Below are 57671 nucleotides of genomic sequence, written 5' to 3'. Positions count from 1 at the left end.
CGCTTGACCGGCAAAGCCAAGAGTTTTATTTATTGCAGCGCATTCAAGACGAAGTGCACCGGTTTGCGGTCACGTTCCACCGCCAGGCGCGGCAGAAGACGATGTTCCATTCCGTGCTTGATGACATCCCAGGTGTTGGGAAAAAGCGGAAAAAAGCGCTCTTGAATTATTTCGGCTCGGTGAAAAAGATGAAAGAGGCGACGGTGGAAGAGCTGCAACAGGCGAACATTCCGCGGGCGGTGGCGGAGAAGATTTATGAGAAGCTGCATGAATAACTGCAAACGGAAACGAAAGGGCGTCCGGCCGAGCCGGGACACCCTTTCGTTACTCGATGGGCTGCTTCCGGTCCCATTTGACTAAAATGCGCGCCTGGCCGGCTCGCTTGGCCGGCAGTTCAACCGCTTCGGTGACAAGACGTTTTTGCTGCTCAATCTGTTCGGCAAGAAATCCGGCTTCGAGCTGAAACGAGCAGCTGCCGTACAAGGAAAAGCGAGCGGCGATGATAGAGCCGGACAGCTCGATGGGCAGCTCGTCGTTCCGTTCTTCGCCGGCCGTCAGCGTTCCCCAGCCGGCCTCCTCAAAAAAAGCGGCGATTTGTTCCAAGTCGCGAAGCGGATAGCGACGCGCCAGATGTCTGCCCGCCCAGTATAAAAGGGACGGGGCGTTTTTGCCGAGCAGCTCGGGAAGAAGCGAATGGCGGAGTAGCTCAGCGCCAAACGCCGATTGGGTAATTGATCGAAATGTTTCGTACTGTTTTTCCAATGATGGCTGTCTCATCATGTTCCCCTCTTTCTATCCATTTTCCCATTATAGCCAAACAGCCGCCGGCATGCACTCTCTTTCTTGCAAAAAACGTGAACGGAGAATGTTTGAACACTTTGTGACAATGTTTTCTTGACGCTTGTACAATGTGGGAGTACAATGAATGTGACAAATGCAAGATGGAAATGGAAGGCGTTTCTATTTCCATCCTGTAACGAGGGGAATTTATTTTTACTTACGTTAAAGGGGGTTTACATAATGGCAGGGAATCGCGAGTTTTATTATCGCCGGCTCCATTCGCTGCTCGGGGTTATCCCCGTTGGGGTGTTTTTAGTGCAGCACTTGGTCGTCAACCATTTTGCGACGCGCGGGCCGGAAGCGTTTAACCGGGCGGCTGCGTTTATGGAAAACTTGCCGTTCCGTATTTTTTTGGAAATTTTCATTATTTTCCTTCCATTGCTGTTCCACGCGGTATACGGCATTTACATCGCGTTTACAGCCAAATTCAACACGCGCCAGTACGGCTATTTCCGCAACTGGATGTTCATGCTTCAGCGGATTACGGGCATTATCACATTGATTTTTGTCGTCTGGCACGTGTATGAAACAAGGGTGAAAGCCGCGTTTGGCGCTGAAGTGAATTATGATATGATGGCCAATATTGTCGATAATCCGTTTATGCTTTGGTTTTATATTATCGGTATTTTGTCGACCGTCTTTCACTTCGCCAACGGTTTATGGTCGTTCTTCGTCAGCTGGGGTTTAACGGTATCCCCTCGTTCACAGCAAGTGTTCACGTACATTACGATGATCATCTTTGTCGCGCTTTCGATTGTCGGCATTCGCGCCATTTTGGCTTTTGCGTAAAAAATTGATTTCAGCTGTTGGATGACATGAACCGCTGCGTTGGCTCTTGATGGATCACGCTGCAGCCGTTTGTCGAACGAACGCTTGATCGACAGAGGCAAACCGAGGGACATTGAAGCAAAAGCAGCAATTTTCTAGGGAGTGAGTAGCCATGAAAAAAGGAAAAATCATCGTTGTCGGCGGCGGGTTGGCCGGTTTGATGGCCACGATTAAAATCGCCGAAGCAGGAGTGCCTGTTGAGTTGTTTTCGCTCGTTCCGGTAAAGCGTTCTCACTCCGTCTGTGCCCAAGGCGGCATTAACGGAGCGGTCAACACGAAAGGGGAAGGCGATTCGCCGTGGGAACACTTTGACGATACCGTCTACGGCGGCGACTTCTTGGCGAACCAGCCTCCGGTCAAAGCGATGTGTGAGGCGGCGCCAGGGATCATTTACATGCTCGACCGGATGGGCGTCATGTTCAACCGCACGCCGGAAGGGCTTCTTGATTTCCGCCGTTTCGGCGGGACGCAGCACCACCGCACGGCGTACGCCGGGGCGACGACCGGACAGCAAATTTTGTATGCGCTTGACGAACAAGTGCGCCGCCATGAAGTAGCGGGGCTTGTGACGAAATATGAGCATTGGGAATTTTTGGGGATCGTTTTGGATGACGAACAAATTTGCCGCGGCATTGTCGCGCAAGACTTGCGTTCGATGGAAATCAAAGCGTTTCCAGCCGATGCCGTCATTTTGGCGACCGGCGGCCCGGGGATCATTTTTGGGAAATCGACGAACTCGGTCATCAACACTGGTTCAGCGGCTTCGATCGCCTATCAGCAAGGGGTTTACTACGCGAACGGCGAGTTTATCCAAATCCATCCGACCGCGATTCCAGGCGATGACAAGCTTCGGTTGATGAGCGAATCGGCGCGCGGGGAAGGCGGCCGCGTCTGGACGTATAAAGATGGAAAACCATGGTATTTCCTTGAGGAAAAATATCCGGCTTACGGAAACTTGGTGCCGCGCGATATCGCCGCCCGGGAAATTTTCCATGTGTGCGTCGACTTGAAGCTCGGCATCAACGGCGAAAACATGGTGTACCTCGATCTTTCCCATAAAGATCCGAAAGAGCTCGATATCAAGCTCGGCGGCATTATCGAAATTTATGAGAAGTTCATGGGCGAAGACCCACGCAAAGTGCCGATGAAAGTATTTCCGGCCGTTCACTATTCGATGGGCGGCTTATGGGTCGACTATGACCAAATGACGAACATCAAAGGGCTGTTTGCCGCCGGTGAGTGCGATTATTCCATTCATGGCGCCAACCGTCTCGGGGCAAACTCGCTTCTGTCGGCGATTTACGGTGGAATGGTCGCCGGCCCGAATGCAGTCCGCTACATCCGCGGCCTCGAGAAATCGGCCGATGCGATGCCGTCGACGCTGTACGACCGTTATGTCAAACAAGAGCAGGAAAAATGGGAAAACATTTTGGCGATGGACGGCACGGAAAACGCCTACGTGCTGCATAAAGAGCTCGGTGAATGGATGACGGCAAACGTGACGATCGTCCGCTACAACGACCGGCTGCTGAAGACCGATGAGAAAATTCAAGAGCTGATGGAGCGGTATAAAAACATCAGCGTCACCGATACGTCGAGATGGAGCAACCAAGGGGCGACGTTTATCCGCCAGCTGTACAACATGCTCCAGCTTGCCCGCGTCATTACGCTCGGCGCGTACCATCGCAACGAAAGCCGCGGGGCGCACTACAAGCCGGAGTTTCCGGAGCGCAATGACGAAGAATGGCTGAAAACGACGATGGCCCGCTATACGCCAGACGGTCCGGCGTTCCATTACGAAGATGTCGATGTCTCGTTGATTAAGCCGCGCAAACGCGACTACAGCAAAAAGAAAGAGGAAGTGAAGTAAGATGAGCGAAAACAAAACGGTTCGGTTCATCATCACGCGCCAAGATCGTCCGGATTCCGCTCCATATGAAGAGGAGTTTGTCATTCCGTACCGCCCGAACATGAACGTCATTTCGGCGCTCATGGAAATTCGCCGCAATCCGGTCAACGCCAAAGGGGAAAAAACGACGCCGGTCGCCTGGGAAATGAACTGTTTGGAAGAAGTGTGCGGGGCCTGCTCGATGGTCATTAACGGAAAGCCGCGGCAAGCATGTGCGGCGCTCATTGATAAATTAGAGCAGCCGATCCGCCTGGAGCCGATGCGCACGTTCCCGGTCATCCGCGACTTGGTCATCGACCGGAGCCGGATGTTTGATGCGCTAAAACGCGTCAAAGCATGGATTCCAATCGACGGAACGTACGACTTGGGTCCGGGTCCGCGCATGCCAGAGCGGAAGCGGCAATGGGCGTACGAGCTGTCAAAATGCATGACGTGCGGGGTCTGTCTTGAAGCGTGCCCGAACGTCAACAGCAAGTCGAACTTTATCGGCCCGGCGCCGCTGTCGCAGGTACGGCTGTTTAACGCCCACCCGACCGGGGCGATGCATAAAGCCGAACGGCTGCGGGCGATTATGGGCGACGGCGGACTGGCCAACTGTGGCAACTCGCAAAACTGCGTGCAATCGTGCCCGAAAGGCATTCCGTTGACGACATCGATCGCGGCGTTAAACCGCGAAACGACGATTCAAATGTTCCGCGATTTCTTTGGAAGCGACGAAGTGTAACAGTTGGACCTCTCATCCCCTCCGTGGCCAGCCATGGAGGGGATTTTGCGCTTGCCCAGCCCCCTTGTCTTTGATCAGGCGGGGAGGCGAAAAAAAGACCTATTTTTCTATTAGATAAGCAAAATTTCGTCACCGCCGCCCTTGCTCTCACATACGATATGGTGAGGAAATACCCATCCGGCAGTTCGGGCCCATTGAGAGCAAGGAGGGTTACCACCGTTGAAGGATCAATCGTTTCAATCGAAGCCGCTTTTGACAAAAAGAGAAAAAGAAGTCTTCGAATTGCTCGTGCAAGATAAGACGACGAAGGAAATCGCCAAAGAACTGTTCATCAGCGAAAAAACTGTTCGCAACCATATTTCGAATGCGATGCAAAAGCTTGGGGTCAAGGGGCGCTCGCAAGCTGTGATTGAATTGCTTCGAATGGGCGAACTGAAACTTTAACTTCCCTCCGAAAGAAGTCTCCTACTTCTAAACGTGAAGGTGCGCCAGCACCAGTGAAAGTGGGAGATGAATTTCGGTTGGCGTTAGCCAACGAATAGGATAGAATATGGCTAGAACGGACACCTTCGGAACGAAGGGAAGCGTAAAGGGTTCTTGTGTGTGGCTTACCGTTCAGCGAACACACACAAGCCGCTTGAAGCCCCCACCTCTAAGCGAAGCGTAGGTGGTGGGTAGTTCACACAATGCCGGCTTTTCCCTTTCCGGGTGGCCGGCTGTTATGTTCCTTTGCGGCCGGACGAGGCTTTGCCGTCTGTCTGGCCTTTTGTCTGCAGCGGCGTTCTATATTTTGTATTGATTATGTCCCCCGGTATTGTAAAATGAAAAATAGAATGGCCGTTGGCTGAGGCACGTTGTTTTGGGGCCAGGCCGCGAAAATGATCAAGGGGAGATTGTATGCCGTCTGCGATGAACGAAAAAACGGTTGCCGAGTTGGAAAAATTGCTTCGCTATATCGCCGCCAACTTAAAACAGCGCGGCCGCGAAATTTTAACGAACTATCCCATCACGCCTCCGCAGTTTGTCGCGTTGCAATGGCTGCTTGAAGAAGGGGACTTGACGGTTGGCGAGTTATCGAACAAAATGTATTTGGCGTGCAGCACGACGACCGACTTGGTCGATCGCATGGAGCGAAACGGTCTCGTCGCCCGAGTGCGTGATGAACATGATCGGCGCGTCGTCCGCATTCACCTGCTCGAAAAAGGCAAGCGCATCATTGAGGAAGTGATTGAAAAACGCCAGCGCGATTTGGCCCAAGTGCTGGAAAACTTTTCGGATGAAGAAATTGTCGTTTTTGAGCGCTGTTTGCGCAAACTGCATCAAGAAATGATGAAAGAATGAGGCGATCACTTGGAAAGAGCAATTGGTGTCATTGATTCAGGAGTCGGCGGCTTAACCGTCGCCAAAGAAATTATGCGGCAGCTGCCAAAGGAACAGATCATTTACCTTGGCGACACCGCCCGCTGTCCGTACGGGCCGCGCCCGGTTGAAGAAATTCGCCGATTTACATGGCAGATGATTCACTACTTGCGGCAATATCCGTTGAAAATGCTTGTCATTGCCTGCAACACGGCAACCGCGGTCGCGCTCGATGAAGTGCGGGAGCGGCTTGACATTCCGGTGCTCGGCGTCGTTCATCCCGGCGCCCGCGCCGCCTTGAAGGCGACAAAAAATGGGCATATTGGCGTGATCGGCACGATCGGCACGGTGAGAAGCAAGGCGTACGAAAAGGCGCTCCAATCGATCAATCCGCACGTCCATGTCGAAAGCTTGGCGTGCCCGAAGTTTGTCCCTCTGGTCGAAAGCGGCGATTTTGAAGGGGAGAAAGCGAAGGCGGTCGTCGCCGAGTCGCTCGCTCCGCTGCGCCCGCTGCCGATTGACGTGCTTATTTTAGGCTGCACGCATTATCCGCTGCTTGCCCCGCTGATCCGGGCCTACATGGGCAAAAAAGTGAAACTGATTTGCTCGGGCGGTGAAACGGCCCGCGAAGTGAGCGCCATTTTGCATCACAGCCACTTTCTTTATACGGGCCAGCGCGAGCCGGAGCATTTGTTTTTTACGACCGGTCCGAAAGAGCTTTTTGAAAAGATTTCAAGAAAGTGGTTTGGCAGACCGATCGGCACGGTGGAATCGATTCGCCTGTAGGCAAAAAAATCCTTTAGCGCATAGACGCTAAAGGATTTTTTTATTCTATTTTGGACAGCGGCTCGTATACATAGTAGTACAAACCACGAGTAGGAGGGAACGTCAATGGGCAAACGGACGGTTCATAGATGGACGGCGCCGGTGCTCGCTTCGCTTTTGCTGCTCGGCGGCTGCGGCTTGTTTGGCCAAGATGAAGCAGTGAAGGAAATTGATCCGCCGCAAGACACGAGCTATGTAAAAGACGGCCAGGCGCTCGAGGAGGCAACGAAAGGGAAAGAGGGGGCCAAAGAGGAAGCGAAGGCGACCGAGACGGTCAAGCGAGAGCTTTACCTGATTGACAAAAACGGATATGTCGTGCCGCAAACGGTTGAGTTGCCAAAAACGCAGGCTGTTGCGAAACAAGTGCTTGAGTATTTGGTTGAAGACGGCCCGGTGTCGAATATGTTGCCGAACGGTTTCCGCGCCGTCATTCCGGCAGGGACAACCGTGCTTGGCACCAAACTTGAAAAAGACGGGACGTTGATCGCCGATTTTTCACCGGAATTCAAGCAATACAAACCGGAAGACGAAAAGCGGATTTTGCAAGCCATTGCGTGGACGTTGACGCAGTTTGACAACATTAAGCGCGTCAAAATCCGCATTAACGGTTATGACCAAGAGGTGATGCCGGTCAATAAAACGCCGATTCAAGACGGGGTGAGCCGCGCCGACGGCATCAACATGGAGGCGGGCGGTGTGCCGGACATTACGAATACGCATCCCGTCACCGTGTATTTTGTTGCCCAACAGGGAGAAACGACGTATTATGTCCCTGTGACAAGACGTGTTTCCAACCAAGAGAAAGATGATATCGCGGCGGCGGTCCATGAACTTATTCAAGGGCCGGAACGTGGCAGTGGGCTTGTCGGCGTCTTCCAGCCGGACGCCAAGCTGCTTGACAAGCCAAAATACGAAGATGGCCAAGTCACGCTCAATTTTAACGAAGGCATTTTTGGCAGCAACAAGAAAAATGTGATTTCTGACGTCGTCTTGAACTCGCTTGTGTTGTCGCTCACCGAGCAAAGCGGCGTTGAGAGCGTCGCGATTACGGTGAACGGCAAAGCCGATCTTGTTACGGAAGACGGCAAACCGCTCACAAAACCGGTCGCCCGCCCACAAAACGTCAATACCGGGGCGTTTTAACATCTTTCCGAAAGAAGTCTCCCGCTTCTAAGCAAAGTGAAAGTGGGAGATGAATGTCGGTTGGCGTTAGCCAACGAATAGGATAAAATAAGGTTAGAACGGACCCCTTCGGAACGAAGGAAAGCGTAAAGGGTTCTTGTGTGTGGCTTACCGTTCGGCGAACACGCACAAGTCGCTTGAAGCCCCCGCCTCTAAGTGAAGCGTAAGTGGTGGGGTGTTCACCCAAGCTGGAAACGAATAGGCTGTTATGGTATAACAAAGAGGTGGAAGCGTGCTCCGCCTCTTTGTTTTTTGGCAACGGCGGCACGGAGTCGTGATGCAAGGAAGGAGGCAGGACCAACCGGCTCCTGCTGGCAAACGGGAAGGAAAAAGGAGGAAGAGTGAATGAGAGCAGACGGACGACATAACCGTGAGCTGCGCCCTGTACATATACAGCCGCATTATGTGAAACATGCCGAAGGGTCCGTGTTGATTGAAATCGGCGACACGAAAGTGATTTGCACGGCGACGGTGGAAGAAAAAGTGCCGCCGTTTATGCGCGGCGGCGGAAAAGGATGGATCACCGCCGAATATGGGATGCTGCCGCGGGCGACAGAGCAGCGGAATGCGAGGGAGGCAAGCAAAGGGAAAGTGTCGGGGAGGACGATGGAAATTCAACGCCTGATCGGCCGCGCGCTCCGCTCGGTCGTTGAGTTGGAGCGGCTTGGCGAACGAACGGTTTGGATCGATTGCGACGTCATTCAGGCGGACGGCGGAACGCGCACCGCCTCGATCACCGGCGGCTACGTGGCGCTCGTGCTGGCGCTTTCCAAGTTCGTTGACGAAGGGAAGCTCGAGGCGCTTCCAATCCGCGATTTTCTTGCCGCTACGTCCGTTGGCATCGATCCGGAGCATGGCGTTGTGCTCGATTTGAATTACGATGAAGACGCGCGGGCAAAAGTCGATATGAACGTCGTCATGACCGGATCCGGCCAGTTTGTTGAAATTCAAGGGACCGGGGAAGAAGCGACTTTTTCTCGCGCCGAGCTCGATGAATTGCTTGAGGCGGCGCACATCGGCATTGAACAGCTGATCGCCGTGCAGCGCCGCGTTTTGGGCGATTGGGCGGCTCGCATCGGGACGAAGCAAGAAGCGAAGCAGGAGGAGGGGACAGAGTGAACAAGATTGTGATCGCGACGAAAAATGCCGGAAAAGTGCGCGAATTTGCCGCTTTGTTTGCGAAGCGGGGCATCGACGTCAAATCGCTGCTTGATTTTCCGGACGTTCCGGACGTCGAGGAGACGGGAAGCACGTTTGCCGAAAACGCCCGGTTAAAAGCGGAAGCCATATCTCGCCGTTTCGGCTGCCCGGTGATCGCCGATGATTCGGGGCTGGTGGTCGATGCGCTCGGCGGCCGGCCGGGCGTCTATTCAGCCCGCTATGCCGGTGAAGACAAAAACGATGCGCGCAACATCGCGAAGCTGCTTCACGAGTTGGAAGGCGTGCCGATGGAACAGCGCACCGCCCGGTTTCATTGCGCACTGGCGGTCGCCATCCCCGGGCGGCCGACGGCCGTTGTGGAGGCGGCGTGCGAAGGGTACATCGCCGAAGCGCCGCGGGGAGAAGGCGGTTTTGGCTATGACCCCGTCTTTTATCTTCCGGAAAAGGGGAAGACGATGGCGGAACTCACCCCGGAAGAGAAAAATGAGATCAGCCACCGGGCGAAGGCGCTGGCCAAGCTTGACGAGCAATGGGATGACATCATGGGAGGGGAGGGACGGACGGAATGAAAGCGGTCGTTGTAAGCGACAGCCACGGGCTCAGCGGCGAACTCTCCGCCATTGTCGAGCGCCATCGCCATGAAGCCGATCTGTTTATTCATTGCGGCGATTCCGAGCTGTCGGCTCAAGCGGCCGAACTTGCTCCATTTGTCGTCGTGCGCGGCAACTGCGATTTCGCGGCGTTTCCGAATGAGCGGACCGAGGAGGCGGAAGGCCTTCGCTTTCTCATCACGCACGGCCATTTGTACGGCGTCAAAACGTCGCTGCTGCGCCTCTACTACCGGGCGAAAGAAACGAGCGCCCATGTCGTTTGTTTCGGCCATTCCCACCTGGCTGGGGCCGAGCAAATCGAGGGGGTGCTGTTCATCAATCCCGGCAGCATCGCCTTGCCGCGCGGGAGAAAAGAAAGAACGTACGCGGTGTTGACCATCGGCGGCGGGCGCGTGCATGTCCAATTTTATGAAGTGAATGGGCAGCCCGTTTCCGGAATGGAACGAACCTTTTCGATCTAAGCGGACAAAACGTCCGCTATTTTTTGTTTTTCGTCTTTGGCAGTTAGAGCGCGTCCGCTTTCTATGAGCCGCCAAGAAAGAAAAAATTTTTGAATCGGCAAAACCTTGATTCTATCATAATGTAAGCGCATTCAAATAGTTCGACCAATCGAAATTTTCAAAAAACGTTATTGACGGCGCGGTCGTTTCGGATTATTATAATTTTCAAACAAGAGAAACGACTCAAACACATCACCGAGCCGTTCAAAGCAACCGTTGACTGATCAAGGAAGAGGGGAACCGAAGTGGGCGAACAATGGATCTTTTTAAACGGAGAATTTGTGACAAAAGAAAACGCCAAAATTTCCGTGTATGACCATGGATTTTTGTATGGGGACGGCGTATTTGAAGGCATTCGCGTCTATAGCGGCAACGTATTCCGCCTCGAAGAACATATAGATCGGCTATACAATTCCGCGAAATCGATTTTGCTCGACATTCCATATACGAAGGACGAAATAATCGGCCATGTGCTTGAAACCGTCCGCCGCAACGGCTATCAGGATGCATACATTCGCTTAGTCGTTTCGCGCGGGGTCGGCGATTTGGGCCTTGATCCGTACAAATGCAAAACGCCGCAAATCGTCATTATCGTGGAGCCGCTCGCGCTCTTCCCGAAGCATTTATATGAAACCGGCATCGAAGTGGTGACAGTAGCGACGCGCCGCAACCGCTCTGATGTGCTGAGTCCGAAGGTCAAATCGCTCAACTATTTGAACAATGTTCTCGTGAAGATCGAAGCGCATTTGGCCAACGTGAGCGAGGCGCTGATCTTAAACGACCAAGGATATGTGGCCGAAGGTTCCGGCGACAACGTCTTCATCATTAAAAACGGCGTCATTTACACGCCTCCAGGGTATGTCGGGGCGCTGGAAGGCATCACGCGCCAAGCGATCATCGAAATCGCGGAGGATCTCGGCTATACGGTGAAAGAGGAGCCGTTCACCCGCCATGACGTGTATGTGGCAGATGAAGTGTTTTTAACCGGGACGGCAGCCGAAGTCATTTCCGTCATTAAAGTCGATGGCCGGACGATCGGCGACGGGACGCCGGGTCCGCATACGAAGCGGCTGCTTGAAGAATTCCGCCGCCGCGTAGTCGTCGAAGGAGTAAAGGTGTATCCGACGAACGCCAATGTCAGTTGAGCAAGAATGACAACCATATAGCGAGAAAGCGTTGACGAGGATAAGTAGTCAGCGGGGCCAACATCCACAGAGAGCCGGGGGAGCTGCGAACCGGTGATGTTGCCGCTTGATGAACTCACCTCCGAGCGCCGGCTTGAACGCAGATTCGCCAGTAGGGCCGGACGGGTGGGGATGTGCGCTTCACCCGTTACAAAAAACGAGCAGCCGGTTTCGGCTGGCTGCTCCTGAGGCGGCCGTCATGGTCGTGAAGAAGGGTGGTACCGCGGAAAGGAAACCTTTTCGCCCCTTTGGCTGGAAATTCCAGTCATGGTGGGTGAAAAGGTTTTTTATATGGATCACAACCAACGGGGAGGATCGACGATGGCAAAGATGAACGTGGAGGAGCAGGCGAAGACGAAGACGAGGATGAGCGGGTCGATGATGTTGATCGAAGCGCTGAAGGCGGAGCAAGTCGAAGTCATTTTCGGCTATCCAGGGGGGGCGGTGCTCCCGCTTTACGATGAGCTGTATAAAGCCGGTGTGTTTCACGTCTTGACGCGGCACGAGCAGGGAGCCATTCATGCGGCGGAAGGGTACGCGCGCATTTCGGGAAAACCGGGGGTCGTCATCGCGACATCGGGGCCGGGAGCGACCAACATCGTCACCGGACTGACCGACGCCATGATGGATTCGTTGCCGCTCGTCGTGTTCACTGGGCAAGTAGCGACGAGCGTCATCGGCTCGGACGCCTTTCAGGAAGCCGATGTCGTCGGGATTACGATGCCGATTACGAAACACAACTACCAAGTGCGCGACATCAGTGAGCTGCCGAAAATCATCAAAGAGGCGTTCCACATTGCAACGACTGGACGGCCGGGGCCGGTGTTGATCGATATTCCGAAAGACATCACAACGGCCGAAGGGGAATTCGATTACGATGAAGAAGTTTGCTTGCCTGGGTATCAGCCGACGACGCAGCCGAACCATTGGCAAATCCGCCGTCTTGTCGAGGCGGTCAGCCAGTCGAAGCGGCCGGTCATTTTAGCCGGCGCCGGCGTCTTGCACGCCGACGCGGCAAACGAATTGCGGCAGTACGCCGAGCAGCAAAACATTCCGGTCGTTCATACGCTTCTTGGCCTTGGCGGCTTCCCGGCAGACCATCCGCTTTTCTTGGGGATGGCGGGCATGCACGGGACGTACACGGCGAACATGGCGCTCTATGAGTGCGATTTGCTTATCAACATCGGCGCCCGTTTTGACGACCGGGTCACCGGCAACTTGAAATACTTCGCGCCAAAGGCGACTGTCGCTCATATCGACATCGACCCGGCGGAAATCGGCAAAAACGTGCCGACCAACATTCCGATTGTCAGCGACGCCAAAGCGGCGCTGCAGGAACTGATCGCCCAGCAAGGCAAACCGGCTGACAACGCGGCGTGGCTCGAACAGCTCAATGAGTGGAAGCGGCGCTTCCCGCTCCATTACGAGCCGGAAGCCGGGACGATCAAGCCGCAAAAGCTTGTCGAAATGATTTACGAATTGACAAATGGCGAAGCGATCGTCACAACGGACGTCGGCCAGCACCAAATGTGGGCGGCGCAATATTACAAGTTCAATCGACCGCACCGGTGGGTGACGTCCGGGGGGCTCGGCACGATGGGCTTTGGGCTTCCGGCAGCGATTGGCGCCCAGCTGGCGGATCGGAGCGCGACCGTCGTTTCCATCGTCGGCGACGGCGGTTTCCAAATGACGCTTCAAGAGCTGTCGGTCATTCAAGAGCTGGGGTTGCCAATTAAAATCGTCATCGTCAACAACCAGGCGCTCGGCATGGTGCGGCAATGGCAGGAGCTGTTTTACGAAAAACGGTACTCCCATTCGCTCATCCCGAATCAGCCGGATTTTGTAAAACTCGCTGAAGCATACGGCATACCGGGGCTGCGGGCGAAGACGGAGGTGGAAGCAGCTGAAGTGTTAAAACAAGCGTTTGCGATGGACGGCCCGGTGCTGTTGGATTTCCACGTCCGCGCCGACGAGAACGTGTATCCGATGGTGGCGCCCGGCAAAGGGCTTCATGAAATGGTGGGGGTGAAAGCGTGCGAAGAATTATCACGATGACGGTCAACAACCGCCCGGGCGTGTTAAACCGCATCACCGGGCTGTTTACGAAGCGGCATTACAATATCGAAAGCATCACCGTCGGGCATACGGAAATCGATGGAGTCTCGCGGATGACATTTGTCGTCAATGTCGACGACGAACGGACCGCGGAACAAATTATCAAACAGCTAAACAAGCAGATCGATGTATTGAAAGTCAATGACATCACGGATCAGGCGATCGTCGCCCGTGAGCTGGCGCTTGTGAAAGTGGCGGCTGCTCCGGCGATCCGCCAAGAAATCTACACGCTCATTGAGCCGTTCCGCGCCTCGATCGTCGACGTCAGCAAAGACAGCCTCGTCATTCAAGTCACCGGCGAGCCGGAAAAAGTCGAGGCGTTGATTGAGCTGTTGCGCCCCTATGGCATCAAAGAAGTGGCGCGCACCGGTACGACCGCGTTCACCCGCGGGGCGCAAAAAGCGGCGGCCAACCAGAAAACGGCGTTTATCATTTAACGGCCGCTGTCTCCGTTGCAACGATCGTTGTCAAAACATTGTCGATACGAATAACCGCGCCTGTGCGCAATGAGGGCGCATGGCGGCCCATTTACACTACACGACAAAGGAGAGGGTAATCATGGCAAAAGTCTACTATAACGGGGATGCAAACGAACAATATTTGCAAGGGAAAACGGTCGCGATCATCGGCTACGGCTCACAAGGCCACGCCCATGCACAAAACTTGCGCGACAGCGGCGTCCGCGTCATTGTCGGGTTGCGCAAAGGGAAATCGTGGGAACAGGCGGAACAGGACGGCTTTGAAGTATACTCGGTGCGCGAAGCGGCAAAACAAGCGGATATTGTGATGGTGTTGCTGCCGGATGAGAAACAGCCGGCTGTCTACAAGGAAGAGATTGAACCGGGGCTTGAACCGGGCAACGCGCTTGTGTTTGCGCACGGGTTTAACATTCATTTCAGCCAAATCGTCCCGCCGGAGCATGTCGATGTCTTCTTGGTGGCGCCGAAAGGACCAGGCCATCTCGTGCGTCGCACATATGCGGAAGGAGCCGGGGTGCCGGCGCTCATCGCCGTTTATCAAGATGTAACCGGACACGCGAAAGAAACGGCGCTCGCCTATGCGAAAGCGATTGGTGCTACTCGAGCTGGGGTGTTGGAGACAACGTTCAAAGAAGAGACGGAAACCGACTTGTTCGGTGAACAAGCGGTGCTGTGCGGCGGGCTGACGGCGCTCATCAAGGCCGGGTTTGAAACGCTCGTTGAAGCCGGGTATCAGCCGGAAGTCGCCTATTTCGAGTGTTTGCATGAAATGAAGCTCATCGTTGATCTTCTTTATGAAGGCGGCTTGTCGTGGATGCGCTACTCGATTTCCGATACGGCGCAATGGGGCGACTTTATCACCGGTCCGCGCATCATTAACGACGCCGTGAAAGCGGAAATGAAAAAGGTGCTCGATGACATCCAAACCGGCAAATTCGCGAAAAGCTGGATTTTGGAAAACCAAGCAAACCGTCCGGAGTTCAACGCCATCAACCGGCGCGAGAACGAGCATTTGATCGAAGTCGTCGGACGCGAACTGCGGAGCATGATGCCGTTTGTGAAAGCAAAACAAAAAGAAGCGGTGGTGCCAGGTGCGAAACATTAAGTTTTTTGATACTACATTGCGCGATGGGGAACAGTCGGCCGGCGTCAATTTGAACTTGCAAGAAAAGTTGGAAATTGCCCGTCAGCTTGAACGGCTGCGGGTTGACATCATCGAGGCGGGCTTCCCCGCCTCGTCAAAAGGCGATTTTGAGGCGGTCAAACAAATTGCCGAAACGGTGAGAACATGCTCGGTCACCGGGCTGTCGCGCTCGGTCCGAAGCGACATTGATGCGGCGTGGGAGGCGTTAAAAGGCGGCGCGGAGCCGCGGCTCCACCTATTCATCGCCACCTCGCCGATCCATATGGTGCATAAATTGCGGATGACGCCGGAACAAGTGATTGAAGCGGCGGTTGAGGCAGTGAAATACGCGAAGCGCTTTTTCTCGATCGTCCAATGGTCGGCGGAAGATGCGTGCCGGAGCGAGCTGCCGTTTTTGGCGAAAATCGTCGCCGAAGTGATCAAAGCCGGCGCCTCGGTCATCAACATCCCGGATACGGTCGGCTATATTACGCCGAAAGAATACGGGGAAATTTTCCTCTATTTGCAAAACAATGTTCCGAATATTGAAAATGTTTCGCTCTCCGCTCATTGTCATGATGACTTGGGCATGGCGGTGGTGAACTCGTTGTCGGCCATTGAGCATGGGGCGACGCAGGTCGAGTGCACGATCAACGGCATCGGCGAGCGGGCCGGCAACGCGGCGCTTGAGGAGATCGCCGTCGCCCTTCACATTCGCAAAGATTATTATCAAGTGGAAACGCGCCTCAATTTGCAAGAAATTAAGCGCACAAGCAATCTTGTCAGCAAGCTGACCGGGGTCGTCGTTCCACCCAACAAAGCGGTCGTCGGCAAAAACGCGTTTGCGCATGAATCCGGCATCCATCAAGACGGCGTCTTAAAAGAAAAAACGACGTACGAAATCATTTCACCGGAGCTCGTCGGCGTGCCGTCGAATTCGATGGTGCTCGGCAAACATTCCGGCCGCCATGCGCTTCGCAACCGGGTTGAGGAGCTCGGCTACACGTTGTCCGATGAAGAGATCAATCAGCTGTTTGTCCGTTTTAAAGAACTGGCGGACAAAAAGAAGGATATTACCGACGACGATTTAATCGCGTTGATTTTCGAAGAGAAGTTCGACCACTTCAAAGATTTTTATCAATTGTCTTCCATTCAAGTGCAATACGGGACGAATCAAATTCCGACAGCGGTCGTGGTACTGAAAGACGGGAAGGGGAATGAAATCCAAGAAGCGGCGACCGGCGCCGGCAGCGTCGAGGCGCTGTACAATACGCTCGAGCGCTGCTTCCAAACGGAAGTGACACTGCTTGACTACCGGATTGAGTCGGTCGGCGGCGGCCGCGATGCGCTAGCGCAAGTATTTGTGAAAGTGCGCGTGCGCGATGTTGAAACGAGCGGGCGCGGAACGGCGCAAGACGTGCTTGAGGCGTCGGCGAAAGCGTACATCAACGCCATGAACCGCGTGTTTATGATCGAAGCGATGCGTGCTGAAAACGAAAAGGTGGCAACATCATAAAACGGAGGGATTCAAACATGGGAAACTATCGGATTGCCGTCTTGCCGGGCGATGGCATCGGCAAGGAAGTGACGTCCGGAGCGGTCGAGGTTTTGAAAGCGGTCGGCATCCGGTTTGGCCACGAGTTTGCGTTTGAGTATGGATTGATTGGCGGAGCCGCGATCGATGAAGCCGGGACGCCGCTCCCAGAAGAGACGCTTCGCCTTTGCCAACAGAGCGATGCGGTGCTGCTCGGGGCGGTCGGCGGTCCGAAGTGGGACGACAACCCTCCGCATTTGCGCCCGGAAAAAGGATTGCTTGCCATTCGCAAGCAGCTCGACTTATATGCCAACTTGCGGCCGGTTGTTTGCTATGACAGTTTGGTTTCCGCTTCGCCGTTAAAACCGGATCTCGTGCAAGGCGTCGATTTTGTCATCGTCCGCGAGTTGACCGGCGGCATTTACTTTGGCCAGCCGAGCGGCCGCGTCGTGGAAAACGGGGAAGAAAGAGCGGTTGACACTCTCTTATATAAAAAGGAAGAAATCGAACGGATCGTGCGCATGGCGTTTATGCTTGCGCGCGGGAGGAAGAAAAAAGTGACGTCGGTCGACAAGGCGAACGTCCTGTCGTCAAGCCGATTATGGCGAGAAGTGGCCGAAGAGGTGGCGAAGGAATTTCCGGACGTCACGCTTGAGCATATGCTTGTTGACAATGCCGCGATGCAGCTCATCCGCGCGCCGAAGCAGTTTGATGTCATTGTGACAGAAAACATGTTTGGCGATATTTTGAGCGACGAGGCCTCGATGCTGTCCGGTTCGCTCGGGATGCTGCCGTCAGCCAGCTTATCCGCTTCCGGTCCGAGCTTGTATGAGCCGGTTCACGGCTCGGCGCCTGATATTGCCGGTATGAACAAAGCCAATCCGATTGCGGCGATTTTGTCGGCCGCGATGATGCTTCGACTGTCGTTCGGGCTCACCGCGGAAGCGGAGGCGGTCGAGCACGCGGTGCGGCAGGTGCTCGATCAAGGTTTGCGCACCGCCGACTTGGCGCCAAGCGGCGGCCGCATCGTATCCACGAACGAAATGGTCGAAGAAATCAAAGCGGCGGTGCTGGATTATACGACCATTGCTCAAATTAGGACCGTTTATGCCTAAGACGTGCGAGGTGAAAACCAATGAAGCCGAAAACGATCATCGATAAAATTTGGGAAAACCACGTCGTCTACCGTGAGGAGGGCAAACCGGATTTATTGTACATCGATTTGCACTTAGTGCATGAAGTGACCTCGCCGCAAGCGTTTGAAGGATTGCGGCAAAAAGGGCGGAAGGTGCGGCGGCCGGATTTGACCTTTGCGACGATGGACCATAACGTGCCGACCGTTAACCGATTTGTGATTACCGACGAAGTGGCGCGCAACCAAATCGCTGCGCTCGAGCGCAATTGTCGCGAGTTCGGCATCCCACTGGCAGATTTGCATAGCGAAGAGCAAGGAATCGTGCACGTCATCGGTCCGGAGCTCGGCTTGACCCAACCGGGGAAAACGATCGTTTGCGGCGACAGCCATACGTCGACGCACGGGGCGTTTGGCGCGTTGGCGTTTGGCATCGGCACAAGCGAGGTCGAGCACGTGCTGGCGACGCAAACGCTTTGGCAGCATAAGCCGAAAACGCTGCAAATCTGCATCAACGGCCGCCTCGGCAAAGGGGTGACCGCCAAAGACGTCATCTTGGCCATTATCGGCCGCTATGGCGTTGGCGTCGGCACCGGCTATATTATTGAGTTTACCGGTGAGGCGATCCGCCGCATGTCGATGGAAGAACGGATGACGATTTGCAACATGTCGATTGAAGCGGGGGCGAGAGCCGGGCTCATCAGCCCGGATGAAACGACATTCGCCTATTTGCGCGGCCGCAAATATGCGCCAAAAGGCGAAGCGTTTGAGCAAGCGGTCGAACGGTGGCGGGCGCTTGCAAGCGATGAGGGGGCGGAATACGACAAGACGATTGAAATCGACGCGTCGACGATCGCCCCGATGGTGACATGGGGTACAACCCCGGCGATGAGCACATCGGTCGATGGCGTCGTGCCGCATCCCGAGCAGTTTGAAAGCAAAACAGAGCAAAACGCGGTGCGCCGGGCGCTCGAGTATATGGGCTTGAAACCGGGAATGGCGATCACCGATATTCCGGTGCAGCACGTTTTTATCGGCTCATGTACGAACTCGCGCATCAGCGATTTGCGGGCGGCAGCGGGCATTGTCAAAGGAAAAAAAGTCGCTCCGGGCGTGCGCGCGCTCGTTGTGCCGGGGTCGCAGCAAGTGAAAAGACAGGCGGAAGAAGAGGGGCTTGCGCAAATTTTCATCGATGCCGGTTTTGAATGGCGTGAGGCTGGCTGCAGCGCCTGTTTGGGCATGAACCCGGACATCATCCCAGAAGGCGAGCACTGTGCGTCAACGTCGAACCGCAACTTTGAAGGGCGGCAAGGAAAAGGGGCGCGCACGCATCTCGTCAGCCCGGTGATGGCCGCGGCGGCTGCGATTTACGGACATTTTGTCGATGTGCGCCAGCTTGAAGCTGAGCTGGTCCGATGACGGGTGCTCCTTGATATGGCCGCCCCCGTTTTGGGGCTATCTTCTCAAAAGCGGCATAGAAACGAACGATACACGGGACGGAAGGGGAGAGACGGGATGAAGCCGTTTACGATTCACCGCGGGAAAACCGCCGGCATCGACCGGGCGAACATCGATACGGACCAGATCATTCCGAAGCAGTTTTTAAAACGAATCGAGCGCACCGGATTCGGTCAGTTTCTATTTTATGATTGGCGGTATTTGAGCGATGGCACGCCAAATCCGGAGTTTGAGCTCAACCGCCCGGAAAACGAAGGGGCGACGATTTTAGTCGCCGATGAAAACTTCGGCTGCGGATCATCGCGCGAACATGCGCCGTGGGCGCTCCAAGATTACGGATTTCGCGTCATCATTGCCCCATCGTTTGCCGATATTTTTTACAACAACTGCTTAAAAAACGGGCTGTTGCCGATCCGGCTGGATAAAGAGGATGTCCGCTACTTGCTGCGCCAAAGCGAGCGCGCAGACTATGAGTTGACGGTGTCGCTTGAAGAGCAGCGCGTGTTCGATGACGAAGGGTTTTCGCGCCCGTTTGACATTGACCCGTACCGGAGGCAACTGCTGTTAAAAGGATGGGATGAAATCGATTTGACGTTTGTATATGAACCTTACATTGCCGCGTACGAACAAAAACATTGCCCACGGCCGTAGCCGTTATGCGTTTGGCGCGGCAAGGCGGGATGGACGAAGGGTGTCCCAAAAGCGACGGGGCACCCTTTTTATCGTCCGTTCACGCGCTGGCGCTTCTTTATAACGAGTCGATCGTCAAAAGGGACATGGCCCTCCTGCAACGTTTTTTCTATTCAGAAATATCGCGGCGCCATCCCCTCATCTTCTGGCGATTTCTTATCAATCCGGCGAATCCGTCATTTTCCTCCGGCCTTTCGGGCTATATTTGCCTCCCGTCTGAAGGCAGACCGCCTTTTAACGCCGCCCCGTTTCTTTGTCCGGTTGTGAACGTATGGGCGTGCTTCCATCATGTCGCTGCGGTGTGCTGCAATCCACAGCTTGTGTCGCTGGGGAAAACTTGCTACACTTGTAGTAAATGAAAATAGGAGCGGGCGAAGATGGGAAGTGAAAAAAAAGGAAAAATCATTATGTTTCCACAAACAAAGGAACGGCTGATCGAAGAAGCGTTTATGGCGCTTGAAGCGAAACGCTACAAAGAAGCGCTCCGCTTTTTGCGCGCTGCTGAACAGCTTGGCGACCACAGTTTTCCTGTTCGCCTTGGGCTGGCTGTCTGTTGCTATGAGCTTGGAGACTACGATGAGGCGGAGTGGCGCCTCGCCGCCTTACTTGACGAACAGCCGAACAACAGTGATCTGTTGCAAATGTATCTCGCTGTGCTGCTGCAAACGAATCGATACAGCAAGGCGGAAACGGTGATCCGCGCCGCCTTGCGCCATCCGTCGCTATCCGCTTCGTTGCGCGAACAGCTTCATCAGCTGCTCCGGTTTAGTGAAAAAATGAATGCCCGCACGCTTCCGCCCGCGGAGTGGAAGCGGGTGAGACGGCTGCTTGAGTCCGGGGACATTGCTGAGCAGCTGCAACTGATTAAACAACTGGAAAAAGAAGACATCGAGCCGGTGCTGCCGTTGCTCAAGCAATATTTACGCGCACCGGAAAAAAGCCCGATGGCGAAAACGATGCTCCTTCGCCTGTTGACAGGGAAGCAAGTCAACGAAACGGTGACGGTTGAGAAATTTGGCCGTTGCATGGAGGTCGTCCCGTCAGCGTTGGACGAACAGACGGAAACGGAATTTGCTTCATCGCTGCTGGGTCGGCTTGAACAGCAGCTCGCGGCGGAAAGCCCGAGTTTGTATGAAACGGCGACGGACATTTGGCTTCGCTATGCATATGTGTTGTACCCGTTTCCGCCAGAGCCGGCGGATGCAGCGGCCTGGCTTGCTGCTCTCCATTGGATGGCGAGCCGGTTTTTAGGCTTGGATGCTGACGCGACCGCCTTGGCCGACCGCTACGGTGTGGAGGCGGCGGAGATGGAAACGCTTTGCCAAAATCTATACGAAATAGAGGAACTTTCCTCCCTCTAATGACTCGTTCTCTGTTGAAACATGGCTGTTGTATGTTATAATATAGTGGCTGTGCTATGTATCTGTTTTCGCATACTTGTCTACATAATTGGGCATCATAAAAAGATATGGACAAGCGGAGTGCGCTATGGTCCGAGCAATGATTTCAGGTGGAGGGAACAAGGATGTCAGTCAAATGGGAAAAACTTGAAGGGAACGAAGGCGTATTGACCGTTGAGGTCGACGCCGAGCAAGTGAACAAAGGCTTGGATGCCGCATTTAAAAAAGTGGTGAAAAATATTGCGCTGCCGGGCTTCCGCAAAGGGAAAGTGCCGCGTGTCCTGTTTGAAAAACGGTTTGGCGTTGAGGCGCTCTATCAAGACGCGCTCGATATTTTGCTGCCAGAGGCGTATGCCAAAGCCGTCGAAGAGGCAGGCATCGAACCGGTGTCAATGCCGGAGATTGACATTGAGCAAATGGAAAAAGGCAAAAGCTTAATTTTCAAAGCGAAAGTGACCGTAAAGCCGGAAGTGAAGCTCGGTCAATACAAAGGGCTTGAAGTGGAAAAAATGGATACAACCGTGACGGACGAAGATGTCGAAAACGAATTGAAACGTTTGCAAGAAAATTACGCCGAACTTGTCGTGAAAGAAGACGGGACGGTGGAAAACGGCGATACGGTCGTCATCGATTTCGAAGGGTTTGTCGACGGCGAGCCGTTTGAAGGCGGCAAGGCGGAAAACTATTCGCTCGAAATCGGTTCAGGCACCTTTATCCCGGGGTTTGAAGAACAGCTTGTCGGTATGAAAGCCGGCGAAGAAAAAGAAATTCAAGTGACGTTCCCGGAAGAATACCACGCTGAGCAGCTGGCCGGCAAACCGGCGACGTTCAAAGTGAAAGTGCATGAAGTGAAAGCGAAGCAATTGCCGGCTTTGGATGACGAGTTTGCGAAAGACGTCGATGAAGAAGTTGAAACGCTTGACGAACTGAAAGCGAAAATCCGCGCCCGTCTGGAAGAAGCGAAAAAGAATGAAGCGGAAACGGCGTTGCGCAATGCGGTCGTCGAAAAAGCGGCTGCCAATGCGGAAATCGATATTCCGGCTGTCATGGTGCAAAACGAGACGGACCGGATGCTTCGCGAATTTGATCAACGACTGCAAATGCAAGGGCTGAACTTGCAGCTATACTATCAATTCTCAGGTCAGGATGAAGCGGCGCTGCGTGAGCAAATGAAAGAAGACGCCGAAAAACGGGTGCGTGCGGCCTTGACGCTCGAAGCGATCGCCAAAGCAGAAAACATCGAGGTAACCGATGAAGAGGTGGAGGAAGAACTCCAAAAAATGGCGGAAGCCTACAACTTGAGCGTGGACAAGTTAAAAGAGCTGCTCGGCAGCTTGGATGGCGTCAAAGAAGATTTAAAATGGCGGAAAACGATCGATTTTCTTGTGGAGCACAGCACGGTTGCGGCATAATAATAAAGGTAGAAGGAACAAGGCGCGAGACGTTCGTGCCTTGTTCTTTATCTCAGTCATTGGCGCCTGGAGGTGATTTTTCAAACTTTTCTAATACATCACAGGTTTTTCATTCGCTTTTTTTGACGCATGTATGGTAAAATAGCGAATACATAAGTTTTTTGCAACATGGGATGGCGAGACATGATACATAACGCAGGTGCGATTTTGTTAGCAAGGGGTGAATGACATGTTTAAATTTAATGATGAAAAAGGGCAGCTAAAGTGTTCGTTTTGCGGCAAAACGCAAGACCAAGTGCGCAAGCTCGTCGCCGGCCCGGGCGTTTACATTTGTGATGAATGCATTGAATTGTGCACGGAGATCGTCGAGGAAGAGCTTGGAAACGAGGAAGAATTTGAATTTAAAGACGTGCCGAAGCCGATGGAGATCAGGGAAATTTTAGATGAATACGTCATCGGCCAAGATGAGGCGAAAAAATCGCTCGCCGTTGCGGTTTACAACCATTATAAACGGATCAATTCCGGCAGCAAAATCGATGATGTCGAGCTGTCGAAAAGCAACATTTTGATGATCGGGCCGACCGGGAGCGGGAAAACGCTGCTGGCGCAAACATTGGCGCGCATTTTAAACGTGCCGTTTGCCATCGCCGATGCGACATCGCTCACGGAGGCAGGCTATGTCGGCGAGGACGTCGAAAACATTTTGTTAAAGCTCATCCAAGCGGCCGATTATGATGTGGAACGGGCAGAAAAAGGCATTATTTATATCGATGAAATCGATAAAATCGCCCGTAAATCGGAAAACCCTTCCATCACCCGCGATGTTTCCGGTGAAGGGGTGCAACAGGCGCTGCTCAAAATTTTGGAGGGAACGATCGCCAGCGTTCCACCGCAGGGCGGTCGCAAACATCCGCATCAGGAGTTCATCCAAATCGACACAACGAACATTTTGTTCATTTGCGGCGGGGCGTTTGATGGCATCGAGCCGATCATTAAGCGCCGCCTCGGCAAAAAAGTGATCGGATTCGGTGCGGAAATGAACCAAGCCGATGTTGATGAGAAAAACTTGCTGTCGAAAGTGTTGCCGGAAGACTTGCTCAAGTTCGGGCTTATTCCGGAGTTCATCGGCCGTCTGCCGGTCATTACGACGCTTGAGCCGCTTGACGAACAGGCGTTGATCGATATTTTGACGAAGCCGAAAAACGCGATCGTGAAACAATACCAAAAAATGCTGGAGCTTGACGGCGTTGAACTCGAGTTTGAAGAAGCGGCGCTCCGGGAAATCGCGAAAAGAGCGATTGAGCGGAAAACGGGCGCGCGCGGCCTTCGCTCGATCATCGAAGGCATTATGCTCGATGTCATGTTTGAGCTTCCGTCGCGCGAAGATGTGCAAAAGTGCATCATCACGCTCGACACGGTGCGCGGCACAAAGCCGCCGACGCTGATCCGTCATGACGGCACCGTCATCGAGCTGGAACGGAAAACATCTGCCTGATGGGAAAACCGCCTTTTTTCGGCGGTTTCTTTTTTTGCCGCCCATGCCCCGGGCGCCGGTCGGCGCTTTTTTTGTTTATTCCCGCCCGTTCGCGGAGATACTATCATACTACATACCATCTAAAGGCAGGAGGATATCGGGGCATGGATTGGACGAACATCGTACTGGTCATCCAGCTGTTTTTCGGGGTCATCATCGGCCTTTATTTTTGGAATTTGCTAAGAGGGCAACGTGTGCAAAAAGTTTCGATTGATAAAGAGTCGCGCAAAGAGATGGAACAGCTCCGCAAGCTGCGTTCGATTTCGCTCACCGAGCCGCTGGCGGAAAAAGTGCGGCCGAAAAGTTTTGACGATATCGTCGGTCAGGAAGACGGCATCAAGGCGTTAAAAGCTGCTTTATGCGGCCCCAACCCGCAGCATGTCATCATTTACGGCCCCCCTGGCGTCGGCAAGACGGCAGCTGCTCGGCTCGTGCTTGAGGAAGCGAAAAAAAATCCGCTCTCCCCGTTTAAGAAAAATGCGGTGTTCGTGGAGCTTGACGCGACGACGGCGCGTTTTGACGAGCGCGGCATTGCCGATCCGCTCATCGGCTCGGTGCACGACCCGATTTACCAAGGGGCCGGGGCGATGGGGCAAGCCGGCATTCCCCAGCCGAAGCAAGGGGCGGTGACGAACGCCCACGGCGGCGTTTTATTCATCGACGAAATCGGCGAGCTTCATCCGATCCAAATGAACAAGCTGCTGAAAGTGCTTGAGGACCGGAAAGTATTTTTTGAAAGCGCCTATTACAGCAAAGAAAATCTGCAAATCCCAAGCCATATTCACGATATTTTCCAAAATGGACTGCCGGCTGATTTCCGTCTTGTCGGGGCGACGACGCGCACGCCGAACGAAATTCCTCCGGCCATTCGCTCTCGTTGCCTGGAAGTATTTTTCCGTGAATTGGACCAAGATGAGATCGCCCTCATCGCCAAAAAGGCGGCGGAAAAAATCCGCCTGAACGTGTCAGAAAGCGGCATTCGCCTGCTTGCCGCCTATGCGCGCAATGGGCGGGAGGCGGTGAACATGATGCAAATCGCCGCCGGTCTTGCCATTACGGAAAACCGCGACAAAATTTTGGATAAAGACATTGAATGGGTCATTCATTCAAGCCAAATGGCTCCGCGCTATGAAAAGAAAATTGCGTCCGCCCCGGCGGTCGGCGTCGTCAATGGCCTTGCCGTGTACGGCCCGAACACCGGCGCGCTTCTTGAAATTGAAGTGACCGCCTTGCCGGCGAAAGGAAAAGGGACGATCAACGTCACGGGCATTATTGAGGAAGAGAGCATCGGCAGCGCCGAAAAATCGGTGCGCCGCAAAAGCATGGCGCGCGGTTCAGCAGAAAACGTCATCACCGTGCTGCGGGCGATGGGCGTGCCGGCCGACCGTTACGACATTCATGTCAACTTCCCGGGCGGGGTGCCGGTTGACGGCCCTTCAGCCGGGGTGGCGATTGCAGTCGGCATTTATTCCGCCATTTACCAGCTTCCAGTCGATCATACGGTCGCGATGACCGGGGAAATCAGCATCCGTGGCTGCGTGAAACCGGTCGGCGGTGTATTTGCCAAAATCAAAGCGGCCAAACAAGCCGGGGCGAAAAAAGTCATCATCCCGATTGAGAATATGCAATCGTTGCTAGGCGAAGTCAGCGGCATTCAAATCATCGCCGTCCGCCGCCTCGAGGAAGTGCTCGTCCATGTGTTCGGCGAAGAGGCGCTCCGCCGCGGATCCGCGCTGCTGCCAGCGGCTATGGACCGCTCGGAGAAAAAGCTCGTCTAGCCAAAGGAAACGGCGGCAAGGCGAACGATTGGCAACGAAAGCGGGCGATCCGCTCGCAACCGAGTCGGGCGGTTCGCCCGGCCTCTCTTTTATGTACGGCTTCGGCGCAAGCGGATCGTCGCTGAAGTCGGTTTTTCTTTGCCTGCAGATGGAGCGCCGCGCGCTTTTTCGTTCGTCAAATTTTACAAACCCGGCTACCGTACTATACAATAAACGAATAGAAGCGAGAGATGGAGGTGTTCGGCGTGAACGGAAAGAAAAAGGAGACGGTCGTTCCGCTTTTGCCGCTGCGTGGGCTGCTCGTGTTTCCGACGATGGTGCTCCATTTGGATGTCGGGCGCGAGAAATCGGTCAAAGCGCTCGAACAAGCCATGGTTGAGGATCATATGATTTTGCTGACGTCGCAAAAAGACGTTGCCATCGACGAACCGGACATGGATGACTTATATAAAATGGGAACGATCGCGCGCGTCAAGCAACTTCTAAAACTCCCGAACGGCACGTTCCGCGTGCTTGTCGAAGGCGTCGCTCGGGCGCTCATTACGGAAGTGATCAGCGAGGAGCCGTACTTTCTCGTCAAAGTCGAAAAGTTTGCTGATCGGGCGGCGAAAGATTTAGAAGATGAGGCGCTCAAGCGGACGATGCTCGAATACTTTGAGCAGTACATAAACTTGTCGAAACGGCTGTCGGCCGATATTTACGCGTCGATCGTCGACATTGACGAGCCGGGGCGCATGGCCGACATCATCGCCTCGCATTTGCCGCTCAAACTCGAGGAAAAGCAGCGCATTTTGGAAACGATCGACGTGAAAGAGCGCCTCAATAAAATCATCCAAATTTTGCACAACGAAAAAGAAGTGCTCCAGCTTGAGAAAAAGATCAGCGCCCGCGTCAAGCAGTCGATGGAGCGGACGCAAAAAGAGTATTATTTGCGCGAGCAAATGAAGGCGATTCAAAAAGAGCTTGGCGAAAAAGAAGGAAAAACGGGCGAAGTCGAGGAGCTGAAAGAAAAAATCGAGGCGGCCGGCATGCCGGAGCATGTGAAACAAACGGCATTGAAGGAGCTTGACCGGTATGAAAAAATTCCGGCGACCTCAGCGGAAAGCGCGGTCATCCGCAACTACTTGGATTGGCTTCTCGCCTTGCCGTGGTCGAAGGAGACAGAAGACATTCACGATATTAAGCGGGCGGAAGCCATTTTAAATGAGGAACATTACGGACTCGATAAGGTGAAAGAGCGGGTGCTCGAGTTTTTGTCGGTGCAACAGCTGACGAAATCGTTAAAAGGTCCGATTCTTTGCCTCGCCGGACCGCCGGGGGTCGGCAAAACGTCGCTTGCCCGCTCGATCGCCAAAGCGCTCGGCCGTCGCTTTGTCCGCATGTCGCTCGGCGGCGTGCGCGACGAATCGGAAATTCGCGGCCATCGCCGCACATACGTGGGGGCGATGCCGGGCCGCATCATTCAAGGAATGAGAAAGGCGGGCACGATCAACCCGGTTTTTTTGCTCGATGAAATCGATAAAATGTCAAGCGATTTTCGCGGCGATCCGTCGGCCGCTATGCTCGAGGTGCTCGATCCCGAACAAAACCATGCGTTCAGCGACCATTATATTGAAGAGCCGTACGATTTGTCGAAGGTAATGTTTATTGCGACTGCCAACTATTTGGCGGCGATTCCGCAGCCGCTGTTGGACCGGATGGAAGTGATCGAGATTCCGGGCTATACCGAAGTTGAAAAGCTCCATATTGCGAAGCGGCATTTGCTGCCGAAGCAGCTCGATGAGCACGGCTTGAAAAAAGCGGCGCTGCAAGTGCGCGATGATGCGATGCTTGCCATCATCCGCCATTATACGCGCGAAGCTGGAGTGCGGGAGCTGGAGCGACAGTTGGCGGCGATTTGCCGGAAGGCGGCCCGCCTCATTGTCTCCGGTGAGAAAAAACGGGTCGTCATCACAGAAAACAATCTCGAAGAATTTTTAGGAAAACGAAAATACCGCTATGGACAGGCGGAAGCGGAGGACCAGATCGGCGTGGCGACCGGGCTGGCGTATACGGCGTTTGGCGGCGATACGCTCGCCATTGAGGTGTCGCTCGCGAAAGGAAACGGCAAACTCGTTTTGACCGGCAAGCTCGGCGATGTCATGAAAGAATCAGCGCAAGCGGCGTTCAGCTACGTGCGGTCGCGCGCCGAGGAACTCGGCATCGACCCGAAATTTCACGAAACGTACGACATCCATATTCACGTTCCGGAAGGAGCGGTGCCAAAAGACGGGCCGTCTGCAGGCATTACGATCGCCACCGCACTCATTTCCGCTTTGACGGGCAAGCCGGTGAGCCGCTTTGTCGGCATGACCGGGGAAATTACGCTGCGCGGCCGCGTTCTTGCGATCGGCGGCTTAAAAGAGAAAACGTTAAGCGCCCATCGTGCCGGATTGAAAACCGTCATTTTGCCGAAAGACAATGAAAAAGATTTGGCTGACATTCCGGAAACGGTGAAGCGCGACTTGCGCTTTGTGCTCGTCTCCCATCTCGATGAGGTGCTGCCGCACGCGCTGGTGGGGTGGAAGCGATGAATGTGAAGAAAGCAGAGCTTGTGACCAGTGCCGTCAAGCCGGAACAATATCCGGACGGCGGACGGCCAGAGGTGGCGCTCGCCGGCCGTTCGAACGTCGGCAAATCATCATTCATCAACAAAATGATCAACCGGAAAAACTTGGCGCGCACCTCCTCAAAGCCAGGGAAAACGCAAACGTTGAATTTTTATTTGATTAACGACTCGTTTTACTTTGTGGACGTGCCAGGTTATGGTTTCGCCCGCGTGTCGAAGCAGGAGCGGCAAAAATGGGGGAACATGATGGAGACGTACTTTACGACGCGCGAGGTGCTTAAGGCGGCGGTCCTGCTCGTTGATTTGCGCCATCCGCCGACGAAAGACGATGTGATGATGTACGAGTTTTTGAAACATTACGAGATCCCGGTGATCGTCATCGCGACGAAAGCGGATAAAGTGCCGCGCGGCAAGCATCAAAAACACGCGAAAATCGCGCGCGAGACGCTGCGGATGGCTGACGGCGACCCGCTCATTTTGTTTTCCGCCGAGACCGGACAAGGGAAAGACGAAGCATGGGCGGCGCTTTTGCCGTTTGTGGCCTCATGACGAAAACACCAGCGATTCCGCTGGTGTTTTCACTTCCAAGGCTATTTTCGCCTAGTCCATAATAGATAGACGCCGATGGCGATGAGTCCGAGCGGCCAAAACTTCCAGACAGAGGAAAGTCCGGCTTGGACGAGGTGAAAGAACGGCTGGCCGCGCCCGGAAAACGTCAGCACGACAGCGAGAAGCAAGAAAAGCACGCCAAAGCCGGCCCCGCCTTTTTGTTTGCGGCTGCTGGCGAAAAAAGCGAACGCGATGAGGAAAAAAAACATGTTCACGCCGCGGGGCCAGGCCGAAAATGCACTCGCAAGGAGCAACTCAACGCCAAATCCGAGTAAAAGAAAGCCGGGGAAAAGGTAAGCATATTCACGCGCTGAATGCGCCTGGCCAAGCAAAGCCGCGCCGCAAATGGCAAGCAAGGCCGGCCACCCTTGGAAGAAATGGAAAAAGGGGGATTCCAACTGTCCGGCGAGAAAATACAGCCCGAGGCCGATGAACAAGATGCCGGCGAATACCGTTCGGGTTTTCATGATCGTCGCGTCCTCCGTTTCCCTTTTGGACATGTTTATGATAGAATAATCACTGTCTACAGTTTAGCATAGCTTTGGAGGCATGTTCACAATTTTTTCAAATCGGAACGATGGACGGTTGTGATATAATGATGGAAGGGATTCGGTCAATAAGGGGGATGGCATCGTGCAAATCGTAGTCGTTGGCGTCGACTATAAAACCGCCCCTGTAGAAATCCGCGAAAAGCTCGCGTTTGCAGAAGCGGAACTCGGTGCGGCGATGAAACAGCTCGCCGAGCAAAAAAGCGTACTCGAAAATGTGATCGTCTCGACGTGCAACCGGACGGAAGTTTATGCAGTGGTTGATCAACTGCATACCGGACGTTACTATATGAAAGCATTTTTAGCCGAATGGTTTGGCGTCAAAGTGGAAGTGATTGCTCCGTATTTGCGTGTGCTTGAAGGAGAAGCGGCCATAAAGCATTTGTTCCGCGTGGCGGCCGGCCTTGATTCGATGGTGCTTGGGGAAACGCAAATTTTAGGGCAAGTGAAAGACAGCTATTTGCTCGCTCAAAAGGTCGGGACGAGCGGCACGATTTTCAATCATCTGTTCAAGCAGGCGGTGACCTTTGCGAAGCGCGCCCACTCGGAAACGGGCATCGGCGCGCACGCTGTATCGGTCAGCTATGCGGCGGTTGAGCTGGCGAAGAAAATTTTCGGCCGCCTTGCCGGCAAGCACGTCTTGATTATCGGGGCCGGCAAAATGGGGACGCTGGCGGCGCAAAACTTGTACGGCAGCGGCGTCGGGAAGGTGACGGTTGTCAATCGGACGCTTGAAAAAGCGAAACAGCTTGCTAAGCAGTTTGCCGGCGAAGCGAAGCCGCTCGGCGAATTGTCATGCGCTTTGCTGGAAGCGGATATCGTCATCAGCTCGACGGGAGCCAAAGGCTATATTTTGACGAAGGAAATGGTGGCGCCGCTTGAGAAAATGCGCAAAGGCCGCCCGCTCTTTATGGTTGACATCGCGGTGCCGCGCGATTTGGATCCGGCGTTGGCTGATTTGGAAACGGTGTTTTTGTACGACATTGACGATTTGCAAGATGTGGTGGCGGCCAACTTGGCGGAACGGCAAAAGGCAGCGGCTCGCATTGAAACGATGATCGAAGCGGAACTTATGGCGTTCAGCCAATGGCTGCAGACGCTCGGCGTCGTGCCAGTCATTGCCGCATTGCGCGAAAAGGCGCTGGCCATTCAAGCAGAAACGATGAAAAGTTTGGAGCGGAAACTGCCGCATTTGTCGGAGCGCGACTGGAAAGTGTTGAATAAGCATACGAAAAGCATTATTAACCAGCTGCTCCGCGATCCGATTTTGCAGGCGAAGGAACTCGCCGCCGGCCCGAATGCCGAGGAGGCGCTTTTGCTGTTTATGAAAATTTTCAATATCGAAGATGCGGTGAAAGCCGAGCGGCATATAGAGCAGGCGAAATCCGTACAATGCGATGAACAAGACGCGGAAGCGGTCCGTGCCGCCCGCCCATCATGGCAGCTGTAAGGTGGGATGGATGGTGGCGCTGTTGTATGAGTTGTCCATTTTGCTTTACATCGCTTCGATCCTATTCTATTTCATCGATTTTTTGCAACAAAACCGGAAGGCGAACGACATCGCCTTCTGGTTGCTTTCTATTGTGTGGCTTTTGCAGACAGTGACGTTTGTTTCTCGCATCATGGAGACGAAGCGCTTTCCGATTTTAACGATGTCGGAAGGGCTTTATTTTTACGCTTGGCTGCTCATTACGCTGTCGCTCGTCATCAATCGGCTGCTGCGCGTCGATTTCATCGTCTTTTTTACGAACGTGCTTGCTTTTTTTATTTTGGCCATTCATACGTTTGCACCGTCTTCGCAGTCGCCGGCTGTTGCGGAGCGGCTCGTCTCGGAGCTGCTGATCATCCACATCACCCTTTCGCTCGGAGCGTATGCGGCGTTTACGCTGTCGTTTCTGTTTTCGGTGCTTTACATGTTGCAGTACAGTTTGCTGAAAAAGAAAAAGTGGGGGGCGCGCCTTTGGCGCATGGCGGATTTGTCGCGGCTTGATTGTTTGTCGTATGTTTTAAACGCGCTCGGCTTGCCTATGTTGTTATTAGGGCTCATTCTTGGCGTGATTTGGGCGTATATTCAAATCGACCATTTCCATTGGTATGATGCGAAAGTGCTCGGGTCGTTTGTCGTTCTTCTCGTCTATGGCGTCTATTTTTACAAGCGAGCCGTCCGGCAGATGCAAGGGAAGGCGATCGCGCTATGGAATATCGGTTCGTTTTTATTTTTGCTTGTCAACTTTTTCTTGTTTGGCAGTTTGTCAAAATTTCATTTCTGGTATTCGTAATCGAGGTGGAACGAGATGCGGAACATTGTCGTTGGCTCGCGGCGCAGCAAGCTTGCCTTGACCCAGACGAAGTGGGTGATCAACGAATTGAAACAGCTTGGGGCGCCGTTTACGTTTGAAGTGAAAGAAATCGTCACGAAAGGAGATCGGGTGCTTGATGTTACGCTCTCGAAAGTCGGGGGCAAAGGGTTGTTTGTGAAAGAGATTGAGCATGAATTGCTCGCCGGCGGCATCGATATGGCGGTCCATAGCATGAAAGATATGCCGGCTGTGCTGCCCGAAGGTTTAGTGATCGGTGCGGTTCCGCGCCGCGAAGATGCACGCGATGTGCTTGTCAGCAAAGGAAACCGGATGCTCTCCGACTTGCCGCCTGGGTCGGTCATTGGCACGAGCAGCTTGCGCCGTTCGGCGCAGTTGCTTGCCTATCGCACGGATTTGACGATCAAATGGATTCGCGGCAATATTGACACAAGGTTGGCGAAGCTCGAAAGCGAAGAGTACGATGCGATCGTGTTAGCGGCGGCGGGTCTTGCGCGCATGGGTTGGGGCGATGACGTCATCAGCGACTATCTTCCTTTTGATGTCTGTGTTCCGGCGGTCGGCCAAGGGGCGCTGGCGGTCGAATGCCGGGAGGATGATGACGAATTGCGCCAATGGCTCAGCCGGTTAAACGACGAGCAAACCGAGCGGGCTGTTCGGGCGGAGCGCACCTTTTTGCAGCAAATGGAAGGCGGCTGTCAAGTGCCGATTGCCGGCTACGCGGAAGTGAAGGAGGGGACGGTGCGTCTTACCGCGCTTGTCGCCTCCCCGGATGGCAAAGAAATGTATAAAGAAATCGTCACTGGCGCCGATCCGGAAGCGGTCGGCCGACAGGCGGCTGCTGTCTTGATCGAACAAGGGGCGAAAGCGCTCATCGAGCGGGTGAAACAGGAGTTGAGCCAATCATGACACACAGCGCGCTCGCCGGCAAAACGGTGCTCGTGACGCGCGGCAAAGAGCAGGCGGCATCGTTTTCTGCCAAGCTGCGCGCTGTCGGCGCCGTGCCGGTCGAGATCCCGCTCATTGCCATCCGACCGGCGGCGCCGGAAGAAATCGCTTCTATGGTTGAGCGGCTTGGCGAATACCGTTGGCTCGTTTTCACAAGCGCGAACGCCGTCCGCTTCTTTTTTCCGCACGTTTCGTTGCCGCGGCCGCTGCCGGAGATGGCTGTCGTCGGCCGGAAAACAGCGGCGGCGCTCGCCGAGCATGGTCTTTCCCCGGCGCTTGTGCCGGATGATTACACCGCTGAACGGCTGGCTGACTTGCTCATGACGCGCGTCAAACAAGGCGACCGGGTGCTGTTTGTCAAAGGCAATTTGGCGCGCCCGACCTTGCCTGAGGCGTTGCGAAACGCCGGCGCCGCGGTCGACGAGCTCACGGTGTATGAGACCGAGCCTGATGAAAACGGCCGGGAGCGGTTGTTGTCGCTGCTGCGCCGGCGGGAGCTTGATGCGGTCACCTTGATGAGCCCGTCGGCGGTTGACAGCCTTGTCCGCCTTCTCGACAAAGAAGTGGATGCCCTTCTTTCCGGTGTTGCGGTCGCCTGCATCGGACCGGTGACGAAAGAAGCGGCCGAGCGGGCGGGCATTCCGGTCCATATTTGTCCGACGGATTACACCACGGATGGTATAATCAAAGCGATGGAACAATATTTTTCCATGGAGGGACGATGAATGGCACTGTCATTTGACCGCCATCGCCGTTTGCGGCAAACGGCTGCGATTCGGGCGATGGTGCGTGAGACGCATCTTCGCGTCGAGGATCTCATTTATCCGCTGTTTGTGGTCGAGGGAAGCGGCATTAAGCGGGAAGTGCCGTCGATGCCAGGGGTTTACCATTTATCGCTTGACCGTTTATCTGAGGAAGTGGACGACATCGCCAAGCTTGGCATTCCCGCCGTCATGGTGTTTGGTGTGCCGAATGAAAAAGATGAAGTCGGTTCGCAGGCGTATTGCGAAACAGGGATTGTTCAGCGGGCAATCCGCCAAATCAAAGCTGAACACAAAGATCTAGTCGTCATTGCGGATACGTGTTTATGTGAATATACGAGCCACGGCCATTGCGGCGTCGTCGAAAACGAGCGCGTGCTGAACGACCCGTCGCTCGAGCTCCTCACCAAAACGGCGGTGAGCCAAGCGCAAGCCGGCGCCGACATCATCGCGCCGTCGAACATGATGGACGGCTTTGTCGCCGCCATTCGCCGTGGGCTTGATGAAGCAGGGTTTGAGTATGTGCCGATCATGTCGTATGCAATCAAATACGCTTCGGCATTTTACGGCCCGTTCCGTGATGCCGCCGACAGCGCGCCGCAGTTTGGCGACCGGAAGACGTACCAAATGGATCCGGCCAACCGCCTTGAGGCGTTTCGCGAGGCGGAGTCGGATGTCAAAGAAGGCGCTGATTTCTTGATGGTGAAGCCAGCGCTTGCCTACATGGATATTATCCGCGACGTCAAAAACCGTTTTCCGCTTCCGCTTGTCGCCTATAACGTGAGCGGCGAGTATGCGATGGTCAAAGCGGCGGCGCAAAACGGCTGGATCGATGAGAAGCCGGTCGTCATGGAAATGTTGACAGGGATGAAACGGGCGGGCGCGGATTTGATCATTACGTATTTTGCCAAAGATGTCGCCCGCTGGCTGGCTGAATAGAGAGAGAGGAGGGCGGAAGCATGCGAAGCTACGAACGGTCAAAAACCGCTTACGAAGAAGCGGTGAAATTGATGCCGGGCGGGGTGAACAGCCCGGTGCGCGCCTTCAAGTCGGTCGGGATGACGCCGATTTTCATGGCGCGCGGCCAAGGAGCGAAAATTTACGATATTGACGGCAATGAGTACATTGATTACGTACTGTCATGGGGTCCGCTCATTTTAGGGCATGCCAACCCGCAGGTCGTGGAAGCGTTGAAGCGCGTGGTGGAACAAGGCACAAGCTTTGGCGCTCCGACATTGCTTGAAAATGAGCTCGCCAAGCTCGTGATTGAGCGGGTGCCGTCGGTGGAAATCGTGCGGATGGTCAACTCCGGTACGGAGGCGACGATGAGCGCCCTCCGCTTAGCGCGCGGCTACACGAAGCGCAACAAAATTATCAAATTTGAAGGCAGCTACCACGGCCACGGCGATTCGCTGCTCATTAAAGCCGGCTCCGGCGTGGCGACGCTCGGCCTGCCGGACAGCCCGGGCGTGCCGGAATCGGTCGCCCAGCATACCATCACGGTGCCGTACAACGATTTGGACAGCGTCCGCTATGCGTTTGAGCGGTTTGGCGAAGACATCGCCGCGGTGATCGTCGAACCGGTCGCCGGCAATATGGGCGTCGTTCCACCAGTGCCTGGCTTTTTGGAAGGGCTGCGCGAGGTGACGAAACAATACGGAGCCTTATTGATTTTCGACGAGGTCATGACCGGGTTCCGCGTCGATTACCACTGCGCCCAAGGGTATTATGGCATTGAGCCGGATTTGACGTGCCTTGGCAAAGTGATCGGCGGCGGCTTGCCGGTTGGGGCGTATGGGGGAAAAGCAGAAATTATGGAGCTCGTCGCACCGAGCGGTCCGGTGTACCAAGCCGGCACGCTCTCCGGCAATCCGCTCGCCATGACGGCCGGGTACGAGACGCTCCGCCAGCTGACGCCGGAAACGTACGAAGAGCTTGGCCGCAAAGCGGCGCGCCTTGCGGATGGGCTTCATCAGGCAGCAGAGAAATACGACATCCCGCATACGATCAACCGCGCTGGGTCGATGATCGGCTTTTTCTTCACGAACGAGCCGGTGGTCAACTACGAGACAGCGAAAACGTCCGACTTGGAGCTGTTTGCCGCTTATTACCGGGAAATGGCGAATGAAGGCATTTTCCTGCCGCCGTCGCAATTTGAAGGGCTGTTTTTGTCGACGGCGCACAGTGATGATGATATTGAATATACGATTGCCGCTGCTGAGCGGGTGTTTGCCCGTCTGCGCGGATAAGGAAAGGGGCTGCCGACCGTCGGCAGCCCAATTTTTTATCATACCGCCTCGTTTCCGTTCATACAATGGATAATGTCATAGAAACTATTTGCCGAAGGGACGGAAGGAGGAGGCCCGGTTGGAGCAATCGTATTTGCGTTTTTCATTGGAAGAATCGGTCTGGTTTAAAAGAGGACAGGAAGTCGCCGAGTTTTTATCCATTTCTCTTGATCCGGTCATTTCCGTCGATGAGTACGACCAATATATTACGATCCGCGGCGCGCTTGAGTTGAGCGGCGAATTCCACCAAGCGGGCGAAGGGCAGGCTGAAGCGGATGACGACGTGTTTGAGCTGGCTGGTTATCGGTTCATTCAGCACATTTCGGTGCGCGAAGACGGGATCAGCGAACTGTCGCACCGCTTTCCAATCGATATTACGATTCCAAAAAACCGCATTCGTTCCCTTGAGGATGTGTACGTGACGGTTGAATCGTTTGATTATGATTTGGATGAAAACGGAAGATTGCTGATCACTGCCGACATTTCGATCAGCGGCATCAGTGAAGCGCCGCTTGACGATGATTTGCCGGACGATGAGGAGGACGATGAGCCGCTGTTTGCCCCGTTTGAATCAATCGCCCGCAAGGAAGCGGCCGGTGAGGAAGCGTTTGCTTCCGTGGATGATCTCACCGATGAGGCGGATGAACAGCCGGCTTTTGCCGCCGACGAAACGACGGTTTCCGTCATGGAGCCGGCCGCCATGCGTCATGAAGAAACGGAGGCTGAGGAAGAAGAGGAGGCCAAAGAGCCGTTTTTGCCGCTTGAGACGGAAACGAAGGCGGTCAGCGCACAGACGGAGGAAGACATCGCTTCGCTGCTGCCGCCAACTGAGGCGAAGGTATCGATCGGGGCGGCGAAAAAGGCGGTTGAGGAAGAAGAAGAAACGAAAACAAAAAGCGAAAATGCGCTTTACTTGACGAAACTGTTTGCGAAAAGCGAGGAGAAAGAGTTTACGAAACTGAAAATTTGCATCGTCCAGCAAGGAGATTCATTGGACAAGATTGCCGAACGGTATGATGTGACCGTCTCACAGCTTTTGCGCGCCAATGATTTGGAAAGCCCAGATGACATGCACGAGGGGCAGCTGCTCTATATTCCGGCCATGGCGGGAAGCCGTCCTTTCGCCTGAAAGGGACGCTTTCCGTTTCTGATCAGTAAGGGGGCGTAACGAATGGCCGCACAGGCTGACCGATATGAGGCTGTGCTCGCCCAGTACGGTCTTCGTCCAGAGCGCATGGAGCAGCGAGGCAAAGCCGTCAAGGTATACACGAACCGCGGTGTTTTCGCCTTAAAGCCGCTTGAAAGCGAGCAAGAAGCCGCCGCCGTTTGGCAGTCTCTCCAGCATGGCGGCCCCCGTTGTCTCCCGCTTTACCTGACGCGGCGGCGGTCGCTGTTTGCCACAGAAGGCGGCCGTCTTTATTATTTGCAAGCATGGCATGGCGGCGAATCAAAGGTGGAGAAGGATGCGGTGGACGCCTTTTTTCGCGAGCTCGCCCGCCTCCATCGCGCCACCGTCCGTACGATCGAGGTGAGTGAGGAAGAGGCGGCGGCGTACCGAAAGCAAAAAAAGGACGAATGGCAACGGGCGCGGATGGTTTGGGAAGAACGGATTGAGCGGTACGAAGCGGCGTGGTACATGTCTCCGTTTCAGCTCCAATGCTGCACCTATTTTCATGAGGTGATGCGCGCGTACTCGTTCGCTGAAGAACGGCTCGATGTGTGGGAAGAGACGCTCGAAGAGACGAAGCAATGGCGCATCGCCTGGGTGCACGGCAAAGCGCGCCTCTCCCACCATCTCCCGCCGTATTGGATCAGTTGGGAGCGGGCGCATTGGAATTCGCCGCTCTTTGATGTGATCGCCGCGCTCCGTTTTCACGTACAGACAATGCCGCCGCTTGGGCGCGAGTGGCTTGAAGGGATGGGGGAGTACGAGAAGGAGCTGCCGCTGTCCGACGGGGAGCGGGCGTTTTTATACAGCCATTTGGCGGAGCCGCGTGGGTTTGTCCGCTGTTTGGAGCGGTATGAGGCCGCTTCGCGGAACGAGCGGAACGAACGGGAATATGTGGCCGCGTTGCAGCGTCGTTATTTGGCGTTCAAAAATATGGAGGCGCTCGTTATGCACCTTGTCCAACGCGACGCCGCGCGGCAGCAGGAAGAAGCGGTGGACAACGAACCGCCGGCGGATGAAAGCAGCAATGGTTAAATCGATTTTGAATGCAGCCCAAACAAAATGGCGTCCCACTAAATCCATTCCAGATGGAGCGCCACGGCAATGAAAACGAAGATGGCCAATAAAATGACATCAAACGTCGTTGGCAGAAAAATAGTGCGGATCGCTTGAAAAATGGTGAGCGGGATGATCACTTGGGCGCAGACGGCGCGCACTTGCCGAAGCCAAGGCGGCCATGAATACGGGTTGAATCGCCGCATCGGTGTTCCCTCCTTCCCGGGTTTACTATACAATATGAAACAACAAAATGTTTGTCACCAACCGCCGGCCAATGGAATAAATAAATAAAAACTTGGCAAAGATGATGGACAATGGTAGTATAATAATCGAACAATGATGACAAAAGCGAAGACGGGGAGGAGTACAGCGGTCCGCGCCTGCAGAGAGGGAAATCAGAAGCTGCGAGATTTCCTAGGATGACGGCTGCTGGAAGGTCGCCCTTGAGCTGCTTCTTTGAAAGGCGCTGCTGCCGAGTAGAGGAAGCCGGCATCATGCCGTTATGCCAATGAAGCGCTTAAGCCTTTGGGCTTAAGAAAAAAGGTGGTACCGCGAAAGCAGCTCCTTTCGTCCTTTTTGGATGAAAGGGGCTTTTTTGCTTGCCGGCTGTGCGGCATTGCTTAGTGGGAAGCCGCCGTCGGCCGCATTGTCCATCATGTTGAAGGAGGGAAATGAAACATGGCACAGCACGAAGTGTCGATGCCGCCCAAATACGACCATCGCGCCGTTGAAGCCGGGCGCTACGAATGGTGGCTGAAAGGAAAATTTTTTGAAGCGACCGGTGATCCGAACAAACGACCGTTTACGATCGTCATCCCGCCGCCCAACGTCACCGGCAAATTGCACTTAGGGCATGCGTGGGATACAACGCTGCAAGACATCATTACGCGCATGAAGCGGATGCAAGGGTATGACGTCCTGTGGCTTCCGGGAATGGATCACGCCGGCATCGCCACCCAGGCGAAAGTCGAGGAAAAATTGCGCCAGCAAGGGCTGTCGCGCTACGATTTAGGCCGGGAAAAATTTTTAGAAGAAACGTGGAAGTGGAAGGAAGAATACGCCGGCCATATTCGCAGTCAATGGGCGAAGTTAGGGCTTGGGCTTGATTACACGCGCGAGCGGTTTACGCTTGACGAAGGGCTTTCCAAAGCGGTGCGCGAAGTGTTCGTCTCGCTCTACCGGAAAGGGCTCATTTACCGCGGCGAATACATCATCAACTGGGATCCGGTGACGAAAACCGCGTTGTCGGACATTGAGGTTGTTTATAAAGAAGTGAAAGGCGCGCTCTACCATATGCGCTATCCGCTCGCCGACGGCTCCGGCTTCATCGAAGTGGCGACGACCCGTCCGGAGACGATGCTCGGCGATACGGCCGTTGCCGTGCATCCGGATGACGAGCGGTACAAGCATTTGATCGGCAAAACGGTCAAGCTGCCGATCGTCGGCCGTGAAATTCCGATCATTGCCGATGAGTACGTCGACATGGAGTTCGGCTCTGGGGCGGTCAAAATTACGCCGGCGCACGACCCGAACGACTTTGAAATCGGGAACCGCCACAACTTGCCGCGCATTCTCGTCATGAACGAAGACGGCACGATGAACGAAAACGCCTTGCAATACCAAGGGCTTGACCGGTTTGAATGCCGGAAACGGATCGTCCGCGATTTGCAAGAACAAGGCGTTCTCTTTAAGATTGAAGAGCATGTTCACTCGGTCGGCCATAGCGAACGAAGCGGCGCAGTTATTGAACCGTATTTGTCGACGCAATGGTTCGTGAAAATGAAGCCGCTCGCCGAAGCCGCCATCAAGCTCCAGCAAACGGACGGCAAAGTGCAGTTCGTGCCGGAACGGTTTGAAAAAACGTATTTGCATTGGCTTGAAAACATCCGCGACTGGTGCATCTCGCGCCAGCTTTGGTGGGGGCATCGCATCCCGGCATGGTACCATAAAGAAACAGGCGAAATTTACGTTGACCATGAGCCGCCAGCGGACATTGAAAATTGGGAACAAGACCCCGATGTGCTTGATACATGGTTCAGCTCGGCGCTTTGGCCGTTCTCGACCATGGGCTGGCCGGATACCGACTCGCCGGATTACAAGCGCTACTACCCGACCGATGTGCTGGTCACCGGCTATGACATCATTTTCTTCTGGGTGTCGCGCATGATTTTCCAAGGGCTTGAATTCACCGGAAAGCGTCCATTCAAAGACGTGCTCATCCACGGCCTCGTCCGCGACGCCCAAGGGCGGAAAATGAGCAAATCGCTCGGCAACGGCGTCGATCCGATGGATGTGATCGACCAGTACGGCGCCGATGCGCTCCGTTACTTCTTGGCGACCGGCAGCTCGCCGGGGCAAGACTTGCGCTTCAGCACAGAAAAAGTCGAAGCGACGTGGAATTTTGCTAACAAAATTTGGAACGCCTCGCGCTTTGCCTTGATGAACATGGGCGGCATGACGTACGAGGAGCTTGATTTGAGCGGCGAAAAAACGGTCGCCGACCATTGGATTTTAACGCGTCTCAACGAAACGATCGAGACGGTGACGAAGCTCGCTGAGAAATACGAATTCGGCGAAGCGGGGCGTACGCTGTACAACTTTATTTGGGACGACTTGTGCGACTGGTACATTGAAATGGCGAAATTGCCGCTTTACGGTGACGACGAAGCGGCGAAAAAGACGACGCGCTCCGTGTTGGCGTATGTGCTCGACAACACGATGCGCCTGCTTCACCCGTTCATGCCGTTCATTACCGAGGAAATTTGGCAAAACTTGCCGCATGAAGGCGAATCGATCACCGTCGCTCCGTGGCCGCAAGTGCGCCCTGAGCTGTCGAACGAAGAAGCCGCGGAAGAAATGCGGATGCTCGTCGACATCATCCGCGCCGTCCGCAACGTCCGCGCCGAAGTGAACACGCCGCCGAGCAAGCCGATTGCGCTCTATATTAAGGTGAAAGATGAACAAGTGCGGGCGGCGCTCATGAAAAACCGCGCCTATCTTGAGCGGTTCTGCAACCCGAGCGAGCTCTTGATTGATACAAACGTTCCCGCGCCGGACAAAGCGATGACGGCGGTCGTCACCGGCGCCGAGCTCATCATGCCGCTTGAAGGATTGATCAATATTGAGGAAGAAATGAAGCGGCTTGAAAAAGAGCTTGACAAATGGAACAAAGAAGTCGAGCGCGTCGAAAAGAAACTGGCGAATGAAGGCTTTTTGGCGAAAGCGCCGGCTCATGTCGTCGAAGAAGAGCGGCGCAAGCGGCAAGATTACATCGAAAAACGAGAAGCCGTCAAGGCGCGCCTCGCCGAGCTCAAACGGTAGACAAACGATCTGGCGGTTGATTATGATGAAGACGAATCCGCTTTCCTGTGGATTCGTCTTTTTCGATGGATCATGATGGAAGGTTTGTCATATTCTGGGAAGAGGTTTGTTGTCAACATATACTCGCTTTCGCCACGCTTCTCGATGTGTGGCGCATCTGCCGCATGAAACCGGCAGCATGGGCAAGACAGCAACAAACAAGGAGGACGATGAACATGGTTCGAACGTATGAAGAAGCAGTCGCTTGGATTCACGGGCGGCTGCGGCTCGGCATGAAACCGGGATTGAAACGGATGGAATGGATGATGGAACAACTCGGCCACCCGGAACGCCGCGTCCGCGCCGTCCATATCGGGGGAACGAACGGCAAAGGGTCAACGGTCGCCTATTTGCGCTCGATTTTGCAGGCGGCGGGCTATTCGGTCGGCACGTTCACCTCGCCGTATGTCGAGCAGTTTAACGAACGAATCAGCATCAACGGCGAACCGATTTCCGATCAAGAGATCGTCGAGCTCGTGCGAGTCATTCAGCCGCTTGCCGATGAGTTGGAACAAACAGAGTTTGGCGGACCGACCGAGTTTGAAGTGATCACGGCGATGATGCTGTATTATTTTGGAAAACAGAACATTCAAGACATCGTGCTCATTGAAGTCGGGCTCGGCGGCCGCTTGGACTCAACCAACATCATTTATCCGCTCGTTTCCGTCATTACAAACGTCAGCTACGATCATATGAACATTTTAGGCGATACGCTTGGGCAAATCGCCGCGGAGAAAGCCGGAATCATCAAATCGGGCGTGCCGCTTGTGACGGCGGTGAAGGAACCGGAGGCGTGGGAAGTGATCGCCAAAACGGCGGCGGAGCGGAAGGCGAAAACATATCGTCTCGGCGTCGATTTCACCGTTTCCGACCGGCAGGCGACGGTGGAAGGGGAGCAGTTTTCGCTTGTCACGCCGTTTGCCGAATATCGCGATTTGCGCATTCAAATGCCCGGCGCCCATCAAGTCGAAAACGCGGCGGTGGCGGTGATGGCGGCAGAGTTGTTGCGCCTTGGCTATTCGTTTTTGATCGAGCCGGAGCATATCGCCGATGGGCTGGCCACAGCCGCTTGGCCCGGCCGGTTTGAGCGGGTGAGTGATAGTCCACTCATCATCCTTGACGGCGCCCATAACGAAGCCGGGATTCGCTCGCTCGTGGAGACGGTGCGCGCCCATTATCCTGACAAACGCGTCCATGTCTTGTTCGCCGCGCTGACCGACAAGCCGCTGGAGCGGATGATTCAGCTGCTTGATGAGCTCGCGGATACGATCACATTTACGACGTTTGATTTTCCGCGCGCGGCAGCGGCGGAACAGTTGGCGGACCTTTCGTCCCATCCGCAGAAAGCGGTGACAGGTGATTGGATCGGTTGGATCGGGGAAAAGAAAAACCAAATGGGGAGCGATGAGTTGATGCTCATTACAGGATCGCTTTACTTTATATCTGAAGTGCGAAAACGTTTAAAAAAATAATGCCAAGCGATGAAAAGGATTGATATAATGGAAGAAAGATAGTTCTTTTGGCGCGGGAGGGGAGGCGCATGAAGCGGTGGCGCGGCTGGCTTTTATGGGGAATGTTGTTTTGGCTGATGGCAAGCCTATGGCCGATGAAAGCAGGTGTTGTGTATGCCGATCAAACAGAGGGGGCCATTACGTTCGTTTCGGATGAGAAGATTGAGGGATGGGCGACCGCACCAGGGAGCGGCAACGGGCAAGGGAACAGCATTCGCCACTTTATGATTCGCATTCAGCCGAAGGAACAAAGCGGCACGGCAGTCAGCTACCGAGCCGAAGCGGTGGAAACGCCGGCGGACCGAAACGGTGAGAAAAAGTATACGTTTTCTCTTGATATGCGCGGCAAGTGGCCGTCGGCTCCGGGAACGAGGGAGACTTACCAAATCACCGTCGATGCGTATCGTGTGTTAGGAAATGGAAAAGAGGATGTGTATTTTTCGTTCCCACAGACGCCTTATCAATATACGAGGCAAACTGAGGCGAGCACGGCGAAATTGGATTTTTCCCTTTCGTTTTCACAGCCGGAATACGCCAAGCCGCCGAACGGCAATGCCGAAGGACGGCTCGATGTGACGCTCATTCCACAAGGGGCCGTTTCGTCGCCCGTCCGTCCGCCGATCGACGTTGTGTTTGTGTTTGACGTCTCCGGCTCGATGACATGGGAGAAGCTTTCGAGCGCCAAGACGGCGCTCCGCTCGGCTGTCGATTACTTTAAAGCCCATTTCCATCCGAATGACCGGTTTGCCCTCATTCCGTTTTCCGACCAAGTGAAACAAGTCGTTCCGTTTGGGGATCAGCCGAATGTCGCCGCCCAACTCGAGAAAATTCGGACGGTCGGCGACAGTTTGACCGCTGGAGGCGGCACGAACTATTCGGCTGCTTTGTCTCTTGCTAAATCGTATTTCACGGATCCAACGAGGAAAAAGTATATCATTTTCTTAACGGATGGCATGCCGACGGTGTTGAATGCAGTCGATACGATTACGTATCGGGAGGTCAAGCAGAATTTTCGGGATGGATATTCCTATACAGGGAATAGAGTAACCGATTCTCTTTCGGTCACATACGAATTGTACAGCGATGGACGGACTGCCGGTATCCGTTTTACCGACAACAAAGGATATTCTCGCCGATTTTACAGCGACGGCCAAGATTATGTTAATGGATGGCGGGTGTCTTGGGATAACGGCTATTCGTTCACTTACAGCAGCATTGAAGGAAAAATCCGAGCCGATGCCACAGCGGTGGCAAAAACGCTCGGGATGAACAATATCACCTTTTACTCAATCGGCTTCGGCGACAATGATGAAGTCGATATGGACTATTTACGGTCGCTTTCAGCGACTGCCGGCGGCGAGGCGCGGCAAGGAACGGTGCAAAATTTGACCGCTTTGTTCCAGCGCTTTTCCCAGCTCGCTACGACGCCGGCGCTTACAGGCACAGTGCGCATCCCGCTTTCGTCGTTTGGCGGTAATGTCGCCGTTGCGGAAAACGGCCAAGTATGGCTGGATGAAAACAAGCAAAACGCGTATATTTCGTTTTCCATTCCGTATCAAGTCGGACAAAGCGCTCCTCCGCCCGTCACGGTTTCCATTCCGGTTTCGTTTAAGGCGAAAGGGACGTATACGTTCAATGCTGAATTGACCTATCGGGATGTATACGGCCAACTGCAGCCGTCGATGACGAAATCGGTGACGGTTACGGTCAAGGATGAAGCGCCGCCGTCCTTTACAGGCACGGTGAAATTGCAAGGATTGGTCAATAAGGTTGATAGCTTGATCAAGCGGGGAACGGCTGATGGGGAAGACAACCGCTTCCGGGCCACGTATTCGTTGTCGCTTGTCGGGTATGTCGGTAATGCGACTGGGACGATCAGCAACGTAAAAATCGTTCAAGAGCTTCCTGACGGCATCTCTGTCGTCCCCGATGGCAAAGTGGTGACGTACGAGGAAAATGGGAAGCGTTATGCACAATGGTCATTTGCCAACCAGACGTTCGACTACAGCCAATTGAATAAGCTGATGCTCTCGGCGCAATGGGTGATGCAGGCTGACTTTGCCATGAACAGTGTTCAATTGCCGCCAGCTTCGGTGACATTCACCGACAGCCGTTATGGCGCCAAAACATCGACGCTCGTTCCGCCGGCGGAACGAATCGGCATGACAGTTCGTTTGGATGATTTTCCGAATTTTTACTACGAAGGGGATGGAACGGGTACTATTACAAAACATAAATTTTCTGCTTTATCAGACGACACTGTCGGACGGGCGAATCCTAATTCATATGGATTGTTGCCGTTGCCTGTTAAAGCGCTGGAGTATGACCCGAATGATGACGGCGTGCTGCTTGTCACTTACCGCAATGGCCGGACGGTGCGCGTCGCCTTGAAACCGCAGCTGTCGATCATAACGGAAAGCGGTGTGGCGGAAAGCGGCGCTGTGATCACGGAAGCGCCGACGGTTCGCGTGACCGAGCTTGTCGCCGGTGAACGGGTGACGTATGAATACGAAATCGCGCGCAACGGCTCGTCGTCCGATTGGCAGCTGCTTGGTCCGCCGCATGTCATTTCGGTTGCTGATGACGGCGAATATACGGTTGCCGTGCGTTCGAGCGGCGGGTTGACGCGCGGCGATGGAACAACGAGCGTGTCGTTCCGTTATATGAAGCTTATTCGCAATTTGACGCTCGGCGATTACAGGCGGGAAATGAACGTTGGCGAAACGCAAACGATTCCGGTGATCATTGAACCGGATGATGCGACAAACAAAACGCTTATGTGGGAATCAAGCGACCCGGATATTGCTTCTGTCGGCCATAACGGTGTTGTAACAGCAAACAAACCGGGAACGGTTACGATCACCGTCCGCGCGACTGATGGCAGCAACGCGTCGGCATCGGCGGCCATCAAGGTGATGAATCCGTACGTGGCGCTTCAAGGTATGGAGTTCCGCCGTCCGGTGATCTATATGAATCTGGACGATCCTCCGCTCGAAGTGGCGGGGCAGCTCCGCTTTAGCCCGGAAAATGCGACGGATAAAACGCTCCGCTCAGTGACGTCATCCGATTCGAGATTTGTCAACATTGTTCAGCAAAATGGAGGATGGTATTTGCAGGCTGTGGATGTTGGATACGCGGTTGTGACGGCGACCGCCAATGCGAGAACGCCGGATGGCAGGCCAATTCAAGCCTCAGTGTGGGTCTTTGTCCAACCGCGTGAAGATGAGGGGGGAAGCGTCAGCAACGGTGGGCGTTGGTAATGATGAAAAAAGCGGCCTCCTGAATTGGAGATCCGCTTTTTTTCGTTTGTCCAGGGGATCGAGAGGATGAGAGAGGGAATTTAGCCGTCTTCGTTCACTCAACTTCAAGCCGGTCGGCGACGAGCGAGATTTGATTGACAAACGGCAATCCTGTTCCTTGTTCGACTAACACCCGTGGATTATATTTGACGATCAGACGGGATTGTTGCATGTCAGAGCTTGGAATGAAGTTCCCAGGCTCACCGTCTTTCGGCTCGATCCGGCCGCGAAAGGCGTTGATGACGAGCCCGTTGATGTCTGTATCCGGAGCAGCCGCTCCGTTCCCGCGGGCGAACAACCCGCCTTCAATGTACAAATACGATCCGACAGCATAAATCGTCGCGCTGCTGTCCGTATAAAAATACCCTTTTAAGTTCGGGATTTCACTTGAGTCTTGAAATTCATTGATGCGGGCGATATCGAGCGTGCCTTTGGACAACAACACGAGCCCTTTTCCATCCGCTCCGTCGATATGGCTGTTGTAAATGGTCGTCTTGCCAGTGACGTAAATGCTCGCGTTCAACGCCAAGTTTCCGGTGAGCGTCAAATCACCGAACACGATCAAATTGCCGCGTACAGCCGCTGTTGATTTTGTCGGTCCTTCAATGCGGAGATCGCCATTGACAATGAGCCATTGGTTTTGGCCATTTTGCTGCACGTCAATGTCGCGATAAAGGGTGATCTCCTTCCCTTCTGCGTCCAACCAAAGCGGCTTGTCTTTTGGCATCTGATTGATGGATTGTTCATACGGCGTTTCGTCGTCTGTCACGACCCGAGCCAAATTCCCTTCTTGATCAAGCTCCCGCGCTACATCGAGCGGCGGCTGGTGATCGTTTTCAATGCGCTCGATATACGCTTGTTGGGTTTCAGGCGACAACGGCGAGAGACCGGCTGCTTGAAGCAATTTATCTTTCACGGTGCGCTCGAAATCAGTATCGATGAAATCGTCCGTCTCTTGTTGAATGAGAGGGCCGCCATCGTCCGGCCATCCTGGGAAGAAAAGACCTTCTTCCATTTGGAAAGCTCGGCCGCCAGTCTTCCAGCAACTGCTCGTTTGCGTGCATGAAAACAGCAGCTTGTCATGAATGTGCCAAATCGAATCGCTCATTGATGCGGGCAGTCCGGCATCGATAGGAGCGATCGTTAACTCGCCGCTTTTTTTCACGTAGTTTGCCGCGTTGCTGATGTAAGCGCTTTGTCCGGCGTATACGTTTCCTTGCTCCACGTAGACGCCGCCGTTTAAGATGACGGTTGCTTTTGATCCGAGCGCGTATTTGAGAAAGCTGGGCGTATTTGTTAAAAAGACGAGCCGTTTGACTTTCCGCTCGCGATGGCCGTCCGTAAACGGTTTGGACAAATCGAGCGCGCGGAGGAACACTTTGTTCGTCGGAATGTTGTACAAGCGATAGGACACGTCTTCCACCTCCACGCCGTAGCGCGCTTTCAGCTTGCCGGCGATCGTATCCGGGCCGGGGGTGTCCTCGTTAATGCCGAGAAAGGCATCCCATTGACTGGGGGTGAAAATGTCATGACGAACAAAAAAATCGTCGTCTGAAAGCTCAGCTTTAAGTTCAGCAATTGCTTCATTAAGCGCTGTTTTGGCTTCATGAAACGATTCGATGTTCTCGACGCGCACCGCGGTAAATCGCGCTTGCTGGACGGCGACTGTTAAAATCGTCAAGCCGAGCAAAAAAAAGAGGGTGATCATGAGCATTGTTGTCACCAAGCTGTAGCCAGCAGCGTTCAAGCGCAGTCGGTTCATCGCGGCCCCTCCCTTCATAGGACAAAATTTCGGAACGTAATACTTAAAAGCCGAATTCTGTTGTTAATGTAAACGGCGGCACATACAGCCAACCACTCGGATCGGCGTGTCGACGGTCGGAGACAATGAGACGGATCGTCATGACGCCGCTGCGGCACAGGTTGCCTTCTTTTCGTGCGCAACGGAATGAAAACGATGAAGAGTCGTCCAGCAAAAAGCGGGAAGAGGTGATCGTTTCGCCATTGATCGCGAGCGCGCCGTCTTGGATGGACATCGTCATCCGCTCGATGCTTTCCGGCTTTTTCTCTTCGCGGGAGACAAGTCCGGTGTCCGCATCGGCTTTGAATTCTTGGTTTTTCACAAAAGTGACGGCCGTTAACGGCTTGTTTTCTTCTTGACTTTCCATTCCATCCGGAGAGAGCGTGTACAGCTCGTTCATTATTCGGGCCATGGCGTAGTCTGCTTCGCTGCGCAAGTCGTTTTCGATGCCGATGCGCTCGTAGGCGCGAATGCCGGTTAAAAACACTGTGTAGATAGCGCCGATGATGAGCAAAGAAATGGAAACGGCGGCCAACAGCTCGATCATCGTCATGCCGGCTTCGCTTCTAGCGGATTGTTTCATCGGTGATCACTCCTTCGACCCACGCCGTTTCGTTCGTGCGCTCGCCCCAACGGACGGAGGTGTATAATTTGATCATGTAGCCGCCGGCGTTTGATTCGGCTGCTTTTTCCGTTTCAGCGCGGATGCGCGCCTGCAGCGGCGCAGGCAAGGAAGCGAATTCCGACGATGAAGTGAATGCATCCCATGCCTCCTTGTCGTATCGGACAAGGTAAACGGAAGCTTCGTAACGGACATTGTTGATTTTCGGGGCGAACTGCGCTTCACATACCGTATGCAGTTGGCCAGATTCACCGGGAAAAAACAGCGCCGCCAACGATTCGTTGCCGCAATTGTCTTTTGTTAGCTCAAGAAACGGTGTTTGATGGTCTTCCATATACTCTTTTAGCCGGGAGAAATCTGCGTTTTTTTCAAAATAGACAGCGACGCCGCGGGCGACGTTGACGGCCACCGTCCGACCTTGGTTGTAAGACGTATGCATCATCGCATTCGTGAAAAAGTAAAACAAACCGATCGCGACGCCCGATAAAAGAGTGATGGCCAGCAACGTTTCGATCAACGTAAATCCTGCTTGACGACTAGGAAGAGGAAAATTGCTTCCCGCCATTTGTCATAACCTTCTTTCAAAATATGTAACTTTATTATACAATATTTTCGAGTTGAACCATGTAGAATTTTAGGATAAGAGAACGAGCAATGGCATATTTGTCGCGTTATTGCCAATGATACGCCGGGAAGGAACGGGTGGGCATGTGGAAAGAGGCGGTTGTTTACGTTGTTGCATTCATAGTGGCGCTGTTGGCCGTTTGGCTGCTGCCGCTTGGCTTCAGCAGGGCCGGGGGCGCGGCGGTGGTGGCGGCTGCCTTTTTGGCTGCGGGGCTGGCGCAGTTGGCCGAATCGGTGATTCCGTTATGGCAAATCGTTCTGCTCGTCGGGCTTTTGCTGTTGGCGGGCTCGTATTTGCTTGATCGTTGGTTCGGTCCGCTTCTTTACCGGTCGGTGGAGACGGAGGAAGCTGGGGAACGGAGAAAGGGAGGATGGAAAGGGAGTGGCGACCGGACGGCAGCAGGCGATAGGTACGGGACGATGGTCCAGAATACAACGGAAAATCTAGTCGATTCGGCCTGGCCGGCAGCTTTTGGACAAAACGGCGCTTCTAGGGAATTTCAAGGCGCTGACTCGGATGGGGAGGCGTTGCGATCGCACGTGCAGGAAACCGGTAACACCGCTTCAGGAGCGTCGCCTGCAGAGTCGGAAGCAGCTTCGGGAGAGACGGAGCGGGCGCCGAAATCCAGCGAGGAGCCCTGGGAAGAACAGACTGCTTTCTTGCTTCGATCGATGGATGGCATAGAGGAAGCCGCTTCCGATCCCGGAGCGGATCAAACCGAGCCGGAGGAGCTGCTTTCGTTGGATTCGGCCGATGCGGAGCAAAAAATGCGCTCCGTGGACCGAGACGATGCTGAGCAAGAGGAGTTTTTCCCGTTGGATTCGGATCGTGTGGAGCTGGAGAAGTTGTCCGCCTTGGATTTGGATGCAGTAGAGCCGACCGCCATGACGGGTGACGGTGGCGGGCTGAATGTTGAGCCGGCGCGCCGTCTGCGCGATTGGCTCGATGAGCTGCCTGTCTCGATGACGCCAGATATCGAAGCGGCGGTGCTGCAGGCGGGAGCGGCCGCCGACGGCCGCGGCCTGTTGCAGGCGCTTGATCTCAGCCATGAAGAAGAGGAGGGGCAACTTTCCGCGTTCATGTCTTCTAGCTCGGCGGGCGTTTCTGCTGTAGAAAACGGGCTGCCTTCCGGCCAGGCAATGCCGCGTGAAGGGGCGCTTTTGGAAGAAGCAATGCCGGGTATTGTCGACTGTTCGCTGCCGGAAACGGACGAGGCTGCCGAACCGCCCCGTCAGGAGGACGCGATGAAAGCAGAGCCTGACAGGCAGGAAGGGCAACGAGCGGAGCATGGCCGGTCGGAAGGCGAACAATCAACCGAGCGCCGCGAGCCGGAAGAAGATGGGCAAACGGAAAGCCGGCGGGAGGAAGAGAGCGAACGGCCAGCGCGAATGATCGGTCCGGAAGTCGTGCAGGCGATCGTTCTTGAATTGCGCCTCAACCGCCGTCGTTTGGGCGCCGCCGATTACGAACGCTGCATCCGCCGCTGTTTGGACGCTCCGCTTTCTGACCGCGATTATTACGTATTGGCCCGTTTGTTAATGGAACATTATGTAGTAGAACAACAGTACGGCAAGCTCGCAGCGTGGCTTGAGGAGCTCGCTGACCGTTTTCGCGCCTATCCGGCTGTGGCCGAAGAGTTGGCGCTTTGGCGGCAGTTTGCCGCAACACTAAATAGTTGGGGTGAACAAGATGAAAGCTAGCGCGCAAATCATTGGACTGCCGATCATCAGCATTGCTGACGGTGCACAAATCGGCACGGTGAAAAGTTTGGTGATCAACCCGGACAAAGGGTCGATCGATTTTTTGACCGTGGAACAAGACGATGTGCAGCTCAGTTTAAAGGCGATTCCGTTTAAAAAAGTCGTTGGCATCGGCGAGTTTGCCGTGACGGTGGAGCAAGGGCACGATGTAATTGACCTCTCGGAAATTCCGATCGCCAATCAGCTCGTCAATAAGCAAATCCGGATTAAAAATACGAAAGCCATCACGCGCAAAGGGCAGCTGCTCGGCGAAGCCCGCGAGTTTTTCGTTGATGAAGAGTCAGGGGATATTGTCGGCATCGCTCTTCAGCTCGAGAAAGGGGAAGCGGTGCTGCCGGCCTCGGAAGTGTTGACGTACGGCAAAGATATTTTGATCATCAACGACGGAGCGAACGAGTCGCTTCTTGATGACCCGGCGGAGTTGTTGAAGGCAGAGAGCATCGAGCCAACCAGCGTTATGGCGGAAGAGGACGTTTCCGCGCAAATGGAGGCGATGGCCGAAAGCGCGGAAAATGTTGAAGCGCTGCAGTCGCTGAGGGAAAAACAAGTTGCGCTGTTGGCTGGAAAACGGCTGACAAAAGATATTTATGATGCAGACGGCCGCCTGCTGTTTAAAGCGGGCACTCTGCTTGGCGAAGAGGATGTGCGCAAGGCGCAAGAGGCGGGGCCAAGCGTCATCGTCGATGTCTCGATGAATGTGGAGGCGTAATGGAGGAGGGTCGGCGGTGAAAAAGGCTGCCGCGTGGAAATTGTTTGTTGTCATGGCTGTTTGCACCGTTTATTTTATCGCTTTTTCGCATCTGGGCACCTTCGCCTATGATGTTTTGGCCCCGGATGACGGCCGCCTTGGCCCGGGCACGGCGGTCGGTTCGGTGTCACTCTCCGGCATGACGCCGGAAAGAGCCCGAGAGGCGGTTGTCGAGCGGGTGAACGAGTGGCGGGCGACCGCTTCCATTTCTTTGCAGTACCAAGAAAAGCGCATTGACCTGCCGGCGGACGCGTTTGCGTTCCGTCTTGCCGAGAGCACGAAGCGGTTTGTCGACGGGAGGCGCACGCCGCTGTTTGTGATCGCTGATTTAGAAAAATGCCTCCAAGCGGCGGCAGCCATCGTTCCGCCGGCGGCGTTATCGGCGCTTGACATCAAGAAGCTTGGGGCGGATTTAGAGGGACAGGCGGCTCAGCTGCAAAAGCCATCATCTCCGATCGACTTGGCTCGCTACATATCGTTGGCAAACGGCCGGCAGCTGGTCGTCAGCGAAGCGGCCGCATCGGTGCCTGACTCTTCGGCCGTCCGCTGGCTGTCTGGCGAGCGGCGCGCGGTGATCAAAGCGAAACAGCTGTTTTCGTTTGGCGATTATATGAAAAAGGTGAAGGCCGATTTGTCTGATGAAGCGGCCGATGCGATCGCTTCAGCGGTGTACCGGGCGGTGCTGGCGACCAATTTCACTGTCGTGGAGCGCTATACGAGCCGTATGTTGCCGGATGGAGTGACGCCCGGTTTTGAGGCGGCCATTAGCGGCGGCCGCGATTTGGAATGGTTCAACCCCAACACGACCGACTACACGCTTCTTCTCCGGCATGATGGACGAAAGGTGCGTGTTGCCATTATCGGGTTGCCGTTTGCCTATCAATATATCATTCGCCTAGGCGAGGCGGAGTCTATCGAACCGCGTGTCATCGTCCGCTATGACGCGCGCTTGGCGCCGGGCGAGAAGAGGACGGAACAGATCGGGCGGCCGGGGCTGGTTGTGACGGTGGAACGTGAAGTGCGCGACGGCGATCGGCTCGTGCGCAAAGAAACGGTGAGCGAAGATTTTTATCCGCCAACGTATACGATTCACGTGCGCGGCCTTGAAGTGCCGGAAGGCAATGTTGGGCAAAGCGGCGACGGAGAAGGCGGAACGATGGAGCCGGCGAATGGGGTAACGGAAAACAACGGAGCGGCGAACCAACCGGATTCGACTGCGGAAAACAGCGGTGGGAATATAGAGAGCGGGACCGGGTCAAAGAAAGGCGATGAGGCGGGCAACGGGGAATCGGCCCCCGCCGCTGGCAGTGAAGAGAAGACGGATGCGGGCGGAGGGAAGGAAAAATGAGCAAAAAGCAGGAACGGAAACGGCTTGGTGATTTGCTTGTCGAAGCGGGGTTGATCACCGAAAGCCAGCTGGCCGAGGCGCTGCGCGAGAAGGCGCCCGGGCAAAAGCTCGGCGACGCCTTGTTGCAGCGCGGCTACATCACGGAACAGCAGCTGATTGAGGCGCTCGAGTTTCAGCTCGGCATTCCGCACGTCAGTTTGTACCGGTACCCGATCGATCCGAAAGCGACAAACCTCGTGCCGAAAGAGTTTGCCCGCCGCCATATGGTCATGCCGCTCAAGGTGGAAGGAGACCGGCTGTTCGTTGCCATGGCCGACCCAATGGACTTTTTCGCCATCGACGATTTGCGCCTGTCGACCGGGTTTCAAATTGAAACGGCGATCGCTTCAAAAGACGATATTTTGCGGGCGATCAATAAATATTACGACATCGACGAAGCATTTGAGGATTTTTTGCAAACGCCGCCGCCTGAGGTGCGCGACGACGAGCGGGCTGCTGAGGACGATTCTCCCATCGTTCGTTTGGTGAACCAAATTTTGCAGCTTGCTGTTGAACAGCGGGCGAGCGACATTCATATCGATCCACAGGAGACGAAAGTGCTCATCCGCTATCGGATCGACGGCCTGCTTCGCACCGAACGCGCGCTGCCGAAACATATGCAAAGCATGTTAACGGCGAGAATTAAAATTTTGGCCAATATGGACATCACCGAACACCGCGTGCCGCAAGACGGACGGATCAAAATGGACATCGATTTTCATCCGGTTGATTTGCGCGTTTCAACGCTGCCGACCGTATACGGTGAGAAAATCGTCATGCGCGTCCTCGACTTGGGCGCAGCGTTAAACGATATTCATAAACTTGGCTTCAATCCGGTTAATTTAGATCGATTCATCCGCTTGATCGAGCGGCCGAACGGCATCGTCTTGATCACCGGACCGACCGGTTCGGGGAAATCGTCGACGCTCTATGCGGCGCTCAACCATTTAAACAGCGAGCACGTGAACATTATTACGATTGAAGATCCAGTCGAATATCAGATCGAGGGCGTCAACCAAATTCAAGTCAACCCGAATGTCGGCTTGACGTTCGCCCAAGGGCTCCGCTCGATTTTGCGTCAAGACCCGAACATCATCATGGTTGGGGAGATTCGCGACCGCGAGACGGCGGAAGTGGCGATCCGTGCTTCGCTCACCGGTCATTTAGTGTTGAGCACGCTCCATACGAACGATGCATTAAGCACGATCACCCGCCTGATCGATATGGGGATTGAGCCGTTTTTAGTGGCCACATCGCTCGCCGGCGTTGTCTCGCAGCGGCTTGTGCGCCGCGTCTGCCGCGACTGCCAAGAGGTGTATGAGCCGACAAAGCGGGAGCGGGACATTTTCGCCCGCCGCGGCATTGAGGTTCATCAACTTGTCCGCGGCCGCGGCTGCCCGACGTGCAACATGACCGGTTACCGCGGACGGCTGGCGATTCACGAGCTGCTTGTTGTCACCGATGAGATGCGGCGCGTCATTTTAAACAACGAGCCGTTTTCGAAATTGCGAGAGCTTGCCCTGCAAAACAAAATGATTTTTTTGCTGGATGATGGGCTGTTGAAAGTGAAGCAAGGGTTGACCACGCTTGAAGAAGTGCTGAAAGTGGCCATTTTGCATTGATGGGTGAGACGGATGAAGGAAAAGCTTGAGGCGTTATTGCGCGCGGCCTTTGAATGCCGCGCTTCCGACGTGCATTTGACCGTCGGTGCGCCGCCGATTTTTCGCGTGAACGGGGAGTTGAGAGCTTACGGCCATGAGCGCCTGCACCCGGAGGAAACAGAGCAAATGGCGAAAGCCGTCATTCCGGCGCCGCTTTGGCAGCAGTTTCAGGAAACCGGAGAGCTTGATTTTTCGTATGGCATTGCCGGCGTTTCCCGCTTTCGCTTAAACGTGTTTAAACAGCGGTCATGCGTGTCGCTCGCCGTGCGCCTCATCCCGGTGCGCATCCCGACGCTGGAGGAACTTGGCCTGCCGGATGTTTTAAAGCGCATCGCCGAAAAGCCGCACGGACTCGTGCTTGTCACCGGACCGACCGGCAGCGGCAAATCGACGACATTGGCGGCGATGATCGACTATATGAACAAAACGATGTCGAAACATATCATCACGCTGGAAGATCCAATCGAGTATTTGCATAAACACGGGAAATCGATCATCGACCAACGCGAGGTGGGATTCGACACTGGCAGTTTTGCCGCCGGATTGCGTGCTGCGCTTCGTCAAGATCCAGACGTCATTTTAGTCGGGGAAATGCGCGATTTGGAAACAATCCAAACGGCAATCACCGCCGCGGAAACGGGCCATTTAGTGCTTGGCACGCTTCATACGGCGAGCGCGCCGGCGGCGATTGAGCGGATGATTGACGTCTTTCCGCCGGCCCAGCAGGCGCAAATCCGGCTGCAACTTGCTTCCGTGCTCGTGGCCATCATCGCTCAGCGCTTGTTTCCAAACAGACACAAAACCGGGCGGACGGCAGCGCTGGAAATTTTAGTGAACAATGCGGCCGTCGCCAACTTAATCCGCAACGAAAAAGAACATCAAATCATCAACATTATGCAAACGAGCCGCAGCCTCGGCATGCAGACGATGGAAATGAGCGTTAAGGAACTTGCAGCCGCTGGACGCATCGATCCGCTGGCGGCTGAAGTGTATTTGGCGGGGGAGCGTGGGGACGATGGCGCAGTTTAAGTACGAGGGGCGCGACCGAAGCGGACGGAAAAAAGCTGGGGTGATCACTGCCGTTTCGCGGCGCGAGGCGGCGGCAAAGCTTCGGGAAAAAGGAATTCGCCCGCTGGCGCTTGCCGAAGTGCCGCCGTCCATATGGAACAAAGAAATTTCGTTTGGCCGCGCCGTCAAACTGCAGCACTTTGTCATCTTTTTGCGCCAGTTCGCAACGCTTGTGCGCGCCGGAGTGACGATCGTCGATTCGATCCGCATTTTGGCGGAGCAAACGGAAAGCAAGCCGCTCGCTAAGACGCTTCTTGACATCGAACAGTCATTGCGCGGCGGGAACCCGCTCTCAGCGGCAGCGGCGAATCATCCGCGCATCTTTCCGCCGCTGTTTGTCAATATGGTGCGCGCCGGTGAAGCGAGCGGGACGCTTGACGAGACGCTTGACCGCTTGGCCGATCATTTTGAAAAAATGCATCGGACGCGGCAAAAAATCGCCTCGGCGCTCGCCTATCCGATTGCTGTTGCCATCATTACCACCGCGGTCGTTATTTTTTTGCTTGTCGCCGTTGTGCCAACGTTCGTCGAGATGTTCGCCGAGTTTCACGCCGAACTGCCGGCGATTACGAAGTTTGTGCTCAAGGCAAGCAGTGTGATGCAGCGGTATTGGTGGGCCGTCGTCCTGCTTTTTGCCGGCGTGTACGCATCGTTTGTGGTTCTTCGGCGGCAAAAGACAACGAAGTACTATTTGGATTATGCCGCCCTGCGGATGCCGATGTTCGGCACGCTCGTGCAAAAAGCGGCGCTTGCCCGCCTGACGCGGACGCTCAGCTCGCTTGTTGCAAGCTCGGTGCCGATTTTAGAGGCGCTTTCCATCGCTGGGCGCGTCGTTGAAAATGAAGTGATCGCATCTGTGCTGGCTGAAGCGCGAACCTCCCTCGAGCGCGGGCAATCGCTCTCGGAGCCGCTCCGCCGCCATTGGGCGTTTCCGCCGCTTGTTGCGCAAATGATCACGATCGGCGAACAGACCGGTGCGCTTGACGCCATGCTCGGCAAAGTCGCCGATTTTTACGAAGCGGAAGTCGATGCGGCCACCGACCGGTTGAAATCGCTCATCGAACCGCTTATGATCGTGCTTCTCGCCGGCGTCGTCGGGACGATCGTCACTTCGATCATCGTGCCGATGTACGATATTTTTAATCATATCCAACAATAGGCAATAAGAATATATTCCTATTTTCATTGCCTTGTTGTAGAATAATAGGGAAAACATTCTAATTTTGTTGGAAAGGGAGAGGGAACAATGTTGAAGCGAATGATCAAAAACGAGCGCGGCTTGACGCTCATCGAACTGCTCGCCGTCATCGTCATTTTAGGGATTATCGCGGCGATTGCCATTCCGGCGATCGGGGGGTTGATTGACAATTCGAAAAAAGATGCACACGTTGCCAATGCACAACAAATGATCAACGCAGCGAAAATCGCCGTGACGGCGGATAAGGATTTGATACCGGCGAATGGGAAGGCGAAGGCGATTTCACTTAAGTATTTAGAAGATAATGGGTATTTAGAGACTGTAACCTGAATCCGTGACAAAACATCTTTACAATGGTCGCAAACCGTTGATACGATAAGGGAAAACGACGTTGACGATTCTTCATCAAGTAGGTGATATGATGAAAGATTTCCCGATTCGGTTTGTATTGACAGATGAAGCGATTACCCCAAGTGCTGGGCTTGCTCTCGTTGGCTACTTACTCCATCGAACGAAACTGGATAAACGGGTAAACGCACTTCGGCT

48 protein-coding genes, 1 pseudogene and 2 other annotated features (1 of these 51 running past the window's edge) are annotated in these 57671 nt (G+C 54.5%); of the genes and pseudogenes, 43 read left to right on the top strand and 6 right to left on the bottom strand.

The genetic code is table 11. The features are described from left to right. On the top strand, positions 1 to 275 hold the end of the coding sequence (gene uvrC / locus ETC02_RS03145; RefSeq protein ID WP_050368706.1) for an excinuclease ABC subunit UvrC. Its footprint begins 1498 nt before the window's first position; 275 of the gene's 1773 nt are visible here — the last part of the coding sequence; the start codon falls outside the window, past its left edge; the stop codon is at positions 273 to 275. 49 nt (positions 276 to 324) lie between these two features. Here uvrC and ETC02_RS03140 read toward each other — a convergent pair whose 3' ends face one another. Further along, complete coding sequence (locus ETC02_RS03140; RefSeq protein ID WP_050367642.1) at positions 325 to 777, bottom strand: YslB family protein; 453 nt, start codon at positions 775 to 777, stop codon at positions 325 to 327. A 243-nt stretch (positions 778 to 1020) separates the two neighbouring features. Here ETC02_RS03140 and ETC02_RS03135 point away from each other — a divergent pair, with 243 nt between their 5' ends. The 24 genes from ETC02_RS03135 (at position 1021) to yihA (ending at position 28935) form a co-directional block, all read left to right on the top strand. After that, entirely contained in the window at positions 1021 to 1629 is a 609-nt protein-coding gene (locus ETC02_RS03135; RefSeq protein ID WP_050367641.1) for a succinate dehydrogenase cytochrome b558 subunit, read from the top strand. A gap of 151 nt (positions 1630 to 1780) precedes the next feature. Beyond that, positions 1781 to 3538, top strand: coding sequence for a succinate dehydrogenase flavoprotein subunit (gene sdhA / locus ETC02_RS03130; RefSeq protein ID WP_033010650.1), 1758 nt, complete (start codon positions 1781 to 1783; stop codon positions 3536 to 3538). A 1-nt stretch (position 3539) separates the two neighbouring features. Beyond that, entirely contained in the window at positions 3540 to 4301 is a 762-nt protein-coding gene (sdhB, locus tag ETC02_RS03125; RefSeq protein ID WP_015375538.1) for a succinate dehydrogenase iron-sulfur subunit, read from the top strand. A gap of 219 nt (positions 4302 to 4520) precedes the next feature. Next, on the top strand, positions 4521 to 4745 hold the full coding sequence (locus ETC02_RS03120) for a helix-turn-helix domain-containing protein (protein WP_033010648.1): 225 nt from the start codon (positions 4521 to 4523) through the stop codon (positions 4743 to 4745). Positions 4746 to 5198: 453 nt separating this feature from the next. After that, complete coding sequence (locus tag ETC02_RS03115) at positions 5199 to 5642, top strand: MarR family winged helix-turn-helix transcriptional regulator (protein ID WP_050367640.1); 444 nt, start codon at positions 5199 to 5201, stop codon at positions 5640 to 5642. A gap of 9 nt (positions 5643 to 5651) precedes the next feature. Further along, entirely contained in the window at positions 5652 to 6446 is a 795-nt protein-coding gene (racE, locus tag ETC02_RS03110; RefSeq protein WP_050367639.1) for a glutamate racemase, read from the top strand. Positions 6447 to 6551: 105 nt separating this feature from the next. After that, positions 6552 to 7628 carry a GerMN domain-containing protein gene (locus ETC02_RS03105; protein WP_044744848.1) on the top strand — a complete coding sequence of 359 codons (1077 nt, stop codon included), beginning with the start codon at positions 6552 to 6554 and terminating at the stop codon, positions 7626 to 7628. A gap of 384 nt (positions 7629 to 8012) precedes the next feature. Beyond that, on the top strand, positions 8013 to 8786 hold the full coding sequence (gene rph / locus ETC02_RS03100) for a ribonuclease PH (protein ID WP_033010643.1): 774 nt from the start codon (positions 8013 to 8015) through the stop codon (positions 8784 to 8786). Next, complete coding sequence (locus ETC02_RS03095) at positions 8783 to 9397, top strand: XTP/dITP diphosphatase (protein WP_049624965.1); 615 nt, start codon at positions 8783 to 8785, stop codon at positions 9395 to 9397. Before rph ends, ETC02_RS03095 begins: the two co-directional genes overlap by 4 nt. Further along, positions 9394 to 9900, top strand: a complete 507-nt coding sequence (locus tag ETC02_RS03090) for a metallophosphoesterase family protein (RefSeq protein ID WP_063211597.1) — start codon at positions 9394 to 9396, stop codon at positions 9898 to 9900. The genes ETC02_RS03095 and ETC02_RS03090 overlap by 4 nt, the downstream gene beginning before the upstream one ends. Before the next feature lie 284 nt (positions 9901 to 10184). Further along, positions 10185 to 11084, top strand: a complete 900-nt coding sequence (gene ilvE, locus ETC02_RS03085; RefSeq protein ID WP_063211599.1) for a branched-chain-amino-acid transaminase — start codon at positions 10185 to 10187, stop codon at positions 11082 to 11084. A 22-nt stretch (positions 11085 to 11106) separates the two neighbouring features. After that, positions 11107 to 11374 (top strand) — a binding site (T-box leader). Between the two features lie 70 nt (positions 11375 to 11444). Then, positions 11445 to 13178 (top strand): acetolactate synthase large subunit, encoded by a 1734-nt coding sequence (gene ilvB, locus ETC02_RS03080; RefSeq protein ID WP_063211608.1) that lies wholly within the window; start codon positions 11445 to 11447, stop codon positions 13176 to 13178. Further along, entirely contained in the window at positions 13157 to 13675 is a 519-nt protein-coding gene (ilvN, locus tag ETC02_RS03075) for an acetolactate synthase small subunit (RefSeq protein WP_033010639.1), read from the top strand. Before ilvB ends, ilvN begins: the two co-directional genes overlap by 22 nt. 121 nt (positions 13676 to 13796) lie before the next feature. Beyond that, positions 13797 to 14822 (top strand): ketol-acid reductoisomerase, encoded by a 1026-nt coding sequence (ilvC, locus tag ETC02_RS03070; protein WP_050367637.1) that lies wholly within the window; start codon positions 13797 to 13799, stop codon positions 14820 to 14822. After that, positions 14809 to 16356, top strand: a complete 1548-nt coding sequence (locus tag ETC02_RS03065) for a 2-isopropylmalate synthase (RefSeq protein ID WP_050367636.1) — start codon at positions 14809 to 14811, stop codon at positions 16354 to 16356. Before ilvC ends, ETC02_RS03065 begins: the two co-directional genes overlap by 14 nt. A 17-nt stretch (positions 16357 to 16373) precedes the next feature. Then, positions 16374 to 17489, top strand: a complete 1116-nt coding sequence (leuB, locus tag ETC02_RS03060) for a 3-isopropylmalate dehydrogenase (protein WP_050367635.1) — start codon at positions 16374 to 16376, stop codon at positions 17487 to 17489. Between the two features lie 20 nt (positions 17490 to 17509). Beyond that, positions 17510 to 18925, top strand: coding sequence for a 3-isopropylmalate dehydratase large subunit (gene leuC, locus ETC02_RS03055; protein ID WP_050367634.1), 1416 nt, complete (start codon positions 17510 to 17512; stop codon positions 18923 to 18925). 96 nt (positions 18926 to 19021) lie between these two features. Further along, a complete protein-coding gene (leuD, locus tag ETC02_RS03050) occupies positions 19022 to 19615 on the top strand; it encodes a 3-isopropylmalate dehydratase small subunit (RefSeq protein ID WP_050367633.1) in 594 nt (197 codons plus the stop codon). Between the two features lie 416 nt (positions 19616 to 20031). Then, positions 20032 to 21015, top strand: coding sequence for a tetratricopeptide repeat protein (locus tag ETC02_RS03045; RefSeq protein WP_050367632.1), 984 nt, complete (start codon positions 20032 to 20034; stop codon positions 21013 to 21015). A 164-nt stretch (positions 21016 to 21179) separates the two neighbouring features. Further along, positions 21180 to 22466 carry a trigger factor gene (gene tig / locus ETC02_RS03040; RefSeq protein ID WP_047758127.1) on the top strand — a complete coding sequence of 429 codons (1287 nt, stop codon included), beginning with the start codon at positions 21180 to 21182 and terminating at the stop codon, positions 22464 to 22466. Between the two features lie 229 nt (positions 22467 to 22695). Next, positions 22696 to 23961 (top strand): ATP-dependent protease ATP-binding subunit ClpX, encoded by a 1266-nt coding sequence (gene clpX / locus ETC02_RS03035; RefSeq protein WP_044744796.1) that lies wholly within the window; start codon positions 22696 to 22698, stop codon positions 23959 to 23961. Between the two features lie 143 nt (positions 23962 to 24104). After that, positions 24105 to 25778: an ATP-dependent protease LonB gene (gene lonB, locus ETC02_RS03030; RefSeq protein ID WP_050367631.1), complete on the top strand. Its 1674-nt coding sequence runs from the start codon at positions 24105 to 24107 to the stop codon at positions 25776 to 25778. 230 nt (positions 25779 to 26008) lie between these two features. After that, positions 26009 to 28351: an endopeptidase La gene (gene lon / locus ETC02_RS03025; RefSeq protein WP_050367630.1), complete on the top strand. Its 2343-nt coding sequence runs from the start codon at positions 26009 to 26011 to the stop codon at positions 28349 to 28351. After that, the gene (yihA, locus tag ETC02_RS03020) at positions 28348 to 28935 is read left to right on the top strand and encodes a ribosome biogenesis GTP-binding protein YihA/YsxC (RefSeq protein WP_013144582.1); all 588 of its coding nucleotides are present in this window, start codon (positions 28348 to 28350) and stop codon (positions 28933 to 28935) included. The genes lon and yihA overlap by 4 nt, the downstream gene beginning before the upstream one ends. A gap of 41 nt (positions 28936 to 28976) precedes the next feature. Here the strand turns inward: yihA and ETC02_RS03015 are convergent, their stop codons facing one another. Next, the gene (locus ETC02_RS03015) at positions 28977 to 29462 is read right to left on the bottom strand and encodes a LiaI-LiaF-like domain-containing protein (protein ID WP_050367629.1); all 486 of its coding nucleotides are present in this window, start codon (positions 29460 to 29462) and stop codon (positions 28977 to 28979) included. A gap of 166 nt (positions 29463 to 29628) precedes the next feature. Between ETC02_RS03015 and hemA the strand changes: the two genes are divergently transcribed. From hemA to ysxE, 8 genes are all read left to right on the top strand, one after another. Further along, positions 29629 to 30993 carry a glutamyl-tRNA reductase gene (hemA, locus tag ETC02_RS03010; RefSeq protein ID WP_050367628.1) on the top strand — a complete coding sequence of 455 codons (1365 nt, stop codon included), beginning with the start codon at positions 29629 to 29631 and terminating at the stop codon, positions 30991 to 30993. A gap of 10 nt (positions 30994 to 31003) precedes the next feature. Next, positions 31004 to 31822 carry a cytochrome c biogenesis protein gene (gene ccsA / locus ETC02_RS03005; protein ID WP_050367627.1) on the top strand — a complete coding sequence of 273 codons (819 nt, stop codon included), beginning with the start codon at positions 31004 to 31006 and terminating at the stop codon, positions 31820 to 31822. 15 nt (positions 31823 to 31837) lie between these two features. Further along, complete coding sequence (gene hemC / locus ETC02_RS03000; protein WP_050367626.1) at positions 31838 to 32770, top strand: hydroxymethylbilane synthase; 933 nt, start codon at positions 31838 to 31840, stop codon at positions 32768 to 32770. After that, entirely contained in the window at positions 32767 to 33534 is a 768-nt protein-coding gene (locus ETC02_RS02995; RefSeq protein ID WP_050367625.1) for a uroporphyrinogen-III synthase, read from the top strand. Before hemC ends, ETC02_RS02995 begins: the two co-directional genes overlap by 4 nt. Next, positions 33535 to 34509 carry a porphobilinogen synthase gene (gene hemB / locus ETC02_RS02990; RefSeq protein WP_013144588.1) on the top strand — a complete coding sequence of 325 codons (975 nt, stop codon included), beginning with the start codon at positions 33535 to 33537 and terminating at the stop codon, positions 34507 to 34509. It abuts the gene before it with no gap. 20 nt (positions 34510 to 34529) lie between these two features. Continuing rightward, the gene (hemL, locus tag ETC02_RS02985; protein ID WP_063211600.1) at positions 34530 to 35819 is read left to right on the top strand and encodes a glutamate-1-semialdehyde 2,1-aminomutase; all 1290 of its coding nucleotides are present in this window, start codon (positions 34530 to 34532) and stop codon (positions 35817 to 35819) included. 118 nt (positions 35820 to 35937) lie between these two features. After that, positions 35938 to 36987 carry a stage VI sporulation protein D gene (gene spoVID, locus ETC02_RS02980; RefSeq protein ID WP_050367623.1) on the top strand — a complete coding sequence of 350 codons (1050 nt, stop codon included), beginning with the start codon at positions 35938 to 35940 and terminating at the stop codon, positions 36985 to 36987. Positions 36988 to 37029: 42 nt separating this feature from the next. Continuing rightward, on the top strand, positions 37030 to 38061 hold the full coding sequence (gene ysxE / locus ETC02_RS02975; protein WP_050367622.1) for a spore coat protein YsxE: 1032 nt from the start codon (positions 37030 to 37032) through the stop codon (positions 38059 to 38061). A 38-nt stretch (positions 38062 to 38099) separates the two neighbouring features. Here the strand turns inward: ysxE and ETC02_RS02970 are convergent, their stop codons facing one another. Continuing rightward, on the bottom strand, positions 38100 to 38288 hold the full coding sequence (locus tag ETC02_RS02970) for a hypothetical protein (protein WP_011232115.1): 189 nt from the start codon (positions 38286 to 38288) through the stop codon (positions 38100 to 38102). A 139-nt stretch (positions 38289 to 38427) separates the two neighbouring features. Then, positions 38428 to 38663: a binding site (T-box leader), on the top strand. A 100-nt stretch (positions 38664 to 38763) separates the two neighbouring features. Here ETC02_RS02970 and ETC02_RS02965 point away from each other — a divergent pair. The 3 genes from ETC02_RS02965 to ETC02_RS02955 all read left to right on the top strand — a co-directional run bounded on the left by ETC02_RS02965 (position 38764) and on the right by ETC02_RS02955 (position 46216). Further along, the gene (locus ETC02_RS02965; RefSeq protein WP_050367621.1) at positions 38764 to 41406 is read left to right on the top strand and encodes a valine--tRNA ligase; all 2643 of its coding nucleotides are present in this window, start codon (positions 38764 to 38766) and stop codon (positions 41404 to 41406) included. Positions 41407 to 41621: 215 nt separating this feature from the next. Next, positions 41622 to 42917 carry a bifunctional folylpolyglutamate synthase/dihydrofolate synthase gene (locus ETC02_RS02960; RefSeq protein WP_171698040.1) on the top strand — a complete coding sequence of 432 codons (1296 nt, stop codon included), beginning with the start codon at positions 41622 to 41624 and terminating at the stop codon, positions 42915 to 42917. A 68-nt stretch (positions 42918 to 42985) separates the two neighbouring features. After that, entirely contained in the window at positions 42986 to 46216 is a 3231-nt protein-coding gene (locus ETC02_RS02955) for a VWA domain-containing protein (RefSeq protein ID WP_171698039.1), read from the top strand. Positions 46217 to 46310: 94 nt separating this feature from the next. Here the strand turns inward: ETC02_RS02955 and ETC02_RS02950 are convergent, their stop codons facing one another. The 3 genes from ETC02_RS02950 to ETC02_RS02940 are packed head-to-tail and all read right to left on the bottom strand — an operon-like array spanning position 46311 to position 49243. Next, on the bottom strand, positions 46311 to 48017 hold the full coding sequence (locus ETC02_RS02950) for a hypothetical protein (RefSeq protein WP_171698038.1): 1707 nt from the start codon (positions 48015 to 48017) through the stop codon (positions 46311 to 46313). A gap of 43 nt (positions 48018 to 48060) precedes the next feature. Then, the gene (locus ETC02_RS02945) at positions 48061 to 48639 is read right to left on the bottom strand and encodes a PilW family protein (protein WP_044744827.1); all 579 of its coding nucleotides are present in this window, start codon (positions 48637 to 48639) and stop codon (positions 48061 to 48063) included. Next, complete coding sequence (locus ETC02_RS02940; RefSeq protein WP_095859734.1) at positions 48623 to 49243, bottom strand: type IV pilus modification PilV family protein; 621 nt, start codon at positions 49241 to 49243, stop codon at positions 48623 to 48625. Before ETC02_RS02940 ends, ETC02_RS02945 begins: the two co-directional genes overlap by 17 nt. Before the next feature lie 143 nt (positions 49244 to 49386). Between ETC02_RS02940 and ETC02_RS02935 the strand changes: the two genes are divergently transcribed. From ETC02_RS02935 to ETC02_RS02905, 7 genes and pseudogenes are all read left to right on the top strand, one after another. Then, complete coding sequence (locus tag ETC02_RS02935; protein ID WP_171698054.1) at positions 49387 to 51003, top strand: hypothetical protein; 1617 nt, start codon at positions 49387 to 49389, stop codon at positions 51001 to 51003. Next, positions 50993 to 51772 (top strand): PRC-barrel domain-containing protein, encoded by a 780-nt coding sequence (locus ETC02_RS02930; protein WP_171698037.1) that lies wholly within the window; start codon positions 50993 to 50995, stop codon positions 51770 to 51772. The genes ETC02_RS02935 and ETC02_RS02930 overlap by 11 nt, the downstream gene beginning before the upstream one ends. A 16-nt stretch (positions 51773 to 51788) precedes the next feature. Then, entirely contained in the window at positions 51789 to 53159 is a 1371-nt protein-coding gene (locus ETC02_RS02925) for a G5 domain-containing protein (protein ID WP_171698036.1), read from the top strand. Then, the gene (locus tag ETC02_RS02920) at positions 53156 to 54820 is read left to right on the top strand and encodes a GspE/PulE family protein (RefSeq protein WP_171698035.1); all 1665 of its coding nucleotides are present in this window, start codon (positions 53156 to 53158) and stop codon (positions 54818 to 54820) included. Before ETC02_RS02925 ends, ETC02_RS02920 begins: the two co-directional genes overlap by 4 nt. 12 nt (positions 54821 to 54832) lie before the next feature. Continuing rightward, a complete protein-coding gene (locus ETC02_RS02915) occupies positions 54833 to 55888 on the top strand; it encodes a type IV pilus twitching motility protein PilT (protein ID WP_041470558.1) in 1056 nt (351 codons plus the stop codon). Beyond that, on the top strand, positions 55875 to 57086 hold the full coding sequence (locus ETC02_RS02910; protein ID WP_171698034.1) for a type II secretion system F family protein: 1212 nt from the start codon (positions 55875 to 55877) through the stop codon (positions 57084 to 57086). Before ETC02_RS02915 ends, ETC02_RS02910 begins: the two co-directional genes overlap by 14 nt. Before the next feature lie 87 nt (positions 57087 to 57173). Further along, positions 57174 to 57449, top strand: a pseudogene (locus ETC02_RS02905) (prepilin-type N-terminal cleavage/methylation domain-containing protein); the annotation flags it as partial. Positions 57450 to 57671: the final 222 nt, after the last annotated feature.

The organism is Geobacillus sp. DSP4a, assembly GCF_013096875.1.
GTDB classification, from domain to species: Bacteria; Bacillota; Bacilli; order Bacillales; family Anoxybacillaceae; genus Geobacillus; species Geobacillus thermophilus.
Note: the sequence above shows the minus strand (reverse complement) of the source record. Positions and strands in the feature narration are given on the sequence as shown.

Coding starts and splice junctions, on each gene's coding strand:
- ETC02_RS03140 (WP_050367642.1), bottom strand. CDS start 777: ATGAGACAGCCATCATTGGAAAAACAGTACGAAACATTTCGATCAATT.
- ETC02_RS03135 (WP_050367641.1), top strand. CDS start 1,021: ATGGCAGGGAATCGCGAGTTTTATTATCGCCGGCTCCATTCGCTGCTC.
- sdhA (WP_033010650.1), top strand. CDS start 1,781: ATGAAAAAAGGAAAAATCATCGTTGTCGGCGGCGGGTTGGCCGGTTTG.
- sdhB (WP_015375538.1), top strand. CDS start 3,540: ATGAGCGAAAACAAAACGGTTCGGTTCATCATCACGCGCCAAGATCGT.
- ETC02_RS03115 (WP_050367640.1), top strand. CDS start 5,199: ATGCCGTCTGCGATGAACGAAAAAACGGTTGCCGAGTTGGAAAAATTG.
- ETC02_RS03105 (WP_044744848.1), top strand. CDS start 6,552: ATGGGCAAACGGACGGTTCATAGATGGACGGCGCCGGTGCTCGCTTCG.
- rph (WP_033010643.1), top strand. CDS start 8,013: ATGAGAGCAGACGGACGACATAACCGTGAGCTGCGCCCTGTACATATA.
- ETC02_RS03090 (WP_063211597.1), top strand. CDS start 9,394: ATGAAAGCGGTCGTTGTAAGCGACAGCCACGGGCTCAGCGGCGAACTC.
- ilvB (WP_063211608.1), top strand. CDS start 11,445: ATGGCAAAGATGAACGTGGAGGAGCAGGCGAAGACGAAGACGAGGATG.
- ilvC (WP_050367637.1), top strand. CDS start 13,797: ATGGCAAAAGTCTACTATAACGGGGATGCAAACGAACAATATTTGCAA.
- leuB (WP_050367635.1), top strand. CDS start 16,374: ATGGGAAACTATCGGATTGCCGTCTTGCCGGGCGATGGCATCGGCAAG.
- leuC (WP_050367634.1), top strand. CDS start 17,510: ATGAAGCCGAAAACGATCATCGATAAAATTTGGGAAAACCACGTCGTC.
- leuD (WP_050367633.1), top strand. CDS start 19,022: ATGAAGCCGTTTACGATTCACCGCGGGAAAACCGCCGGCATCGACCGG.
- ETC02_RS03045 (WP_050367632.1), top strand. CDS start 20,032: ATGGGAAGTGAAAAAAAAGGAAAAATCATTATGTTTCCACAAACAAAG.
- tig (WP_047758127.1), top strand. CDS start 21,180: ATGTCAGTCAAATGGGAAAAACTTGAAGGGAACGAAGGCGTATTGACC.
- clpX (WP_044744796.1), top strand. CDS start 22,696: ATGTTTAAATTTAATGATGAAAAAGGGCAGCTAAAGTGTTCGTTTTGC.
- lonB (WP_050367631.1), top strand. CDS start 24,105: ATGGATTGGACGAACATCGTACTGGTCATCCAGCTGTTTTTCGGGGTC.
- lon (WP_050367630.1), top strand. CDS start 26,009: ATGGAGGTGTTCGGCGTGAACGGAAAGAAAAAGGAGACGGTCGTTCCG.
- yihA (WP_013144582.1), top strand. CDS start 28,348: ATGAATGTGAAGAAAGCAGAGCTTGTGACCAGTGCCGTCAAGCCGGAA.
- ETC02_RS03015 (WP_050367629.1), bottom strand. CDS start 29,462: ATGAAAACCCGAACGGTATTCGCCGGCATCTTGTTCATCGGCCTCGGG.
- ccsA (WP_050367627.1), top strand. CDS start 31,004: ATGGTGGCGCTGTTGTATGAGTTGTCCATTTTGCTTTACATCGCTTCG.
- hemC (WP_050367626.1), top strand. CDS start 31,838: ATGCGGAACATTGTCGTTGGCTCGCGGCGCAGCAAGCTTGCCTTGACC.
- ETC02_RS02995 (WP_050367625.1), top strand. CDS start 32,767: ATGACACACAGCGCGCTCGCCGGCAAAACGGTGCTCGTGACGCGCGGC.
- hemB (WP_013144588.1), top strand. CDS start 33,535: ATGGCACTGTCATTTGACCGCCATCGCCGTTTGCGGCAAACGGCTGCG.
- hemL (WP_063211600.1), top strand. CDS start 34,530: ATGCGAAGCTACGAACGGTCAAAAACCGCTTACGAAGAAGCGGTGAAA.
- ysxE (WP_050367622.1), top strand. CDS start 37,030: ATGGCCGCACAGGCTGACCGATATGAGGCTGTGCTCGCCCAGTACGGT.
- ETC02_RS02970 (WP_011232115.1), bottom strand. CDS start 38,288: ATGCGGCGATTCAACCCGTATTCATGGCCGCCTTGGCTTCGGCAAGTG.
- ETC02_RS02965 (WP_050367621.1), top strand. CDS start 38,764: ATGGCACAGCACGAAGTGTCGATGCCGCCCAAATACGACCATCGCGCC.
- ETC02_RS02960 (WP_171698040.1), top strand. CDS start 41,622: ATGGTTCGAACGTATGAAGAAGCAGTCGCTTGGATTCACGGGCGGCTG.
- ETC02_RS02955 (WP_171698039.1), top strand. CDS start 42,986: ATGAAGCGGTGGCGCGGCTGGCTTTTATGGGGAATGTTGTTTTGGCTG.
- ETC02_RS02950 (WP_171698038.1), bottom strand. CDS start 48,017: ATGAACCGACTGCGCTTGAACGCTGCTGGCTACAGCTTGGTGACAACA.
- ETC02_RS02945 (WP_044744827.1), bottom strand. CDS start 48,639: ATGAAACAATCCGCTAGAAGCGAAGCCGGCATGACGATGATCGAGCTG.
- ETC02_RS02940 (WP_095859734.1), bottom strand. CDS start 49,243: ATGGCGGGAAGCAATTTTCCTCTTCCTAGTCGTCAAGCAGGATTTACG.
- ETC02_RS02935 (WP_171698054.1), top strand. CDS start 49,387: ATGTGGAAAGAGGCGGTTGTTTACGTTGTTGCATTCATAGTGGCGCTG.
- ETC02_RS02930 (WP_171698037.1), top strand. CDS start 50,993: ATGAAAGCTAGCGCGCAAATCATTGGACTGCCGATCATCAGCATTGCT.
- ETC02_RS02920 (WP_171698035.1), top strand. CDS start 53,156: ATGAGCAAAAAGCAGGAACGGAAACGGCTTGGTGATTTGCTTGTCGAA.
- ETC02_RS02915 (WP_041470558.1), top strand. CDS start 54,833: ATGAAGGAAAAGCTTGAGGCGTTATTGCGCGCGGCCTTTGAATGCCGC.
- ETC02_RS02910 (WP_171698034.1), top strand. CDS start 55,875: ATGGCGCAGTTTAAGTACGAGGGGCGCGACCGAAGCGGACGGAAAAAA.